Source organism: Streptomyces sp. NPDC048734 (assembly GCF_043198675.1).
In the GTDB taxonomy this organism is placed as follows: Bacteria; Actinomycetota; Actinomycetes; order Streptomycetales; family Streptomycetaceae; genus Streptomyces.
The window spans coordinates 347,235-402,394 of the sequence record NZ_JBICUZ010000007.1 but is presented as its reverse complement, the minus strand read 5'-3'; the positions used below and the strand labels follow the sequence as shown (position 1 = coordinate 402,394).

At 73.4% G+C, this 55,160-nt stretch carries 51 protein-coding genes and 5 pseudogenes (2 of these 56 cut by a window edge); 25 read left to right on the top strand and 31 right to left on the bottom strand.

What is annotated here, in order from left to right:
• The 3 genes from ACGFQC_RS21350 to lnt all read right to left on the bottom strand — a co-directional run.
• Positions 1-254 carry the 5' end (the start) of a 3-hydroxybutyrate dehydrogenase gene (locus tag ACGFQC_RS21350; RefSeq protein WP_363090199.1) on the bottom strand. The gene continues 547 nt to the left of window position 1, outside the view, so 254 of the gene's 801 nt are visible here — the first part of the coding sequence; the start codon lies at positions 252-254; its stop codon lies beyond the left edge, outside the window.
• A gap of 55 nt (positions 255-309) precedes the next feature.
• Positions 310-789: an NUDIX domain-containing protein gene (locus ACGFQC_RS21345; RefSeq protein WP_363090200.1), complete on the bottom strand. Its 480-nt coding sequence runs from the start codon at positions 787-789 to the stop codon at positions 310-312.
• A 67-nt stretch (positions 790-856) separates the two neighbouring features.
• The gene (lnt, locus tag ACGFQC_RS21340; protein WP_363090201.1) at positions 857-2,455 is read right to left on the bottom strand and encodes an apolipoprotein N-acyltransferase; all 1,599 of its coding nucleotides are present in this window, start codon (positions 2,453-2,455) and stop codon (positions 857-859) included.
• Positions 2,456-2,698: 243 nt separating this feature from the next.
• Between lnt and ACGFQC_RS21335 the strand changes: the two are divergent.
• Positions 2,699-3,674: pseudogene (locus tag ACGFQC_RS21335) on the top strand (O-antigen ligase family protein).
• Positions 3,675-3,723: 49 nt separating this feature from the next.
• Here the strand turns inward: ACGFQC_RS21335 and ACGFQC_RS21330 are convergent.
• Entirely contained in the window at positions 3,724-4,272 is a 549-nt protein-coding gene (locus ACGFQC_RS21330; protein ID WP_363090202.1) for a hypothetical protein, read from the bottom strand.
• Positions 4,273-4,378: 106 nt separating this feature from the next.
• On the bottom strand, positions 4,379-5,164 hold the full coding sequence (locus tag ACGFQC_RS21325) for an aspartate/glutamate racemase family protein (RefSeq protein ID WP_363090203.1): 786 nt from the start codon (positions 5,162-5,164) through the stop codon (positions 4,379-4,381).
• Positions 5,165-5,203: 39 nt separating this feature from the next.
• Between ACGFQC_RS21325 and ACGFQC_RS21320 the strand changes: the two genes are divergently transcribed.
• Positions 5,204-6,406 carry a glycosyltransferase gene (locus ACGFQC_RS21320; protein ID WP_363090204.1) on the top strand — a complete coding sequence of 401 codons (1,203 nt, stop codon included), beginning with the start codon at positions 5,204-5,206 and terminating at the stop codon, positions 6,404-6,406.
• Between the two features lie 21 nt (positions 6,407-6,427).
• Here the strand turns inward: ACGFQC_RS21320 and ACGFQC_RS21315 are convergent, their stop codons facing one another.
• A complete protein-coding gene (locus ACGFQC_RS21315; RefSeq protein ID WP_363090333.1) occupies positions 6,428-7,738 on the bottom strand; it encodes a TerD family protein in 1,311 nt (436 codons plus the stop codon).
• Positions 7,739-8,034: 296 nt separating this feature from the next.
• On the opposite strand from ACGFQC_RS21315, the gene ACGFQC_RS21310 reads away from it, so the two are divergent.
• From ACGFQC_RS21310 to ACGFQC_RS21295, 4 genes are all read left to right on the top strand, one after another.
• Positions 8,035-8,466, top strand: coding sequence for a DUF6643 family protein (locus ACGFQC_RS21310; RefSeq protein ID WP_363090205.1), 432 nt, complete (start codon positions 8,035-8,037; stop codon positions 8,464-8,466).
• Positions 8,467-8,508: 42 nt separating this feature from the next.
• Positions 8,509-9,333 (top strand): MOSC N-terminal beta barrel domain-containing protein, encoded by an 825-nt coding sequence (locus ACGFQC_RS21305; protein WP_363090206.1) that lies wholly within the window; start codon positions 8,509-8,511, stop codon positions 9,331-9,333.
• A gap of 328 nt (positions 9,334-9,661) precedes the next feature.
• The gene (locus tag ACGFQC_RS21300; RefSeq protein WP_363090207.1) at positions 9,662-12,100 is read left to right on the top strand and encodes a right-handed parallel beta-helix repeat-containing protein; all 2,439 of its coding nucleotides are present in this window, start codon (positions 9,662-9,664) and stop codon (positions 12,098-12,100) included.
• A 204-nt stretch (positions 12,101-12,304) separates the two neighbouring features.
• Positions 12,305-12,844 (top strand): GNAT family N-acetyltransferase, encoded by a 540-nt coding sequence (locus tag ACGFQC_RS21295; protein WP_363090208.1) that lies wholly within the window; start codon positions 12,305-12,307, stop codon positions 12,842-12,844.
• Between the two features lie 70 nt (positions 12,845-12,914).
• Here ACGFQC_RS21295 and ACGFQC_RS21290 read toward each other — a convergent pair whose 3' ends face one another.
• Positions 12,915-15,242 (bottom strand): hypothetical protein, encoded by a 2,328-nt coding sequence (locus ACGFQC_RS21290; protein ID WP_393288494.1) that lies wholly within the window; start codon positions 15,240-15,242, stop codon positions 12,915-12,917.
• A gap of 315 nt (positions 15,243-15,557) precedes the next feature.
• Between ACGFQC_RS21290 and ACGFQC_RS21285 the strand changes: the two genes are divergently transcribed.
• Positions 15,558-16,388 carry a DeoR/GlpR family DNA-binding transcription regulator gene (locus ACGFQC_RS21285; protein ID WP_363090209.1) on the top strand — a complete coding sequence of 277 codons (831 nt, stop codon included), beginning with the start codon at positions 15,558-15,560 and terminating at the stop codon, positions 16,386-16,388.
• A gap of 159 nt (positions 16,389-16,547) precedes the next feature.
• Here ACGFQC_RS21285 and ACGFQC_RS21280 read toward each other — a convergent pair whose 3' ends face one another.
• Positions 16,548-17,672: a PLP-dependent cysteine synthase family protein gene (locus ACGFQC_RS21280; RefSeq protein WP_363090210.1), complete on the bottom strand. Its 1,125-nt coding sequence runs from the start codon at positions 17,670-17,672 to the stop codon at positions 16,548-16,550.
• A 339-nt stretch (positions 17,673-18,011) separates the two neighbouring features.
• On the opposite strand from ACGFQC_RS21280, the gene ACGFQC_RS21275 reads away from it, so the two are divergent.
• Together ACGFQC_RS21275 and ACGFQC_RS21270 are read left to right on the top strand one after the other, a co-directional pair.
• Positions 18,012-18,335 carry a hypothetical protein gene (locus tag ACGFQC_RS21275; RefSeq protein WP_363090211.1) on the top strand — a complete coding sequence of 108 codons (324 nt, stop codon included), beginning with the start codon at positions 18,012-18,014 and terminating at the stop codon, positions 18,333-18,335.
• A 233-nt stretch (positions 18,336-18,568) separates the two neighbouring features.
• On the top strand, positions 18,569-19,099 hold the full coding sequence (locus tag ACGFQC_RS21270) for an ATP-binding protein (protein ID WP_363090212.1): 531 nt from the start codon (positions 18,569-18,571) through the stop codon (positions 19,097-19,099).
• A gap of 491 nt (positions 19,100-19,590) precedes the next feature.
• Here ACGFQC_RS21270 and ACGFQC_RS21265 read toward each other — a convergent pair whose 3' ends face one another.
• A complete protein-coding gene (locus ACGFQC_RS21265; RefSeq protein WP_363090213.1) occupies positions 19,591-20,481 on the bottom strand; it encodes an NAD(P)-dependent oxidoreductase in 891 nt (296 codons plus the stop codon).
• A gap of 59 nt (positions 20,482-20,540) precedes the next feature.
• Entirely contained in the window at positions 20,541-21,056 is a 516-nt protein-coding gene (locus tag ACGFQC_RS21260; protein ID WP_363090214.1) for an SRPBCC domain-containing protein, read from the bottom strand.
• A 137-nt stretch (positions 21,057-21,193) separates the two neighbouring features.
• On the opposite strand from ACGFQC_RS21260, the gene ACGFQC_RS21255 reads away from it, so the two are divergent.
• Entirely contained in the window at positions 21,194-22,150 is a 957-nt protein-coding gene (locus ACGFQC_RS21255) for a LysR family transcriptional regulator (RefSeq protein ID WP_363090215.1), read from the top strand.
• Between the two features lie 161 nt (positions 22,151-22,311).
• On the opposite strand, the gene ACGFQC_RS21250 is transcribed toward ACGFQC_RS21255, so the two are convergent.
• Entirely contained in the window at positions 22,312-23,556 is a 1,245-nt protein-coding gene (locus ACGFQC_RS21250; protein WP_363090216.1) for an ROK family protein, read from the bottom strand.
• A 67-nt stretch (positions 23,557-23,623) separates the two neighbouring features.
• Positions 23,624-24,286 carry an alpha-ketoglutarate-dependent dioxygenase AlkB gene (locus ACGFQC_RS21245; RefSeq protein ID WP_363090217.1) on the bottom strand — a complete coding sequence of 221 codons (663 nt, stop codon included), beginning with the start codon at positions 24,284-24,286 and terminating at the stop codon, positions 23,624-23,626.
• Between the two features lie 67 nt (positions 24,287-24,353).
• Here ACGFQC_RS21245 and ACGFQC_RS21240 point away from each other — a divergent pair, with 67 nt between their 5' ends.
• Positions 24,354-25,490, top strand: coding sequence for a methyltransferase (locus tag ACGFQC_RS21240; protein ID WP_363090335.1), 1,137 nt, complete (start codon positions 24,354-24,356; stop codon positions 25,488-25,490).
• On the opposite strand, the pseudogene ACGFQC_RS21235 reads toward ACGFQC_RS21240, so the two are convergent.
• Positions 25,477-25,782 (bottom strand): annotated as a pseudogene (locus tag ACGFQC_RS21235) (class II fructose-bisphosphate aldolase); the annotation flags it as partial. The gene ACGFQC_RS21240 and the pseudogene ACGFQC_RS21235 sit on opposite strands and share 14 nt — an antisense overlap.
• Between ACGFQC_RS21235 and ACGFQC_RS21230 the strand changes: the two are divergent.
• The 4 genes and pseudogenes from ACGFQC_RS21230 to ACGFQC_RS21215 all read left to right on the top strand — a co-directional run.
• Positions 25,763-25,927, top strand: a pseudogene (locus ACGFQC_RS21230) (alkaline phosphatase); the annotation flags it as partial. The pseudogenes ACGFQC_RS21235 and ACGFQC_RS21230 overlap by 20 nt on opposite strands.
• Before the next feature lie 167 nt (positions 25,928-26,094).
• A complete protein-coding gene (locus tag ACGFQC_RS21225) occupies positions 26,095-27,567 on the top strand; it encodes an FAD-binding protein (RefSeq protein WP_363090218.1) in 1,473 nt (490 codons plus the stop codon).
• Positions 27,568-27,690: 123 nt separating this feature from the next.
• Positions 27,691-27,960 (top strand): annotated as a pseudogene (locus ACGFQC_RS21220) (MFS transporter); the annotation flags it as partial.
• Between the two features lie 244 nt (positions 27,961-28,204).
• Entirely contained in the window at positions 28,205-28,951 is a 747-nt protein-coding gene (locus tag ACGFQC_RS21215; protein ID WP_363090219.1) for a maleylpyruvate isomerase family mycothiol-dependent enzyme, read from the top strand.
• 52 nt (positions 28,952-29,003) lie between these two features.
• On the opposite strand, the gene ACGFQC_RS21210 is transcribed toward ACGFQC_RS21215, so the two are convergent.
• Complete coding sequence (locus tag ACGFQC_RS21210) at positions 29,004-29,393, bottom strand: MarR family transcriptional regulator (protein WP_363090220.1); 390 nt, start codon at positions 29,391-29,393, stop codon at positions 29,004-29,006.
• 147 nt (positions 29,394-29,540) lie between these two features.
• On the opposite strand from ACGFQC_RS21210, the gene ACGFQC_RS21205 reads away from it, so the two are divergent.
• Complete coding sequence (locus ACGFQC_RS21205) at positions 29,541-29,900, top strand: DUF6332 family protein (protein WP_363090221.1); 360 nt, start codon at positions 29,541-29,543, stop codon at positions 29,898-29,900.
• Positions 29,901-29,980: 80 nt separating this feature from the next.
• On the opposite strand, the gene ACGFQC_RS21200 is transcribed toward ACGFQC_RS21205, so the two are convergent.
• The 3 genes from ACGFQC_RS21200 to ACGFQC_RS21190 form a co-directional block, all read right to left on the bottom strand.
• Positions 29,981-31,252, bottom strand: coding sequence for an MFS transporter (locus ACGFQC_RS21200; RefSeq protein WP_363090222.1), 1,272 nt, complete (start codon positions 31,250-31,252; stop codon positions 29,981-29,983).
• A gap of 36 nt (positions 31,253-31,288) precedes the next feature.
• On the bottom strand, positions 31,289-31,882 hold the full coding sequence (locus ACGFQC_RS21195) for a helix-turn-helix domain-containing protein (protein ID WP_363090223.1): 594 nt from the start codon (positions 31,880-31,882) through the stop codon (positions 31,289-31,291).
• A 176-nt stretch (positions 31,883-32,058) separates the two neighbouring features.
• A complete protein-coding gene (locus ACGFQC_RS21190) occupies positions 32,059-32,748 on the bottom strand; it encodes a TetR/AcrR family transcriptional regulator (protein WP_363090224.1) in 690 nt (229 codons plus the stop codon).
• A 172-nt stretch (positions 32,749-32,920) separates the two neighbouring features.
• Between ACGFQC_RS21190 and ACGFQC_RS21185 the strand changes: the two are divergent.
• Positions 32,921-33,378, top strand: a pseudogene (locus tag ACGFQC_RS21185) (nitroreductase family deazaflavin-dependent oxidoreductase).
• 133 nt (positions 33,379-33,511) lie between these two features.
• On the opposite strand, the gene ACGFQC_RS21180 reads toward ACGFQC_RS21185, so the two are convergent.
• Positions 33,512-34,762 carry a geranylgeranyl reductase family protein gene (locus ACGFQC_RS21180; RefSeq protein ID WP_363090225.1) on the bottom strand — a complete coding sequence of 417 codons (1,251 nt, stop codon included), beginning with the start codon at positions 34,760-34,762 and terminating at the stop codon, positions 33,512-33,514.
• A 134-nt stretch (positions 34,763-34,896) separates the two neighbouring features.
• On the opposite strand from ACGFQC_RS21180, the gene ACGFQC_RS21175 reads away from it, so the two are divergent.
• Positions 34,897-36,252 (top strand): dipeptidase, encoded by a 1,356-nt coding sequence (locus tag ACGFQC_RS21175; protein WP_363090226.1) that lies wholly within the window; start codon positions 34,897-34,899, stop codon positions 36,250-36,252.
• Between the two features lie 63 nt (positions 36,253-36,315).
• Entirely contained in the window at positions 36,316-37,116 is an 801-nt protein-coding gene (locus ACGFQC_RS21170) for an MBL fold metallo-hydrolase (RefSeq protein ID WP_363090227.1), read from the top strand.
• A gap of 3 nt (positions 37,117-37,119) precedes the next feature.
• Here ACGFQC_RS21170 and ACGFQC_RS21165 read toward each other — a convergent pair whose 3' ends face one another.
• The 3 genes from ACGFQC_RS21165 to ACGFQC_RS21155 all read right to left on the bottom strand — a co-directional run bounded on the left by ACGFQC_RS21165 (position 37,120) and on the right by ACGFQC_RS21155 (position 39,567).
• Positions 37,120-38,163 (bottom strand): NUDIX domain-containing protein, encoded by a 1,044-nt coding sequence (locus ACGFQC_RS21165; protein WP_363090228.1) that lies wholly within the window; start codon positions 38,161-38,163, stop codon positions 37,120-37,122.
• A 141-nt stretch (positions 38,164-38,304) separates the two neighbouring features.
• Complete coding sequence (locus tag ACGFQC_RS21160; RefSeq protein WP_363090229.1) at positions 38,305-38,499, bottom strand: hypothetical protein; 195 nt, start codon at positions 38,497-38,499, stop codon at positions 38,305-38,307.
• A gap of 114 nt (positions 38,500-38,613) precedes the next feature.
• Positions 38,614-39,567: an ROK family protein gene (locus ACGFQC_RS21155; RefSeq protein WP_363090230.1), complete on the bottom strand. Its 954-nt coding sequence runs from the start codon at positions 39,565-39,567 to the stop codon at positions 38,614-38,616.
• A 201-nt stretch (positions 39,568-39,768) separates the two neighbouring features.
• On the opposite strand from ACGFQC_RS21155, the gene ACGFQC_RS21150 reads away from it, so the two are divergent.
• Positions 39,769-40,818 carry a LacI family DNA-binding transcriptional regulator gene (locus ACGFQC_RS21150; RefSeq protein ID WP_363090231.1) on the top strand — a complete coding sequence of 350 codons (1,050 nt, stop codon included), beginning with the start codon at positions 39,769-39,771 and terminating at the stop codon, positions 40,816-40,818.
• Between the two features lie 629 nt (positions 40,819-41,447).
• The gene (locus ACGFQC_RS21145; protein WP_363090232.1) at positions 41,448-41,849 is read left to right on the top strand and encodes a VOC family protein; all 402 of its coding nucleotides are present in this window, start codon (positions 41,448-41,450) and stop codon (positions 41,847-41,849) included.
• Positions 41,850-41,930: 81 nt separating this feature from the next.
• On the opposite strand, the gene ACGFQC_RS21140 is transcribed toward ACGFQC_RS21145, so the two are convergent.
• Positions 41,931-43,235: a DUF6986 family protein gene (locus ACGFQC_RS21140; RefSeq protein ID WP_363090233.1), complete on the bottom strand. Its 1,305-nt coding sequence runs from the start codon at positions 43,233-43,235 to the stop codon at positions 41,931-41,933.
• Positions 43,236-43,420: 185 nt separating this feature from the next.
• Here ACGFQC_RS21140 and ACGFQC_RS21135 point away from each other — a divergent pair, with 185 nt between their 5' ends.
• A complete protein-coding gene (locus ACGFQC_RS21135) occupies positions 43,421-44,350 on the top strand; it encodes an endonuclease/exonuclease/phosphatase family protein (RefSeq protein WP_363090234.1) in 930 nt (309 codons plus the stop codon).
• A 56-nt stretch (positions 44,351-44,406) separates the two neighbouring features.
• Here the strand turns inward: ACGFQC_RS21135 and ACGFQC_RS21130 are convergent, their stop codons facing one another.
• The 4 genes from ACGFQC_RS21130 to ACGFQC_RS21115 form a co-directional block, all read right to left on the bottom strand.
• Complete coding sequence (locus tag ACGFQC_RS21130) at positions 44,407-45,369, bottom strand: electron transfer flavoprotein subunit alpha/FixB family protein (protein WP_363090235.1); 963 nt, start codon at positions 45,367-45,369, stop codon at positions 44,407-44,409.
• An 80-nt stretch (positions 45,370-45,449) separates the two neighbouring features.
• Entirely contained in the window at positions 45,450-46,247 is a 798-nt protein-coding gene (locus ACGFQC_RS21125) for an electron transfer flavoprotein subunit beta/FixA family protein (protein WP_363090236.1), read from the bottom strand.
• 218 nt (positions 46,248-46,465) lie between these two features.
• Positions 46,466-46,975 (bottom strand): flavin reductase family protein, encoded by a 510-nt coding sequence (locus tag ACGFQC_RS21120; protein ID WP_363090237.1) that lies wholly within the window; start codon positions 46,973-46,975, stop codon positions 46,466-46,468.
• A 213-nt stretch (positions 46,976-47,188) separates the two neighbouring features.
• Positions 47,189-47,602: a thioredoxin family protein gene (locus ACGFQC_RS21115; RefSeq protein WP_363090337.1), complete on the bottom strand. Its 414-nt coding sequence runs from the start codon at positions 47,600-47,602 to the stop codon at positions 47,189-47,191.
• A 75-nt stretch (positions 47,603-47,677) separates the two neighbouring features.
• Between ACGFQC_RS21115 and ACGFQC_RS21110 the strand changes: the two genes are divergently transcribed.
• The 3 genes from ACGFQC_RS21110 (at position 47,678) to ACGFQC_RS21100 (ending at position 50,175) form a co-directional block, all read left to right on the top strand.
• Positions 47,678-48,094: a DUF4395 domain-containing protein gene (locus ACGFQC_RS21110; protein WP_363090238.1), complete on the top strand. Its 417-nt coding sequence runs from the start codon at positions 47,678-47,680 to the stop codon at positions 48,092-48,094.
• A 191-nt stretch (positions 48,095-48,285) separates the two neighbouring features.
• Positions 48,286-49,014, top strand: coding sequence for a lysophospholipid acyltransferase family protein (locus tag ACGFQC_RS21105; RefSeq protein WP_363090239.1), 729 nt, complete (start codon positions 48,286-48,288; stop codon positions 49,012-49,014).
• Positions 49,015-49,155: 141 nt separating this feature from the next.
• On the top strand, positions 49,156-50,175 hold the full coding sequence (locus ACGFQC_RS21100) for a hypothetical protein (RefSeq protein WP_363090240.1): 1,020 nt from the start codon (positions 49,156-49,158) through the stop codon (positions 50,173-50,175).
• A gap of 10 nt (positions 50,176-50,185) precedes the next feature.
• Here ACGFQC_RS21100 and ACGFQC_RS21095 read toward each other — a convergent pair whose 3' ends face one another.
• The 5 genes from ACGFQC_RS21095 to ACGFQC_RS21075 form a co-directional block, all read right to left on the bottom strand.
• On the bottom strand, positions 50,186-51,295 hold the full coding sequence (locus ACGFQC_RS21095; protein WP_393288487.1) for a hypothetical protein: 1,110 nt from the start codon (positions 51,293-51,295) through the stop codon (positions 50,186-50,188).
• A 155-nt stretch (positions 51,296-51,450) separates the two neighbouring features.
• Complete coding sequence (locus ACGFQC_RS21090) at positions 51,451-52,023, bottom strand: transglutaminase domain-containing protein (RefSeq protein WP_363090242.1); 573 nt, start codon at positions 52,021-52,023, stop codon at positions 51,451-51,453.
• A gap of 96 nt (positions 52,024-52,119) precedes the next feature.
• Positions 52,120-53,190, bottom strand: coding sequence for a low specificity L-threonine aldolase (locus ACGFQC_RS21085; RefSeq protein ID WP_363090243.1), 1,071 nt, complete (start codon positions 53,188-53,190; stop codon positions 52,120-52,122).
• A complete protein-coding gene (locus tag ACGFQC_RS21080) occupies positions 53,187-53,933 on the bottom strand; it encodes an SDR family NAD(P)-dependent oxidoreductase (RefSeq protein ID WP_363090338.1) in 747 nt (248 codons plus the stop codon). The genes ACGFQC_RS21085 and ACGFQC_RS21080 overlap by 4 nt, the downstream gene beginning before the upstream one ends.
• A 41-nt stretch (positions 53,934-53,974) precedes the next feature.
• On the bottom strand, positions 53,975-55,160 hold the 3' portion of the coding sequence (locus ACGFQC_RS21075; protein WP_363090244.1) for a DUF6421 family protein. 212 nt of this gene lie beyond the right edge of the window; only the last 1,186 of its 1,398 coding nucleotides appear in the window; its start codon lies beyond the right edge, outside the window; its stop codon occupies positions 53,975-53,977.

Here is a 55,160-nt window from a genome sequence, read left to right as displayed (position 1 = left end):
AGTTCGGCGGCGTCGAGGTCCGTGAGGTCCAGGAGGTGCGGCTCGACGACGCCCGGCAGTCCCGCGGCGCTCTCGGTGAGTGTCTCCAGGCCCGTGGCGTCCCGGTCGACCGCGCGCACCTTGGCCCCGGCGGCCGCCAGCCGCAGCACGCATGCGCGGCCGATACCGCCGGCGGCGCCGGTGACGAGGGCGGTGCGACCGTGGAGGTCGAGGAAGGGGGCGGAGGGACCAGGGGCGGCGTGGGGCGTGGTCATGCCTGTGACCATAGGCAGCGCCGCCGACTCACCCCATATGGTCCGCCTCCATACTTCAGCTGGAACTCATGGAGTCGAACCATGTGGGCTCGTCCGACAGCGCCTGCTTGATCCGGAACAGCGCGAACTCGTTCAGGTCGGGCAGGGCGTCCACCGCGAACCACCCCACCTCCAGCGACTCGTCGTCGTTGACGCGGGCCTCGCCGCCCACGGCACGGCAGCGGAAGGTGATGTCCATGTACTGGCAGACGTCGCCGTTGTCGTACGTGACCGGCTCCAGCGCCTGGACGAGGACGACCCGTTCGACCACGCACCGCACCGCGGTCTCCTCGAAGACCTCCCGCACGGCGCAGACGGCGGGCTGCTCCCCGGGGTCGGGGATGCCGCCGATCACCGCCCACTCGCGCGTGTCCGAGCGGCGGCCGAGCAGCACGCGGCCGGCGTCGTCGAAGACGAGGGCGGTGACTCCGGGCAGCCACAGCAACTGGTGGCCCGCGACGGCCCGGATCTCGCGGATGAAGTCAGGAGTAGGCATGGACCGACCCTAACGAGGAGCTCCGACGGCGCCGCGCGGGTGGGGGACGCGCTCGCCGGGCGTACGGTCACACGCCACCGGCGCGCCGCCCGCGCACCCCGGCCCCGATCGCCCACCCGAGCCCGCCGGCGGCGACGAGCAGGAGGGTGATCTCGGGCAGGATGCCGAGCTTCGTCGCGGGGGTCCGCGAGGAGCGCAGCGGGACCTTCTGGACCAGGGAGTCCGCGACGAACATGCCGGTCTTCTGGCTGATCCTGCCGTCGGGCATGATGATCGCGCTGACCCCGCTGGTCACCGGCACGGTGACGGTCCGGCTGTGCTCGACGGCACGCACGCGTGACATGGCGAGCTGCTGGTAGGTCATCTCGCTGCGGTCGAAGGTGGCGTTGTTGCTGGGTACGGAGATGAGCTGCGCGCCGTGGGTGACGGTGTCACGCACGGCCCAGTCGAAGGCAGCCTCGTAGCAGGTGGCGAGGCCGACCTCGGCGTCGCCGAAGTCGAACACGCCGGGCGCGGTGCCCCGGCTGAAGTCCTGGTGGACCATCGAGGTCCACTCGTCGTTGACGGCGCCGATGAGGGAGCGCAGCGGGAGGTACTCGCCGAAGGGCTGGACCTGCCGCTTGTCGTAGGTCTGGGTGGCGCCCTTGTCGGGGTCCCACAGGATCTGCTCGTTGTAGAGCTTGCCGTCGCGTTCGACGACGCCGCCGACGGAGATGGGCGCGTCGATCGCCTCGGCCGCCTGCTCGATGACGGTGGCGGCGTCCGGGTTGGCGAAGGGGTCGATGTCGGATGAGTTCTCGGGCCACAGCACGAAGTCGGGCTGGTCCACCTTGCCGGTCCTGACCTCGGCGGCCAGTCGCTCCGTCTCGCGCGCGTGGTAGTCGAGGACGGCCCGGCGCTGGGAGTTGAAGTCCAGTCCGAGACGGGGCACGTTGCCCTGGATGACCGCCACCGTCGCGGTGCCGTCCTCCGCCTCGTCACTGACCAGCGGGCGGGCGGCCGCGGCGGCCAGGACCGGGACGGCCATGCTGATCAGGGCGACGGCGGCGGCCGACCGCCGCACCTCGCGCGTGCGGCGCCACTCGAGACCCGTCCGTACCGCCTCACAGAGGCCGAAACCGCACAGGACGACCACGAAGCCGAGGACCGGAGTGCCGCCCAGCGCGGCCACCGGCAGGAAGACGCCGTCCGCCTGGCCGAACGCGATCTTGCCCCAGGGGAAACCGCGGAAGGGTACGCGTGCGCGTGCCGCCTCTCCGGCGATCCAGATCGCCGCCGCCCACACCGGCCAGCCCGGCAGCTTCGAGACCGCCGCGACGCCCGCGCCGGCCAGCGCCACGAAGATCGCCTCGATGAGCACCAGCGCGATCCAGGGGCCGGGGCCCACCTCGACGCCCGTCCACACCAGCAGCGGCAGCAGGAAGCCGAGACCGAAGAGGTAGCCCAGGCCGAGTCCCGCCTTCCAGCCCCGGCCGCGCAGCAGCCCGCCGAGGAGGGCGAAGGCGGGCAGGGCCAGCCACCACAGGGTGCGCGGCGGGAAGCTGACGTACAGGAGCACTCCGGAGAGCGCCGCGGTGGCTGCCGGGACCAGACGCGGGAGCCGTGCGCCGCGCGAGGGCGCGGTCGAGGGCTCCGGCTGGGCCGCGGAAAGAGCGGTGACGGTCACTCCGGGAGTGTACGGCGGGTCGTCTTTCGGCCGGCGGCACGGTCCCCGGTGCCTCCCGCACGACACCTGCCCGAACCGTCCGGCAGCCGTTACGGTGAGGCAGTGCTCCTGTCGCGCGGGGCGGCCGGGGAGGTTTTCACGGTCCTGGGGCGACCGGGTACGGGGGTGGGGCGTGGGGTCGAGGGGGATGGCGTTTGCGGACGACGAGGACGCGGAAAGACACATCGTTTCCGACGCCGCGGTGTGGTGGTCCTCGGGAGCTGCGCCACCTGGTCCCTGGTGACCGCCGCCGTGCAGGGCGGCCGTCCCGAGGGCGTCCTGCTCGCGGTGCTGGCCGTGGCCGCCGGTTACGCGGCGGGACGGATCTCCGGCGTGCTGCTGCCCGTCGCGGCGCCCTGCGCCGCGGCCCTGGCCGGTCTCGCCCTGACGGTGGCCCTGCCACGGCTCGGCACGGGACCCGAGACCGTCGCACCGCTGGGCCACGCCGGTGCCACCGCGGCGGTGCTCACCCTGTCGGCGGGGGCCGCCTGCTGCGCGGCCTGGGCGGCTCCCGCGCCCGCACCGCGGCTCGTGCTGCACCTGCTGGGCGGCGGCATGGCACTGGCCGGGGCCGCGCTGGGTTCGACCACCGCGACGGTGACCTGCGCCGCCGTCGTGCTGTGCTCCCTGCTCGCCGGGTGCATGTCCCACCGGGGGCGCGGCCTGGCCGGGTCGGCACTGGTCGCCACCGCGGTCACGGGCCTGACCTGGGCGGCCGCCGGCGCCGCACTGCCCGGTGGGCTCACCGCGTCGCTGGAGGACCGGCTCACGCCCCGTCGGATCGACCTGTGGCGCGACGCCCTCGCCCTGGCGCGGCACGACGCCGGCCTCGGCGTGGGGCCGGGACGCTTCGGCGAACTGAGCAGGACGGCGGCGCGGACCACGCTGTCGGACGCCAGACCGCACTCGGCGCCGTTCCAGATGGCGGCGGAACAGGGGGGTCGTCGGGGTGCTGCTGCTGGCCGCGGCCTTCGGCTGGATGCTGTTCGCCCTGTGGCACGCGGCCCGTCCTACGCCGGTCGTGCTGAGTGCGGGTGCCGCGCTGACGGGTCTGGCGGCCGTGGCCTCGGTCGGCAACGCGCTGAGCTTCACCACGGTCTCGGTCGGCGCGGGTCTGCTGGCGGTTCTGGCCACGGCCCGCCCCCTCGCGGTCGAACCGGCGCCGGGCGCGGTCCCGTGACGTTCGGGACGGGACCTGCGCTCCCGTGACGGCCGTCCGGCAGTCTGAGTCAGTGCGTCGCGTCCGGCGTGCCCTGCCGCAGGCGCGCCCGGATGACCCGTACGGCGGACTCCGCGTCGTCCACGGTGATCGTGAAGGTGTGCCCGTCCCAGAGCCGCAGGACCACGCCCTCCCCGCGCCGTACGACGACGGCGGTGCCCTTCTCGGGGCGCCAGCGGTAGCCCCAGCCGCCCCAGTGGCGCGGAGTGACATGCGGCTCGAAGTCGACTCCGGCGACGTGGGACAGCGGGATCCGGCGGCGCGGTACGCCGATGTGCCCGCAGCGCACTTCGAGGGACTCCTTGTCGAGCTTCAGGTCGACGTGGACGAAGGCGAGGGTGCCGAAGAGGACCAGCATTCCCGCGGCGATGCAGCCGACCACGGCCATGGCGAGCGGCGCGATGGAGGACGTCCAAGCGGACCCGACCGCCAGTTCGATACCGAGCGCCATGCAGGCCGCCCCGCCGAGCGCGAGCAGCCACTGGAACCGGTTGGTGGCCCGCCCGTGCCACACATCGGGGTGCGGGGCGGTCTCCTCGTGGGGGTGGTGGTCCCTCATATTGACGAGGTTACTCAGGTTTCGCTCCGCCGGTACCGTGTCGCGGAGGGTGACTGGGCCGGCCGGACCACCGGCGGACCGCGCACGTCCGCCGTGTGAGACGCGGTCACCGGGCGGGGCTGACCTCCTGGAGGAGTCGGCCTTCCGCGTAGGCGAGCGCGGGCGCCGGCAGCGCGCCCTCGCGGCCGCTGAGGAGAACCGTCACCGCGCCGAGGACCTGGGCCGCGGGATCGGGGCGCGAGCCGATGCGGCGCAGCGCCTGGGCGGCCACGGCACCGGCCGATCCGTGCAGGACGAGCGGCGGGCGGCCGGCGCCCTGGACGGCGGCGCGAATGCGCTCGGCGACCAGTTCGTAATGGGTGCAGCCCAGGACGACGGTGGTCACCTCGTCGGGGGTCAGCGCGGCGGCCGCCGCGACCGCCGCGTCGATCGCCGTCTCGTCGGCGTGCTCCACGGCCTCGGCCAGCCCCCAGCAGGGCACCTCGGTCACCGTGACGCCGTCGGCGAAGTCGTCGATGAGGCCGCGCTGGTAGGGGCTGCCGGTGGTGGCGGGGGTGGCCCAGATGGCGACGGGGCCGCCGCCGGCCGCGGCGGGCTTGATCGCGGGTACGGTCCCGATCACCGGGATGCCCGGTTCGAGGCGGGCCCGCAGGGTGGGCAGCGCGTGCACGGTCGCCGTGTTGCAGCCGATGATCAGGGCGTCGGGCCGGTGGGCGGCGGCGGCCTCCGCGACCGCGAGCGCGCGTGCCGTGAGGTCCCCTGGCGTGCGCGGGCCCCAGGGCATGCCGTCGGGGTCCAGGGAGAGCACCAGATCAGCGTCGGGTCGCAGGCGCCGTACCGCGGCGGTGGCCGCCAGCAGCCCGATTCCGGAGTCCATGAGCGCGATCTTCACCCGGCCACGATAGACGATGTGCTCCTGGGGCCCGCTCCCGTGGGGCAGACTGCGCGCGTGAGCGCCGTCGTGTGGATCTCCGCCGTTTCTCTCGCCGCCTGGCTGTGGCTGCTGCTCTGCCAGGGCTTCTTCTGGCGCACGGACGTCCGGCTGCCCCCGCGCGCGGAGCCCGCGGGGGCCGGGCCGTGGCCGTCGGTCTGCGTGGTCGTCCCCGCGCGCGACGAGGCGGCGGTGCTCCCCGCCAGTCTGCCGTCGCTGCTCGCACAGGACTATCCGGGGCGGGCGGAGGTCTTCCTCGTCGACGACGGCAGCTCCGACGGCACCGGGGAACTGGCACGCGAGCTGGCCCGGCGGCACGGCGGGCTGACGCTGACCGTGGACTCGCCGGGCGAGCCGCCGCCCGGCTGGACGGGGAAGCTGTGGGCGGTGCGGCACGGCATCGCGCTGGCACGCGCGCGTGGACCCGCGTACCTGCTTCTGACGGACGCCGACATCGCGCACGCGCCCGACAGCCTGCGGGAGCTGGTCGCCGCGGCGCGCACCGGCGGCTTCGACCTCGTCTCCCAGATGGCACGGCTGCGGGTGGAGAGCGTGTGGGAGCGGCTGGTCGTGCCGGCGTTCGTCTACTTCTTCGCGCAGCTGTACCCGTTCCGCCGGATCGGCCGGCCCGGGACGCGGACGGCGGCCGCGGCGGGCGGCTGCGTCCTGCTGCGCGCGGAGGCGGCCGGGCGGGCCCGGATCCCGGAGGCCATCCGGCACGCCGTCATCGACGACGTGGCGCTCGCGCGTGCGGTGAAGGGTTCGGGGGGCCGCGTCTGGCTGGGGCTGGCCGACCGGGTGGACAGCGTGCGCCCGTACCCGGGGCTGCACGACCTGTGGCGGATGGTCTCGCGCAGCGCCTACGCGCAACTGCGGCACAACCCGTTGCTGCTGCTCGGCACGGTGCTGGGCCTCGCCCTGGTCTACCTGGTGCCGCCGCTCGCGCTGCTCGGCGGACTCGCCCTCGCCGTCCCGGCCGCCGCGGTACCGGGCGGCCTCGCGTGGCTGGTGATGACGGGGACGTACCTGCCGATGCTCCGCTACTACCGTCAGCCGCTGTGGCTCGCCCCGCTGCTGCCTTTCACCGCCCTCCTCTATCTGCTGATGACGGTGGATTCCGCGGTTCAGCACTACCGGGGGCGGGGAGCGGCCTGGAAGGGCCGTACCTACGCCCGTCCGGACACGGTGGCCGACGAGGGCTGAGCCCGCACCCGCTGCCGCGGCCTACTTGCGGCCGGGCGTCCAGTTCATGCCCCAGCCGTAGGCGTGGTCCACGGTCCGCTGCGGGCTCACCCCGCGCTCGGGCACCAGGTAGCGGGCCTCGCGCCGGACGACGAGGTCGTCGCCGGTGCGGGTGATCAGCGCGAGCGCGCACACGGTCGAGGGGACGGTGCACTCGTCCAGGGAGAAGTCGATCGCGGCCCCGAACTGCGGCTGCAACGTCACCGTGGCGTGCAGGTCGGCGAAGGAGCGGGCGCCCTCGTAGACGGTCACGAAGACGAGGACGCGCCGGAAGGCGTTTTTGTGGTCGAGGTTGATCGTGAGGTTCTCCCCGGTGGCCACGGCGCCCGTGCGGTCGTCGCCGTCGAGGAGGATGTAGGGCGGCTGGTGCAGGGCGCCGAGGGCGTTGCCGAGGGCCTGTACGACCCCCTTGCGTCCGTCGGCCAGCTCGAACAGCGCGCACAGGTCGAGGTCGAGGTCGTTGTGGAGCGCGACCGCCCGGCCGCGTTTGCCGCCCCACTGGGAGAACTGCCTGCGCACCTCCCAGTTGAGGTTCACCCGCATGACGCCCGAGGTGCCTCCCTGCTTGGTCAGCGACACCGACGGAGCGGCCTTGGTGAGCGTCACCTTGGTGAGGCGGACCGGGGCCGCGGGCGGGGCAGGCGGCGGGGGCGGGGCGGCGTGGACGGGCGGGGGCACGGTGACCGGGAAGGCGGGCACGGGCGGTGGCGTCGGGGCGGTGAGCGGTCGCGGTGCGGTGGACTGCGGTGCGGTGGACTGCGGTGCGGTGGACTGCGGTGCGTCGACGGTGATTCCGTAGTCCGTGGCCAGACCTTCCAGGCCGCTGTCGTAGCCCTGGCCGACGGCGCGGAACTTCCAGGCGCCCTGGCGGCGGTAGAACTCGCCGAGGACGAACGCCGTCTCGACGGTCGCGCCGGTGGCCTCGTACCGGGCCACCACCGTGTTCCGTCCCGCGTCCCGCACCTCGACGGCGAGGTCGGGCACCTGCCCGAAGGCACCGCCGTCCGCCGAGGCGGCCAGGACGACGGTCTCGATGGCGGGCTCCACGCGCGCGAGGTCGACGAGCAGCGTGTCGGTCACCCTGCCGCCCAGGTCCCGTCTGCCCTCGTGCCGGACCGCGCCGGAGGAGTGGGCCGGCTGGTTGTAGAAGACGAAGTCGGCGTCCGAACGGACCTTCCCGGCGACCAGCAGCAGGGCCGAGGCGTACGCGTCGGGGACGCCCGGTCCCGACCGGCGGCCCACCTCGACCCGCAGCGCCGTCGTCGGCACCGGAACATTCGATCCCTTCGGCATGGACATGTCCGCCCCCATCGCCTTCACCGGCCGGCCCGCACGTTCCGGCACCCTTCGGGTTGTCTGCTCGTCAACCTATTCGCCCGGACCCGGAACGCCCATCCGCAGGGCCACAAGATCCCTGGCCAACCGCCGGTAACCCACCGGGAACTCGGCCTTTACACGATTTGGACCACGATTGCCGCCCCTTTTTGCCAAGTTCGCTCGCATTGGGTATCCGAAGTCATCGCCGACGCGGAAAACAACCCTCTTATCGGTCTCCCCAACCAGCACATCGTGGGCTTAACTTATGTGCCATGACCTCCCCCCGCTCCACCTATGGCGGCGGCTACTACTCCGCCTCCTTCCCGGACACTCCGATCTACGACTCGCTCGTGGCCGAGCGGGGCACCCCGCAGATCGCCCCGATCCGGGTCCCCGCCGCCTACGACACGGGCAGCAGCCTGCCCGCGTTGCCGTCGGCACTGCCCGCCCTCCCGGCGGCCCCGTCCTCGTACGGCTACGGCTACCCGCAGGCGCAGCAGCCCGCTCCGCTGCAGCAGGCGCCGGCCGCCTACATCCCGCCGCAGGCCACCGCACCGCGCGGTTATCCCGGCCCGCAGATGCAGCAGCCGCCACGCCCCGCCGGACCCGGCACGGGGTACGAGGCGATGCGCCCCGCGGCTCCCCGGCCCGCCGCGCCCCAGTACCAGGACCCGTACAACAACCAGCAGTACCGCGGTTACTGAGCCGCCCCGGGGACAGTCGCCGCCACCTGGCAGGATGAGGCCATGGGGAATGCCGAGCTGCTGTCGATCCACGTCCATCCGGTCAAGGCGTTCCGGGGCCAGGCGCCCCGGGAGGCCGAAGTGGAGCCCTGGGGACTGGCCGGAGACCGACGCTGGGCGCTGATCGACCACGGGGGAAAGGTCGTCACCCAGCGTCAGCAGCCGCGCCTCGCACAAGCCGCCGCCGAGCTCCTGCCCGGCGGCGGTGTCCGTCTGTCCGCGCCCGGTCTGGCGCCGCTGGCCGTCTCCGTGCCGCGGCCGATCGGAACGGTCCCGCTGGACATCTTCCGCGACAAGGTGGAGGGGGTCCTCGCCGACGAGGCCGCGCACGCCTGGTGCAGCGCCCACCTCGGCGCCGACGTGCGTCTGGTGCACATGGACGATCCCGCGAAGCGCCGCGCCGTCGACCCCGAGTACGGGCTGCCCGGCGAGACGGTCGCGTTCGCCGACGGGTATCCGCTGCTGGTCACCACGGTCGCCTCGCTCGACGCCCTCAACTCGCTGATCGCGCGGGGTGAGCACGCCGCGGAGGGGCCGCTGCCGATGAACCGCTTCCGGCCGAACGTGGTCGTGACGGGCACGGAACCGTGGGCCGAGGACGGCTGGTCGCGTCTGACCATCGGCGAGGTCGCCTTCCGGGTCGCCAAGCCGTGCGGCCGGTGCGCGGTGACCACGACCGACCAGACCACCGCGGAGCGCGGCAAGGAGCCCCTCCACACGCTGGGGCGGCATCGGCGGCTGGGCGGAAAACTGGTCTTCGGACAGAACCTGGTGCCCCTCTCCCGTGGCACCGTCCGGGTGGGCGACCCGGTCACCGTCGTGGGCTGACGAGCGCGGCGGATTCGGCGCGGCCCTGCTCACCGCGGGCGTCGTCGAGTGGCTCCGAAGACTCGCCGTCCGGCAGATGGTCCGCCGTCGGTACGCCCGTTGGGACCAGGCCTGGGACCGGGCGGGCCCGGACCGGGGCCGCACCGGCGCCGGCGGCTGACAGCCTTCCGCCTCTGGTCAACCCACCGCCCGCGCGCACGCTACGGTGGACCGGCCGAGCATTCGGCATCGACCCGCGCGCGAGGGAGCCGCAGGGGTGCGGCACGGCCGGCGCACCCCGCGAACGACCGAGTGATCAGCAAGACCGAGGTGGGGGCACAGCAACGCCATGGCACAGGGCACGGTCCAGGTGACGCACACCGGCACATCGAGGTGGCGGCGCCGTACGGGTGAGTACGCGTCGCTCGCCGCCGCTCTGGAGGCCGCGGCCGAGGGCGACGTGCTCACCATCGCTCCCGGCACCTACCGGGAGAACCTCGTCGTGCAGCGTGCGGTGACCCTGCGCGGCCCCGAGGGCTCCCCCGGCTCCGTCCGCATCGCGCCCGTCGACGGCGTGCCGTTGACCGTGCGGGCCTCGGCCGTGGTGCAGGACCTGCACGTGGAGGGCCAGGACGCGGCGGCGCCCGCGGTGCTCGTCGAGGAGGGCACTCCCGAGCTGCTGGACCTGCGGATCGTCACGCGGTCCGCGGCCGGCGTCGAGGTGCGCGGCGGCGCGCGTCCGACGGTCCGGCGGTGCACCGTCGACAACCCGGCCGGCATCGGCATCGCCGTGGTCGACGGCGGCGGCGGTGTCTTCGAGGAGTGCGAGGTCGTCGCGGCCGGACAGGCCGGCGTCGCCGTGCGCGGGGGCGGTCGTCCCCGGCTGGAACGCTGCCGGGTGCACCACACCTCCGGGGCCGGCCTGAGCGCGACCGGCGACAACTCCGCCCTGGAGGCGGTGGGTTGCGAGGTCTACGAGGTCCGGGGCAGTGGTGTGCAGATCACCGCCCGCGCCACCGCGCACCTCACCGACTGCGATGTGCACCGCACCACCGCCGACGGGGTCACGCTCGACACGGACGCCGTGCTCACCCTGGCCGACTGCCGGATCCACGACATTCCCGAGAACGCGGTCGATCTGCGCTCGCGCTCCGTCCTGACGCTGACGCGGACGACGGTGCGTCAGTTCGGGCGCAACGGCCTGTCGGTGTGGGACCCGGGCACCCGGGTCGACGCCAACCAGTGCGAGATCTTCGACAGCACCGGTGACTACCCGGCCGTCTGGGTCAGCGACGGCGCCACCGTGGTCCTCGACTCCTGCCGGGTGCACGACGTGCCGGACGCCCTGTTCGTCCTCGACCGCGGTTCGCGCGCGGACGTCGTCGACAGCGACCTCTTCCAGGTGCGCAACACGGCCGTGTCGGTCAGCGACGGCGCGACCGCCCAGCTCGACGACTGCCGGATCCGGGACGCGGCGACCGGCGCCTGGTTCCGCGACCACGGCAGCGGCGGCACGCTCAACAACTGCACCGTGGGCGCCACCCAGACCGGTGTGATCGTCACCAAGGGCGCCGACCCCATGGTGGAGCGCTGCACCGTCGACGCTCCAGCCGAGGCCGGCTTCTACGTGTCGGCGGGCGGCCGCGGCAGCTTCCTGAACTGCCGGGTCACCAACAGCGGCGGCTACGGCTTCCACGTGATAGACGGCTGCCGTACGACGCTGCGCAAGTGCCGGACCGAGCGCTGCGCGCGGCGGGGGTACGAGTTCGCGGACGCCGGCCCGGACGCCGCGGCCGGCTCCGGGCCCGTGGTCGAGGACTGCACGAGCGACGAGAGCGCCGGCGTCCCCACGCCGGGCGCGCGGGAGACCGCCGTGGAAGCGGCGCCCTCCTCGCCGGGGCTGCTCGGCGCGCTCCCCGAGCAGCGTGCCACCGTGCCCGAGGCGCGACCGGTCGCGACCGAGCCGGAGCGGCCGGTGCGGGCCTCCACGGACGTGATGGGCGAACTCGACGCCCTGGTGGGTCTGGAGAGCGTCAAGCGCGAGGTGCGGGCGCTGACCGACATGATCGAGGTGGGCCGGCGCCGGCAGCAGGCCGGTCTGAAAGCGGCCTCGGTCAAGCGGCATCTGGTCTTCACCGGCTCCCCCGGCACCGGCAAGACGACGGTCGCGCGTCTCTACGGCGAGATCCTCGCCGCGCTGCACGTCCTGGAGAAGGGGCATCTGGTCGAGGTGTCGCGCGTCGACCTGGTCGGCGAGCACATCGGCTCGACCGCGATCCGCACCCAGGAGGCCTTCGAGCGGGCGCGCGGCGGTGTGCTGTTCATCGACGAGGCGTACGCGCTCTCCCCGGAGGACGCCGGGCGTGATTTCGGCAAGGAGGCCATCGACACGCTCGTGAAGCTGATGGAGGACCACCGGGACGCCGTGGTGGTGATCGTCGCCGGGTACACGGCCGAGATGGAGCGGTTCCTGTCGGTCAACCCCGGTGTGGCGTCGCGTTTCTCGCGGACCATCACCTTCGGCGACTACGGCCCCGACGAACTGCTGCGGATCGTCGAGCAGCAGGCCGAGGAGCACGAGTACCGGCTGGCGCCGGGCGCCTCGGAGGCGCTCCTGAAGTACTTCACGGAGATCCCCAAGGGCGCCGCCTTCGGCAACGGCCGCACCGCCCGCCAGACCTTCGAGGCGATGGTGGAACGCCACGCGAGCCGCGTCGCCCACGTCCCGGACCCGAGCACGGACGACCTGACCCTGCTGTACGCGGAGGACCTGCCGGAGCCGCCCTAGCCGGAGTTCGCGGCCCTGCACTGCTTCGCCCTCGACGGCACCGAACCACCGCAGCCACGACGAGCAGAACGCCGCCATCGCCTCCTACGTCCGCCGGCGCAACGCCCGAGCCGAGCCGAAGACGAACTTCGCGCCGGACTCACCGATCCGCGCCTGGACCGACTACACCGCCAGGGCCGTCTGACGCACTTCTACGATTTTCGCATGAGTGACACGAACCCGGCAGACGAACAACTTCAGACCGCTCGACTGTCGTTGCGGCGTCCGACCGAAGCCGACATCGACGCGATCTTCGCGATCCACCGTGACCCCGAAACCTGCGTGCACAACCCCTCCGACGCGCTCACACGGCTCGACGAGGCCGGGGAGCTGTATCGGCGCTGGAACGACCAGTGGCAGCGGTGCGGATACGGGTACTGGGTCGTCCGACGCCACGGCTCCGCCCTGCACCTAGGATTCTGCGGGGTCAAGCCCGTGGAACTGCACGGCATGAAAGTCCTCAACCTCTTCTACCGCTTCGCCACCTCGGCCTGGGGTCAAGGCTTCGCCGGCGAGGCCGCAGCGACGGTCACCACATGGGCATCCCGCCGCGTTCCCGACCTCCCACTGATCGCCCGCGTCCGGCCGGCCAACATCGCCTCGCAGCACGTGGCAGTGCGCGCGGGCCTGACCCGAGCAGAGCACCTCGACGAAACCGGATACGACGGCCTCGACTGGATCTACGCGGCAAGGCTGCCGAACTGAGCAGCCCCGGACACGGACAGACCTCACCGAACGCCGTGTACATGGCCGTTCGACGTTCTGAGATGAGCCGCTAGCCGTCCGCCGACGCCTGCGTGCGCTGAACCGGGAGGTCCGGCCGCAGGCGGGACAGCAGGCGTTCGCGTTCCTCGGCGAAGGCCGGGTCCGCCTGGTAGTCGGAGTGGCCCAGGATCGGTGAGGGCAGGGGGTGGGCGTCGGTGCGGCCGTAGGCCAGGGGGTCGGCGAGGGCGGCGCGGTCGACCTCGGGGCCGCAGTCGTCGCCGGACAGCCGGACCGGGCCGCCGATGGGGTCGGTGGGGCGGTGGAGGTTGCGCCAGCAGTCGATGTCCTCGTGCAGGGCGTTCAGCGCGGCGGGACCGAAGTGGGCCGGGAACCAGCGGCCGTAGAGGCGCTCGATCGGGGAGCCGTAGGTCAGGAGGGCGACGCGGCCGCGGTCGGCGGGGCTCAGTTGCCAGGCCGCGGCCGCCGCCAGGACGCTGCCCTGGGAGTGGCCTGAGATCACCAGGCGTCCGCCGGTGGCGCGGGTCCAGGTGGCCATGCGCCAGGTCAGGTCGGGAACCGCCCGCTCGGCGTAGCAGGGCGGGGAGAAGGGGTGCGCGGCGCGCGGCCAGAAGGTGCCGACGTCCCAGAGGATGCCGATGGTGCGGCGCGCGGAGGCGTCCTTGTAGGCGCGCCGGCCCCAGGTGACGAAGAGTATGAAGCCGAGCCCTATCAGCCAGGAACCGAGTGCCTGGCCGGTCTGGGCCGCGCCGTGGACGAGGGGGTGCGCGTGCTCGGCGGCCCGGTCGGGGGTCCGGCCGGTGGCGAGGGCGCCGACGAGCGCGCCGGCGCCGAGCAGCAGGGTCGTGGTGGAGGTGACGGCGACGAGGAGCGGGGCCCGGTCGGTGAGCGTGGCCATGGCGCGGGCGCGGGCGATGCTCTGGGTGCGGGCCGGGTCGCCGGGGTGGGCACCGTACTCGCGGGCCACCGCGATCCGCTCGGCGCGGGCCAGCCGTACGGCTCCCCGGGCGAGCAGGCCGCACAGGGCGAGGAGCACGAGCAGCACCGCCGGGATCACGGACGCCTGCCAGGTCAGCAGCACCGGCGGTCCGGCGAGGAAGGTGCCGGTGCCGTCCAGCCAGTCCGAGACGCGCTGGGATACTCCGCCGGACATCACGCTGCCGAGGGCGCAGGCGAGCATCGCGACCGCGGGGCCGCCCAGGCCCTTCAGGGCGGCACGGCTTCGCGGGTCGCTCCCGGCCCCGCGGTACAGGACCGAGGCGACGGCCGCGAGGGCGATCACCAGCGCGCCCTGGACGAGGGCGATGCCGCCGAAGGTCGCGTCCCCCGGCAGCCGGCCGGCGGACCGCCACGCGGGACGTTCCCACCCGGCGTACACGAAGGTGAGGACGAGCAGGACGAGGGCGGCCAGCGGCAGGCGCCGTACGAGGTGGGCGTCGAGGCGACGGTCCAGGCGGTGCTCGCTGCGGCCCCGGCGGCACACCACCCAGACCGTGGCGAGCGCGCCGGCGGCCAGGGCGGCCTCCAGGAGGCGGCCGAGGGCGTCGAGCAGTGCGGGGCCGCCGGGCGCGCGGTCCTGGCGCGCGGCGGCGGTGCCGACGGCGGCGGCCACCGTGAGCAGGCCGGCCGCGGTGTGGGCCGCGCGCAGCCGGGCGACCAGACGGCGCCCGTACCAGAAGCCGGGGCGGCCGAGGGCGGTGTCGCCGGGAGCGTCCTCGGGTTCGGCCCGGGCGTTCGGCGGCTCCTGGGACTCGTACGCCCGCCAGGTGCGGTGGGACAGGTACCAGAGCAGGACGGTGAGGGCGGTCGGGACGAGGGCCGCGAGGGCGAGGCGGCGGCCTGGCAGGCTCCACCAGCCGCCGCCGGACACGGTCGGGGACAGGAAGCCCAGCCAGGTGTGCCGTTCGGCGCACGCGCGGGTGCCCGCGCACTGCCAGGCCGTCAGGTCCAGGGCGACCTCGCAGGCGGCGGCGACGAGCAGGACCGTCAGGGTCAGACCGGTGAGCCGTACCAGCAGTCCGTACAGGCGGACCGGGCGGGTGCGTTGCCGGGCGGCGGGACGCATCCAGTGGGCGAGGTTGACGACCATGAACGGCAGCAGCAGGAGCCACAGGGCGCGGGTGCCGTTGCCGGAGGTGAGGTTGGACCAGACGTAGGCCTCGGGGACCGGCCGGTCCCCCGGTCCCCCGGTCGCCGCGTTCTCGGCGTCCACGTCGCCCTCGCGCCGGTACACGGCGGCCGTGTCGTCGCCGGTGATCCGCACGGTGCGCGGATCGTTCAGCATCTTCTCGGGCGTGGCTCCGCCCACGCCGTGGACCAGGAGTTCCAGGGCGGCCGAGGCCGCCGGGCCGGTCGAGGCTCGTTCCTGCGCACGTTCCACTGTTCTCGCACTTCCCCCGTGACGCGCTGTCGCTCCGTGTGCGTGCGGTACAAGGATCGTCGCTGCGCGACGGGTGCGCACGCGTTGTCACCGAATATCCCCGTTCCGTGTGGGGATCGGGACCGCCGGGTGTCGTGGTTGTGACATGCCCGCGACGGGTGGGGGTGGTACGGCCGCTGGTGGCCCGTGCGAGGATGGGACGCCCACGCGGCCGCCGACCGGCAGAATGTCCTTGTCGCGGCAGGTGTGCGGGCGTGTCGCACGGAGTGGGTCGGACGGAGTGGGTCGGCTTGAGTCGAGAGGACCGGAGCGTACGTGAGTGAGAATCAGAACCTCCTCGCGGAGCAGCGGCGCGCACTGATCCTCGACGAGGTCCGGCGCCGGGGTGGTGTCCGGGTCAACGAGCTGACCCGTAAGCTCGGCGTGTCGGACATGACGGTGCGCCGCGACCTCGACGCGCTGTCCCGTCAGGGTGTCCTGGAGAAGGTGCACGGCGGTGCGGTGCCGATCGTGGAGGCGAGCACCCACGAGCCCGGTTTCGAGGCCAAGTCCGGCCTGGAACTGAGCGCCAAGGAGGACATCGCGCGGGCCGCTGCCGAGCTGGTCGCGCCGGGCAGCGCGATCGCGCTGTCGGGTGGGACGACGACGTACGCGCTGGCCCACCGGCTGGTGGACGTGCCGGATCTGACGGTGGTGACCAACTCGGTGCGCGTGGCGGACGTCTTCCACATGGCGCAGCGCACCTCGGGTCCCCGGCAGGGCGCGGCGACGGTCGTGCTGACCGGCGGCGTGCGCACGCCGTCCGACTCGCTGGTGGGGCCGGTCGCCGATCAGGCCATCGCGGCGCTCCACTTCGACGTGCTGTTCCTCGGTGTGCACGGGATATCGGCCGAGGCCGGCCTGTCCACGCCGAACCTGGCGGAGGCCGAGACCAACCGGCGCCTGGTGCAGTCGGCGCGCCGGGTCGTGGTGGTCGCCGACCACACCAAGTGGGGTGTGGTCGGCTTGAGTTCGTTCGCGGCGCTGGAGCAGGTCGACACGCTGGTGACGGACGCCGGGTTGCCGGGCGCGGTCCGCGCGGAGATCTCCGAGCATCTGCGGCGGCTGGTGGTCGCCGGTGAGGCCGCCGAGGAGGCGGACGTCTGACGGGACGCCGGCCAGGGGGCGGACCTGTCTCCCCGGCGCCGGGGAGGCGCCCGGACGGCTCACCGTCCGCGTCCCGAAGGACCGGGCTTCGTCACCGATCGCGCCGGTACGGCCCGTCCTCTGTGAGGAGATCCCGGCGGTGGACGGGCCCCGTGCGCCTCAGTCCGGCCACACCCCCGTCGCCAGCAGGGAGTCGATCACCGCGCTGTACGGGCCGATGTCCAGGCCCTGCTCGGCGAGCCAGGCGTCGGAGTAGTACTTGTCGAGATAGCGGTCGCCCGGGTCGCACAGCAGGGTGACCACGCTGCCCTGCCGGCCCTCCGCCACCATCTCGGCGACGATCTTCAGCGCGCTCCACAGGCCCGTGCCCGTCGAGCCGCCCGCCTTGCGGCCGATGACGCGTTCCAGGGCACGGACGGCGGCGACGCTGGCGGCGTCGGGGACCTTCATCATCCGGTCGACGGCGCCGGGCACGAAGCTCGGCTCCATGCGGGGCCGCCCGATGCCCTCGATGCGTGAGCCGCAGTCGCAGATGACGTCCGGGTCGCCGGTGGTCCAACCCTCGAAGAAGCAGGAGTTCTCGGGGTCCGCGACGCAGATGCGGGTGTCGTGCTGGGTGTAGTGGACGTAGCGGGCGAGGGTCGCGGAGGTGCCACCGGTGCCGGCCGTGGCGACGATCCAGGCGGGCTCCGGGAACCGCTCCAACTCCAGCTGGCGGAAGATGGATTCGGCGATGTTGTTGTTGCCGCGCCAGTCCGTGGCCCGCTCGGCGTAGGTGAACTGGTCCATGTAGTGGCCGCCCGTGTCGGCCGCGAGGCGGGCGGACTCCTCGTACATCTTCCGTGAGTCGTCCACGAAGTGGCACTGCCCGCCGTGGAACTGGATCAGGCGGATCTTCTCGGCGCTCGTCGTGCGGGGCATGACGGCGATGAAGGGCACGCCGATCAGCTTGGCGAAGTAGGCCTCGGAAACTGCCGTCGAGCCGCTGGACGCCTCGATCACCGGGCGGTCCGGCCTGATCCAGCCGTTGCACAGGGCGTAGAGGAAGAGGGAGCGGGCGAGCCGGTGCTTGAGGCTGCCGGTGGGGTGGGTCGACTCGTCCTTCAGATAGAGGTCGATGCCCCACCGCTCCGGGAGCGGGAAGCGCAGCAGGTGGGTGTCGGCGGAGCGGTTGGCGTCGGCCTGGACCTTGCGGACGGCTTCTTTCAGCCAGTCGCGGAAGGCGGTGTCGCTGCGGTCGACGTCGAGGGTCGCGCCGGTCCGCGGGTGCTGGGGGGTGGTCACGGCGGGCTCCTTCGTACGGGGCGCCGGCAGCGCCGCACGCGGCCGACGCCTCGATCATAGACACCTTTCACACGCCCCTCACCTGCATAAACTCATCTTTGGACGCCCCAAAGGAGGCCCTGGGGGCGGCGGGTCCACCGACGGGGGCGCATTTCGCGAGTGCTCCGGGTGGCTGCGGACCGCGTGCCGCGCGTACTGGTGCTCGACGGCCCGCGCGGGCAGACTGCACCCGGCGGGGCCGAGGTTCCGCACGGGGGACGCACACGAAATCACGACACGAGCTGGTTTCCGGCCCGCTCAGGAGCACGGGCCGGCACACCCACGCGCGAGGGGGCGGGGATGGCTGAGCCGGAGTTCACGGCGACGGGCGTGCGGATCGGGAAGCGACTGCGCTCACTCACCCGGGCCGGACAGGTCCGGATCAACGACGGCAGGCTGGAGTTGCTCACCAGCTACGGCAGCGAGATCGACAGCGCGCCGGTGCAGGCGGTACGCGCCTCCCGGCCCTGGTTCGCCCCGGAGGACCGGGCGCTGGCCGACCTGAACGGCAACCGGTACCTGCTGACCCTGGGCGACCACGACCCGGCCCCCGGTGAGCCGGGACCACCCGCGGCACGCCGGTTCATCGAGGCCGTGCGCAGGGCCGCGGGAGGCGGGAACTGAAGGGCCGGGTGCGCAGCGGCGCGGCCGACCCGCAGCGGCCGGACGGGCACCGCGAGTTGCGCCCTCCCGCCCCTTGCGCCACGCTGGTCCCACGTCACTCTGGGTTTACCGGCGATAACGCTGCGAACCAGCCCGCCGGCCACGAAAGCAGGCGGCCGCCCTAGCGCAGACGCACTGCTCCGATCGATCCGAACTCCGTGTTCTTCCGGACCTCACGTCGGGGAGTCGCAGCCGTGATCAGCAACCCAAGCAGGCACTGCACGGTAGAGCTCCAAGCCCTGCCGTCGCGGATAGGCCAGGTCCGCAGAATCGTATCGGCGCAACTGCGCTACTGGCGTCTCGATCCCCTCATAGACCGGGCGGCGCTCGGTGTGACCGAGCTGTTGACCAACGTCCACCTGCACGCCCAGCCCGACAAGACGTGCACCGTGGAGATGGAGCTGCTGCTCGACAGGCTCACGGTCTCCGTGCGCGACCGCGACCCCCGGCTTCCGGTGGTCGACGGCCTCGAGGCGGCCGACTCGTTCGCCACGTGCGGGCGCGGGCTCGCCATGGTGGCGGCGGTCAGCGAGGACTGGGGCGCCCGGCCTGACGGCGAGTCCGGGAAGGTCGTCTGGTTCACCCTTCCGGCGCCGGTCGCGGCACCCGAGCGGTCCGCGCGGCCGCCGCGCCGGCTGGTCGCGGACCGGCTGTTCCCCGAGGTCGTGGCGGTCGAAGACCTCAGCCCCGCACACGCTCCCGCCCGGCCGGCCGTCGTCGGCTGACCGAGCGGTGATCCCTTCGCCGTACGGCGGACTCACCTCCACCCGGTGGTGAATCCGCGCGTACGGCGGGGTCGTGCGCCGGCGATCCGCGGCGTACGGCGCGGTCGCGTGGGGCGGGTCCGCCGTGGAGCGGGTCCGCCGTGGAGCGGGTCCGCCGTGGAGCGGGTCCGCCGTGGAGCGGGTCCGCCGTGGAGCGGGTCCGCGAACGGCAGTGTCGCGTGACGGCGGGTCCGCGTCGGGTCACCGCCGTCGGCCGCACCGCCGTCGGGTCACCGGACCATGCCCGCACGGCGTCGGCGGCCCGGGGACCGCGGCGGCCGGGCCGCACGGTGCGGCCACGGGTGCCTGCGGCGTACCTCGGGAGCAGGCGTGGTCACGTCGTGCGGCGTGCTCCGGAGGCGGGCGTCGTCACATGCGCGGGTGCGTGCGGCGGCGCGCCCCGGGTCGGGCACGTGGCCCCGCCCGTACCCGGCCCGGGGCCGGCGTGCCGGTCAGGCGGGCGGCTGGTCCTCGAAGCTGGCGAAGTAGGCGGCGGCCATGTCCTCGTCGGCGTGGCCCTGGATGACGGCGCGCTCCAGACGGTCGGCGCTCGCGGCGGCCACGTCCAGACGGACGCCGCGCTTGGCTCCGGCCTCGACGATCAGACGGGCGTCCTTGGCGGCGGTCGCCACGCCGAACTGCGGTGGCGTGAGCCGGCCCTCGATGACCAGCGCGGACTTGGCGCGGAGGTAGCCCATGTCCAGCGGGCCGCCGGCGATCAGCCCGAAGAAGTCGTCCGGGTCGACGTCGAGGGCCTTGGACAGGGCCAGGACCTCGCCGGCCGCGGCGGTGGCCGCGATCACCCAGCTGTTGGCGACCAGCTTCAGGCGGGTGGCGCTGCCGGCCGCACCGTCCTCACCGGTCCACACCGTGCGGACGCCCACGGCGTCCAGAACGGGACGGACGGCGGCTCGGTGGGCTTCCGGTCCGGCCGCCAGCACGGTCAGCTGACCGGCCTCGGCGGGCTGGCGGGTGCCCAGCACGGGGGCGTCGAAGAACACGAGGCCGTGCCCGCGGGCGAGGGCCGCCAGGTCCTCGACGACGTCGACACCGACGGTGGTCGACTGCACCCAGGCGGCACCGGTACGCAGTCCGGGGGCCGCCGCGCGCATGGCCTCCAGGGCGGCGGGGCCGTCGTGGACCATGGTCAGGACGACTCCGGCGCCGCGGACGGCGTCGGCGGGGGTGTCGGCGAGGACGACGCCGTCGGCGGCCAGCGGTTCGGCCTTGGCGCGGGTGCGGTTCCAGGCGCGGACGGTGTGTCCGGCGCGGGCGAGGTTGCGGGCCATCGCGGCACCCATGATGCCGGTACCCAGCACACCCACGGTCAGCTTGTCGGTCATGACGTCAACTTCCTGATCCTCGAGCGGGGTCACTGCGGACGGTACGGGACCGGACGCGGTCACTTCGACGCGGCGCGCACCAGCCCGTCCAGCCAGGCCTGGTGACCGTTGAGCATCGGATCGGGACGCTGCCGCGCCAGGGCGGCGGCGGGCGCGCCGATCTGGGTCTCCTGGGTCAGGACGCGCACGCGGCCACCGGACAGGTCCTCCACCAGCCAGGCGTGCAGCACGTCCAGTCGCTCCTCGGGACCGCCGTCCTGCTTCGCCGTCCAGGACAGGCGGCCGGGGACGCCCTCGGCGGGCTCCTGGAAGCGGATGACGAGGGCGTCCAGGGGCGGGAAGCCGAAGGTGGCGAAGCGGAAGGCCAGGCCGTCGCTCAGCCGCGGGCCGCCGCCCTGCGGGAAGGCGATGTCGGCGACGTTGTCGTAGTAGCCCTCCCACTCGGAGGTGTCGACGAGGAAGCGCCAGACGCGGGCCGCCGTCGTGCCCTGGACGACGACCTCGTTGGAGACGAAGTTGTCGCCGGTGCCGGGCAGGTACTTCTCGGGCCATTCGATCGCGTTCTGCGTGGTCATGAGGGTTCCTTCGCTGGGGGAGGTCGCCGAGTGGGCGGCCTTCCTCGACGATAGGCACCTGCCCCATCGGGAAACCAATAGGAAGACCGATTGTCACCATCGGTCGGCCGATAGGTGTGCGGGGTAGGCTGGCGAGCATGGAGAACCGGACGCCCGCCGTCGTCGGGACCGGGGCCGACGGCGCCCGGCAACTGCCGGCGCACGCCGATCTCAACCTGCTGCGCACCTTCCTCGCCGTGTACCGCTCGGGTTCGTTCACGGCGGCCGCCCCGCGGCTGGGGCTCTCGCAGCCCACCGTGACGGCCCAGATCCGGACGCTGGAGCAGCAGACCGGCCGTGAGCTGTTCACCCGGCTGCCGCGCGGAGTGGAGCCGACGCCCTCCGCGCACGAGCTGGCGGGTCAGGTCGCGCCCGCGCTGGACGCGCTCGCCGCCCTCGAGGGAGGCGGGCCGCAGGACGGGCGGGCCTCGCCCGTGCACCTGGCCGGACCGTCGGAGCTGTTGTGCGTACGGGTGTTGCCCGCGCTGGCGCCGCTCGTCGCCGGCGGGCTCCGGCTGCGGGTCGCCCAGGGGCTGCCCGAGCCGCTGCTGGAGGAGATGCGGTCCGGGCGGCACGACCTGGTCATCACCACCCGCCGGCCCCGTGGGCGGGCCCTGGAGTCGGTGCCGCTCGCCGACGAGGAGTACGTGCTGGTCGCCTCCCCGGCCTGGGCCCGCCGGGTCACCGCGCGTCCGGAGGGCGGCGGCCTGTGCGCCGCGCTGCGGGACGTCCCGCTCGTCACCTACGCGGAGGACCTGCCCATCGCCCGCCGCTACTGGCGGACGGTCTTCGGCAAGCAGCTCACCGCGCGGGCCGCGGTGACGGTGCCGAACCTGTACGCGGTGCTGGCGGCGGTCAACGCGGGCGCCGGGTACAGCGTCCTGCCGCACTCCCTGTGCCAGGAGTCCCTGGACGCGGGCCGTCTGACGCGGCTGCACACGCCCGAGGAGCCGCCGCTCAACACCCTCTTCCTCGTCCAGCGGCCGGGGGCCGACGCCAACCCGGACGTGGCCAGGGTGCGCGACCGGCTGCGGGCGGCGGCGGGGTCCTGGTGACCGGGAGGGACCGCCCGTCCCGCGCGAGGCCGTCGTGGCGACGCGTTCGAAGGCCCCTCCGAGGTCGTCGCGCGGCAGCCGGCGCGGTCGGCCTCGACCGCGCCCCGTCGGCGCGCGGCTCCCCTGGTGGCACCCGCCCGTGGCGGCGGCCCCTGGCCCGGTCACCTGACGCCCAGCGCCCCCAACGGGTCGTCCAGTACGGGCTGCCAGGCCAGCTCCGCCGCTCCGACCAGGCTGTTGTGGTCGAGGGAGCAGGCGAGGATGGGGACGCCGCCGCTGCGGCCCCACAGGCTGCGGTCGGCGACGACCGCGCGGAGCCGGTCGGGGTCGGTGTCCAGGAGGGTGCGGTGCAGGCCTCCGAGGATGATGCGATCGGGGTTGAGGATGTTCACCAGGCCGGCCAGGCCCAGGCCGAGGCGGTCGATCAGGGCCTCGGCGGCCGTACGGACGACCGGGTCGGCGTACTCCTCGCGGATCAGTTCGTTGGCCTGCTCGAGCAGGGAGCCCTCGGGACCGGGCGCACGGCCGGCGGTGGTGAGCAGGGCCAGTGGGTCGGCCTCGACGTCGAGACAGCCGCGGCTGCCGCAGTGGCACGGACGGCCCTCGGGATTGACGGTGAGGTGCCCGACCTCGAGGGCGAGGCCCGAACTGCCCATGTGCAGGCGCCCGTCGAGGACCAGCGCGCCGCCGACGCCGCGGTGCCCGGTGGCCACGCACAGCAGATCGCGGGCACCGCGTCCGGCGCCGTGCCGGTGTTCGGCGAGGGCGGCGGCGTTGACGTCGTTGACGGCGAACGCCGGGCCGTCGACGCCGGCCGCGCGGACCCGCTCGGCGAAGATCTCCCGCACCGGCGCCCCCACCGGCCAGGCGAGGTGCAGCGGGTTGAGCGCCAGCCCTTCGGGTGCGGTCACCGCGGACGGTACGGCGAGGCCGGCGCCCACACAGCGCCGGCCGGTACGGTCCAGCAGGTCGGCTCCGGCGTCCACGGCGGCACCGAGCACCTTGGCCGGGTCGGCGTCGACGGCCTCGCAGCTGGGAGTGGTGGCGACGATCCGCCCGCCGAGGCCGACCAGGGCCGCCCGGAAGCCGTCGGCATGCACCTGGGCGGCCAGGACGACAGGACCGTCCTCGTCGACTTCGAGCCGGTGGGAGGGCCTGCCCTGGGAACCGGCGGCGGCGCCGGGCCGCGCGTCGACCCGGATCAGCCCGAGCGCCTCCAGTTCCGCGGCGACCGCGCCGGCCGTGGCGCGGGTGACGCCGAGTTCGGCGGTGAGCACCGCACGGGTCGGCGCCCGCCCGGTGTGCACGAGCTCCAACGCGGGCCCGAGCGCGCCGCGCCCCCGGTCCAACCGCGCTCTCGAGGTGGTCCCTTCCCCCGCCGGCCGGGGGTCCGCCTTGCCGCTCATGAGGGCGAGTCTCCCATGATCCGCGAGGGCGTTTCCCTCGGCTCGGCCCGGCCCGGAGCCGGGGGCGTCAGGTGCCGTCCGGGAAGCCGCCGACCCGCAGGGTCAGGTTCAGCCGGCCGGTCAGCCCCAGCCCGGCCGGAGCCGTCCCGGGACGCACCCGGGGCACGCCGTGGTAGGCGAGCCGGGAGGGCCCGCCGAACACGAACAGGTCGCCGCTGACCAGTTCGACGTCGGTGTAGGGGCGGGTACGGGTCTCGGTGTTGCCGAAGCGGAACACGCAGGTGTCGCCGAGGCTGAGGGACACCACGGGAGCGTCCGACCTCTCGTCGGCGTCGCGGTGCATGCCCATGCGGGCGTCGCCGTCGTAGTGGTTGACCAGCGCGATGTCGTACGCCGCCTGCCGGGCCGCCTCGGGACCGAGCGCGTCGGTCACCGCGCGGCGGCCCAGCTCGCCCAGCCAGGCCGGGAAGGGCTTGACCGGGGTGCCGTCGCCGTCGACGACCGTGCGGGCGTAGCCGTACGGATACCAGTGCCGGCCGAGGCAGACCTGGCGGGCGGTCATGGTGCCGCCGCCCGGCGTGCGGACGGTGCGCAGCCCCGCGGGCGGACGGGCCCAGTCCCGGCAGGCCGCCAGCAGTTCGTGCTGGGCGGCCGTGTCCAGCCAGTCCGGCAGGTGCACGGCGCCCGGCGCGACCTCCGCGCGTTCCCGGGGAAACAGCTCGGTGTCCATGGCACCATCCTGCCCCACCGGGTCTGAGCTGGGGCTGGGCTAGCCTTGACCCACGATGAACGACCGTATGACGACGCCGTGGGGCGAGGTCGCACTGGCCCGCCACCCCGAGGACCCGCGTGACAGGCTGCGCGCCTGGGACGCCTCCGACGCGTATCTGCTCCGCCACCTCGCCGAGCGGGGGGTCCCGCTGTCCGGCACGGTGGTGGTGCTCGGTGACCGCTGGGGCGCGCTGGTGACGGCACTGGCCGCGCACCGGCCGACGCAGATCACCGACTCCTGGCTGGGCCAGGAGTCGACCCGGCAGAACCTGGCCCGCAACGGCGTCGAGCCCGGCTCCGTCCGGCTGCTGACCACCCAGGACCCGCCGCCCGGGCGCGTCGACGTGCTGCTGGTGCGGGTGCCGAAGAGCCTCGCGCTCCTGGAGGACCAGTTGCTGCGGCTGGCCCCCTCGGTGCACGCGGGGACCGTCGTGGTCGGCACCGGCATGGTCAAGGAGATCCACACCTCCACCCTGCGGCTGTTCGAGCGGATCCTCGGTCCCACCCGCACCTCCCTCGCCGAGCAGAAGGCCCGGCTGATCCTGTGCACTCCCGACCCGGTGCGGGCGCGTCCCGCCAACCCGTGGCCGTACCGCTACGACCTCCCCGCCGGCCTCGGGCCGCTGTCCGGGCGGCCGGTCGTCAACCACGCGGGCGTGTTCTGCGCCGACCGGCTCGACATCGGCACCCGGTTCCTCCTGCAACACCTGCCGCCGACGCGGGGGGCCCGCCGCGTGGTCGACCTGGGGTGCGGCAACGGTGTCGTGGGGACGGCGGTGGCACTGGCCGACCCGCAGGCCGAGGTGCTGTTCACGGACGAGTCGTTCCAGGCGGTGGCCTCGGCGGAGGCGACGTACCGGGCCAACGGGGTGCCGGGCCAGGGGGAGTTCCGGGTCGGGGACGGGCTCACGGGGGTGCCGGACGACAGCGTGGACCTCGTGCTGAACAACCCGCCCTTCCACTCCCACCAGGCCACGACGGACGCCACGGCCTGGCGGATGTTCACCGGGGCGCGGCGCGTGCTGCGGCCGGGCGGTGAACTGTGGGTGGTGGGCAACCGGCACCTCGGGTACCACGTGAAGCTGCGGCGGCTGTTCGGCAACAGCCAACTGGTGGCCGGCGAACCGAAGTTCGTGGTGCTGAAGGCCGTCAAGCGAGGGTGAGGACGCCGCTGATCCGCTCGACCGCGTACGCCATCGCCTCCCGTCCGACGGCGAGGTAGCCGCGCGAGTCGACCGCCTGCGGATGCGCGGCCGGGTGATCGCGGATGGCACCGGTCATCGCCTGGTCGAGGGCCGTGCCGATGTCGACCTTGGTGATGCCGCCCGCGGCGGCCGCCCCCAGCTCGTCGTCGGGCACCCCGGAGGAGCCGTGCAGGACGAGCGGCACGTCCACGCCGGCCCTGAGCCGTGCGAGCAGCCGGTGGTCGAGGGCGGCGGCGCGGGTCGTCGTCGCGGCCGATTCCGGCGAGTTGGGCCGGCGCGCGTTCGCCCGGATCTGCGCGGCCGACGCGGTGGACACGCTGGTCACGGACGCGGCGGCGGACGCTCGGACGGTACAGCGGTTCGAGGAGGCGGGGATCCGGGTCCCCGCGGTGTGACCGCCCCGGACCCGCGTACCGCACAGCGGAGCACAACCGCAGCGGATCACGGCCACAGCGGATCACCGGCGAAGCACCGTACGTGACGGATCGAACTGCCCTACCCTGTCGAGGATTTCGGGATTCGAAGATTTCGTGGAGAGGGAGAGGGAGAGGTGGAAGTGCGCATGCCCCGCACACCTTCCAGACGTGCCGTTCTGCGCGGACTCACCGTCACCGGAGCGGCGGTGGCCGGCTTCGCCCCCGCCGCCCGCGGCTGGGCCGCGGACGCCTCGGGGGCCGATGGGCGGCTTGCCGGGATCCCCCGTCTGGACGGGACGCTGACCAGGGACGACGCCTCGCTCGGCGCCGCGTCGGACGACTACGGGCACATCGTGCACCACCGCCCCGCGGCAGTCCTGCGGCCCGGCTCGGTCCGCGACGTCGTCGCCATGGTCCGGTTCTGCAACGAGCACCGCGTGCCGGTCGCGCCGCGCGGCCAGGGGCACGCGCCGTTCGGGCAGGCACAGGTGTCGGGCGGCCTGGTCATCGAGACCGCGACGCTCGCGGGCATCGGCCCCGTGGGGCCGGACAGCACCACCGTGACGGTGGGCGCGGGCGCCCGGTGGAGCGAGGTGGCCGGGGCCACCCTCGCGCACGGGCTCACTCCGCCCGTCTTCACCGACTACATCGAGCTCTCCGTCGGCGGCACCCTGTCCGTGGGCGGCCTCGGCGGCCAGGCCCACCGGTACGGCGCCCAGGTCGACAACGTCACCGAACTGCGGGTCGTCACCGGCGCGGGCGAGCTGGTCCGCTGCTCCCGGACCCGCCGCCCCGACCTCTTCCACGCCGTCCTGGCCGGCCTCGGCCAGTGCGGCATCATCGTCGAGGCCACGCTCCGCCTGGTGCCCGCGCCCGCGGCCGTGCGCCACTACCACCTCGCCTACGACGACCTGGAGACCTTCCTCGACGACCAGCGCCTCCTCGTCCAGGAGGGCCGCTTCGACTACGTCGAGGGCCAGGTCACCGCGGACGCCGGCGGTGCCTTCCGGGTCTACACCCTGGAGGCGGTGGCCTACGGCCCGCCGGTCGGCCCCGCCCCGGACGACGCGACGCTGCTGCGCGGCCTGCGCCACACGCCCTCCGGCATCCGGTACGAGGACCGCACCTACTTCGACTTCCTCGACCGGCTGGCCCCCCTCGTCGCCGTGCTGAAGGAGGGCGGCCTGTGGGCGTACGCGCACCCGTGGCTGAACCTCATGGTGCCCGGCACGTCCGCCGCCGCCGTCAGCGCGCCGCTGCTGGACGCGCTCACCCCGGCCGAACTGGGCCCCGGCGTCGTCCTGTTCTACCCCCTGCTGCGCGAGCGGCTCACCACCCCGCTGCTGCGCGGCCCGGACGAGCCGGTGTCGTACCTCTTCGACATCCTGAGCGCGACCCCGCCCGACGACACCACCGCCGTCGACCGCCGACTGGCGGCGAATCGTTCCGCCTACGAGGCCGTCGCCGCGGTCGGCGGCACTCAGTATCCCGTCGGCAGTATCCCGTTCACCCGCGCGGACTGGCGGACCCACTTCGGGTCGGCCTGGCCGGCGCTCGAGGCGGCGAAGCGGAGGTACGACCCGCGGCGGATCCTGGTCCCGGGCCAGGGCGTCTTCTGAGGCGCCACCGCACCGAACCAGTGGGCCGGTAAGGCCGGTTCGGCACCGTACCCGTCGGTGTCGCCGCCGGAGCGGGTGAGCCGATCAGCACGTTCGCCACCTCCGCCGGCTCCTCGACCGGGCCTCGTCGGCTACACCGTCGCCGGGCTCGGACTGGCCAACCTCTTCCCGGTGGCCGTCGAACGCGCGGGCACCCTCGCCGGCCCCACCGGCGTGGCCGTCGCCTCCACCCTGGGTTACGGCGGCATGCTCCTCGGCCCGCCCGCCATCGGCTTCATGGCCGACTGGCTCTCCCTCCCCACGGCCCTCACCAGCGTGGCGGCACTCGCGGCGGTCGCGGCGCTGATCGGCCTCACCGTGCGGCACACGGCCGACGACGTCGCCCATCGATGAGGCCGGGGCTCCAACCGCACGAGCAGAAGCAGGAACCGCGGCTGGACCGGGACGGGCCGAAGAACCGCGCCACCTCCACGCCGCCGCCCGGGCCACCGCCACGTGCGTCGCCGCCGCGCGGACCGCCTCCACGTGCGTCGTCGCCGCCCCGCGCGGCACCCAACACAGCGCCGCATGACGGCGGGTTGCCGCCCCGTCGCACCCCTGTTCCCTCGACCGCACTCCATCGGGCACACTCACCCGCATGGAGATCGCCGAGTTCATCCGCGTCCTCGACCAGGAGGGCCGCTCCCTCGCCGTCGCGGCGGGCGGGACGGGGCCCGACGCCGCGGTTGCGACCTGCCCGGACTGGCAGGTGCGGGACCTGCTGCGGCACACCGGCATGGTGCACCGCTGGGCGACCTCGTTCGTCGCCGAGGGCCGCACCGCTCCGCATGCCGGGGGAGAACCGCCGGACCTCGACGGCGACGAGCTGCTGGACTGGTTCCGCACCGGCCACCGACGACTGGTCGACACGCTCGCCGCCGCGCCCGCGGACGTGGAGTGCTGGCACTTCCTGCCCGCGCCCTCGCCCCTGGCGTTCTGGGCCAGGCGGCAGGCGCACGAGACGGCCGTCCACCGCGTGGACGCGGAGTCGGCACGCGGCACGGCCGTCGGGGAGAGCGCGGCCACGCTCTCCCCGGCCTTCGCGGCGGACGGCATCGACGAGCTGCTGCGCGGCTTCCACGCACGCCCCAAGAGCAAGGTGCGCACCGAGGAACCCCGTGTGCTGCGGGTGCGGGCGACGGACGCGGACGACGCGGTGTGGACCGTACGCCTGTCCGCGCGGCCGCCGGTGACGGAGCGCGGCGGCGAGGGCGACGCGGACTGCGAGGTGGCCGGACCCGCGGCACTGCTCTATCTGTCGCTGTGGAACCGGTCGCCGTACCCGGCCGTCAACGGGGACACCGCACTGGCCCGGTTGTGGCGGGAGAGGTCGGCGGTGACCTGAAGCCGACGGCCGTCAGTCCGTCAGTCCGTCAGTCCGTCAGTCCGTCAGTCCGTCAGTCCGTCAGCATGCGGGTCAGTACCGAACGTTGCACGGGAAGCACCTCACCGTGCAACGAGCGCCCCTTCTCGGTGAGCGCCACCTGGACGCCCCGGCGGTCCTCGGAACACATGGCGCGCTCGACGAGACCGTCCCTCTCCAGCCGGGCGATCAGCCGCGACAGCGCGCTCTGGCTCAGATGGACCCGCTCGGCGATCTCCTGGACGCGGAAGCTGCACGCGCCGGCCGGGGCTGTTCCCGCGAGCACGTCGAGCACCTCGAAGTCGCTGCCGCACAGGCCGTGTCCGTGCAGTGCGCGGTCGAGTTCGCACTGCGTGCGGGCGTGCAGCGCGAGCATCCCCCGCCACTGTTCCACGAGCGCCCGCTCGGCCCTGTCCGCCGTCATGGCGGCACCGTAGCAGAGCGCCGGGTTCATTGCGCCGGAATCAAATGCACCTGCATTCGCACCCCCGGCCACGGCGGTCCGCTCCGCCTCGGTGACCGCCCGGCGGGCCGGTTGCCCCGCCGGGCGCGCGCCTGTGAGACTGCCGGCATGGCCGGTCACGAGGGACACCGCACGCAGGCGGAACGGGACGCGATCACCGTCGAGATCGGGTACGCGCTGTTCAGCGCGGCCTTCGCGGCGGCCGTACTGTTCGGGGCGGTCGCCGGACCGGCACTGCTGTTCGCCCTCCCGGACACCTTGGAGAAGCTGCTCCCACGGGCGGGATCCGTCATCGCCGCCGTGGTGTTCCTCGCCCGGGTGGTGAGCGTACTCATCCGGTTCCGCACGGAAGGCACGGCGGTCCGCACCGAGGCGAAGTCCGGCGACGGCAACGGCCGTAGCGCCGACGGCGAGACCGAGACCGACCGCCGGGGCGGCCACCCCGGTCCGGCCGGCACCGCCTCGTAGGCCGGCGCCACCGGTGGGGCCCGGCCACGGGTTCCTTCGGCCCCCGCCGAGAGCCGGCCCCTGCGCTGCGGTCGGGTTGTTCAGGCGGCCACGGCCGGCCGTCGCCGGGGCAGTTCGGCCTGCCGCACCGCTTCGGAGGCCAGGGCGATGACCACGCCCAGGCCGGCGAAGACGCCGCAGCCGACGAACACCGGGGCGGCGCCCCAGGCTCCGATGGCGGCGCCGACCAACGGGTAGCTGAGAGGCGCGAGACCGATCATGGTGAGCATGACGACGGAGGTGACCCGGCCGAGGTAGGCCGGGTCCGCCGCGGTCTGTACGAGGGTGTTGTCCAGGCTGCCGAAGACGCCCGCGCACAGTCCGATGACCGCGGCCAGCACCACGGCGAGCCACAGGGCCGGTACCAGAGCGATCGTGGCCGCGCCCGCGCAGCTCACGAGCAACGTCGCGGCCATCACCAGGCCGGCGCGCGGCAGCCAGCCGGCGATCGCGAGCAGCGCGGCGCCTGCCGCGGCTCCTGCGCTGAAGCTGCCGACGATCCAGCCGTAGCCGGAAGGGCCCCAGCCGCGTTCGGCGTTGAGGAGCACCATGCCGACGTTGAGGGTGCCGGTGAGGCCGAGTTCGCAGACGGCTCCGGCGGCGACGAGCGGGCCGATGAGGCGGTGGCGGCGGATGTAGCGCAGGCCGTCGATCAGGTCCTGCCGCGCGGTGCCGGGCTCCGTCCGCTCCGCGTCGGACGCCACGAGGGGCCGTATCCGTGTCGCCAGCAGGATCGGCAGGGACAGCGCGATGAGCAGGCCGGCGACGGTGAAGGCGGCGGCAGGTCCACCGAGTCCCATCGCCAGGCCGCCGATCGGCGGGCCCGCGATCTGGCCGAGGCGTGTCGACAGGGAGCGCATGCCGGTGACCCGGGCCAGCTGGTCAGGGGCGGTGATCCGGGGCGGGAGGGCACCGACAGCGGGTACGAACAGCGCGTCGGCGGCGCCGAAGACGAGCGCCACCGTGACCAGGATCCACAGGGCCGGCGCCGTCAGCGCGATACCGGCGGCCGCCGCCAGGATGAGGAGGCAGCGCAGCGTGTCGCTGCCGAGAATCACCCGGCGGGGGTCGAACCGGTCGGCCACCACGCCCCCGCCGAGCATGAGTAACGCCCGCGGCAGGGCCGCCGAGGCCATGACGAGGCCGACTTCGGTGGGACCTGCGGCCTTCTGGGCGGACCAGCCCAGGGCGACGAAGTACACGCTGTCGCCGACGAGGGAGACGGTGTAGGCGGTGAGCCAGCGCAGCACGTTGCCGTCGCGGTGGGCCGGTGTGGTGGCGTGTTCGGGCAGGGCTGTCTCCGGGGTGGCCATGGTGGGCTCCTCCAGTACGTCAGGAGTTCGGCCGGGTCAGGGCCGGAAGGGAAAGCCGTAGAGGTGCACGGACACGTGCTCGCGGTCCTCGGTGTCCTCGGCCGCCTCGGCGGCCTTGCCCCGCTCCCGCCAGCGCCGGGCCAACGCCTCGAGCTCATCGCTCATCTCGGCGAGTTCGGCCGGGGTGAGGTCGAGCAGCCACTCGGAACTGAAGGACGCGTCGGTCCACGCCTTGCCCCAGGCGGACTTCTGGTCGAGATACGTGCGGTACTGGGCGACGCGGGTGTCGAAGATCCCTCGGGTCACCGCGCCGACGGCGGCGGTGCCCTCGGGCGTGTCCGCGAAGTCCGAGTCGCGGAAACCCCAGCCCTCTTCGGACGCCACCTGCCACCACCGCTCGCGGCCGTCGGTGCCCTGGCCGCTCGCCTGCGTCACGAAGCCGTGCTCGGCCAGCTTGCGCAAGTGGTAGCTGACCAGCGAGGGCGTCTCGTCGACATGCTCGGCGAGCTGAGAGGCGGTCGCGGTGCCCGCCGCGTACAGGAGCCGGTACAGCTGCATCCGCAGTGGGTTCATGAACGCCCTCAACCGTGACAGGTCGGTGATCTGCTCGGGCTCGTGCTTCGGTCGCATGCGCTCACCGTAGGTGTGAAGCGAAAACTTCGCAATAACCGCTTCAGAACAGGGCGGCCGGGCGACCCGGCTCCGTGGGCAGCCGTACGCCCTCCGGCTTCTCGCGCGGCTGCGGCCCCGGCCGTCGGCCCGACCGGCGGACGCGGTCCGGCCGCCGGCCGAAGCCCCCTTGGGTGCTACCCGAGCCCCACTCCCGCGGCCAGCCTCGTCGCGGCGTGGCGGAAGAACGGCTCCCGGTCCTCGATCATGCGGTTGAACTGGCCGAACACCTCGAAGCCGACCAGTCCGTACAGCTGGGCCCAGGCCGCCACCAGTGCCGTGACCGTCTCCGCGGGGAGGTCGGGCGCGACCTCGGCCGTCAGCCGCTCCGCCTCGGCGCGCAACTCGGCCGGCAGGGGCGGTGCGGCGGGCGGGGCGGCCGGGCCCGCGTCCCGGGCGATGCCGATCAGCAGGAGACCGACGCGGGCGGCGGCGGGGACCGTCGTCCGCGGTGCGTGGTAGCCGGGCACGGGCGAGCCGTAGATCAGCGCGTACTCGTGCGGATGCGCCAGCGCCCAGGTCCGCACCCCTTCGCAGACCGCGACCCAGCGCCGGACGGGGTCGGCGTCGACGACCTCGGCGTGCGCGGCCTCCGCGCTCTCGCCGAGGGAGTCGTAGGCGTCGATGATGAGCGCGGTGAGCAGGTCGTCGCGGCTGGGGAAGTAGCGGTACAACGCGGAGGAGACCATGCCCAGTTCGCGGGCGACGGCCCGCAGGGACAGCTTGGCGGCTCCCTCGGCGGCGAGTCGGCGACGGGCCTCCTCCTTGATGGCGGCGGTGATCTCGGTCCGGGCGCGGGCGCGGACCCCTCGGGTGGTGCTGCTCATGCGCACCAGTGTTCCACGGGCCGGGAGCAGTGCACACAGTCAAGAGCGGGGAACCGGAAAGAGAGCGGCGAACCGAAAAGAGAGCAGCGCTCTTGTCCAAGCGGGCCGATCCGGTGCAGACTCGCACCAGAGAGCGAGAGCAGTGCTCACATTCACCGCTCAGGAGGCCTCCATGTCCGCCGCCCACGTCAAGAAACCCGGTTGGTTCACCGTCAACGTCCTCAACCGGACCGTCGCCTGGCTGACCCGGCGCGGGCTGAGCGTGTGGGGGTCCAGGGTCCTGGCGGTGCGCGGCCGCAAGAGCGGTCAGTGGCGGACCACGCCGGTGAACCTGCTGATGGTGGAGGGGCGGCAGTACCTCGTCGCCCCGCGCGGTCACGTCCAGTGGACGCACAACATGCGCGCGGCCGGCGGCGGGGAACTGCGCCTGGGCGGAAGGACGGACGAGTTCACCGCGGCCGAGGTCGGCGACGACGAGAAGGTGCCGCTGCTGCGCGCCTACCTCAAGCGCTGGAAGGCGGAGGTCGGCGTCTTCTTCGACGGTGTCGGCCCGACTCCCCCGACGCCGACCTGCGCCGCATCTCCGCCGACCACCCGGTGTTCCGGATCACGGTCACCGGGAGCCGGTGACCGGCACCGTCCGGTCCCGCCCCCGCCCCCGGGACCGGACACTCACGGAACCGGCACCCCTGGACCGCTCCGACGGACGACGGGCACCGGAGGACAGGCACCGGACGCCGGACGCCGGGCACCGGACGACGCCTCAGGAACCGGCCTCCTCGGCCGCGCCCCGGCCCTCGGCCGCCTGCCGCCGGTCCATCACGTTCAGGGCGCGCTGGGCCAGCGGGTGCGAGCGCACGAGTTCGCCGAGGGTGGTCCGGCCGCGGGTGATGTCCGTGAACGCCCGCCAGGCCGGACGCACACCGGTCAGGGCCGCGTGGAAGAGACCCGGACGCCGCTCGAAGAGGGCCAGCATCCGCTTGCCCACGCTCATCTCCACGCCGAGCCCCGCCTTGATCGCGAAGGCGTAGTTGAGGGCCTGGCGACGGGCGTCCACCGCGTCGTGCGCCTCCGCGATGCGCACCGCCCACTCGCCGGCGATCCGGCCCGAGCGCAGCGCGAAGGAGATCCCCTCGCGCGTCCAGGGCTCCAGCAGCCCCGCCGCGTCGCCGCACACCAGCACCCGGCCGCGCGAGAGCGGCGAGTCGTCGGCGCGGCAGCGGGTCAGATGGCCGGAGGAGATGCTCGGTTCGAAGCCGGCGAGGCCGAGCCGCCCGATGAAGTCCTCCAGGTACCGCTTGGTGGCGGCGCCCTCGCCGCGCGCGGAGATCACCCCGACCGTCAGCGTGTCCCCCTTGGGGAACACCCAGCCGTAACTGCCTGGCATCGGGCCCCAGTCGATGAGGACCCGGCCCTTCCAGTCCTCGGCGACCGTCTCGGGCACCGGGATCTCCGCCTCCAGGCCGAGGTCCACCTGGTCGAGCTTCACGCCGACGTGTGCCCCTATGCGGCTCGCGCTGCCGTCGGCGCCGACGACCGCCCGGGCCAGCACCGCCTCTCCGCCCTGCAGGACGACCGCGACCGTACGCCGGTCGGGCACGGCCGAGCCGTGCTGTTCGACGCGCGTGACCGTGACGCCGGTGCGCAGTTCGGCGCCGGCCTTCTGCGCGTGCTCGACGAGCTGCTGGTCGAACTCGGGCCGGTTGATCAGCCCGAACAGCATCTGCCGGGAACGGCGGGTGCGGGTGAAGCGTCCGTTGTTCGAGAACGTCACCGCGTGCACCCGGTCCTGGAAGGGCAGCTCGAAGCCCGGTGGGAGGGCGTCGCGGGAAGGACCGATGATGCCGCCGCCGCACGTCTTGTAGCGGGGCAGCTCCGCCTTCTCCAGCAACAGCACGCGCCGCCCCGCGACCGCCGCCGCGTAGGCGGCCGAAGCCCCCGCGGGTCCCGCGCCCACCACGACGACGTCCCACACCTGCTGCACGTCGTCCGCCGAAGAGTTCTCGCTGCTCACGATGGTCTACTGCTCCCGATCAAGCCGCCTGCCGCACCTGTCCCCCGCATCCTACGGCCGAGATCGCCGCGGTCGGCTGTGGGAGGATCGGCGACACTCATCGGTACAACGTCGCACCCACAAGGAGCGTGCCCATGTCGTCGAATCCGGTCGCCGAGACCGTCGCCTCGCTGATGCCCAGGGCGAAGGCGGAGCTCACCGAACTGGTGGCCTTCAAGTCGGTGGCGGACTTCGACCAGTTCCCGCGCACCGAGAGCGAGGCCGCGGCGAACTGGATCGTCGCCGCCCTGCGCGCCGAGGACTTCCAGGACGTGGCCCTCCTCGACACCCCCGACGGCACGCAGTCGGTGTACGGCTTCCTGCCGGGACCGGAGGGCGCGAAAACGGTTCTGCTGTACGCGCACTACGACGTGCAGCCGCCGCTGGACGAGGCCGGCTGGGTCACCCCGCCCTTCGAACTGACCGAGCGCGACGGCCGCTGGTTCGGGCGGGGCACCGCCGACTGCAAGGGCGGCTTCATCATGCACCTGCTGGCCCTGCGCGCCCTCAAGGCGAACGGCGGGGTGCCCGTCCATGTGAAGGTGATCGTCGAGGGCTCGGAGGAGCAGGGCACGGGCGGCCTGGAGCGGTACGCCGAGCAGCACCCCGAGCTGCTCGCGGCCGACACCGTCGTGATCGGCGACGCGGGCAACTTCCGGGTCGGTCTGCCCACCGTCACCTCCACGCTGCGCGGCATGACGATGATGCGGGTGAGCGTCGACACCCTCGCGGGCAACCTGCACTCCGGCCAGTTCGGCGGCGCCGCCCCCGACGCGCTCGGCGCGCTGATCCGCGTACTGGACTCGCTGCGCGCCGAGGACGGCTCGACGACCGTCGACGGCCTGCCCGACGGCCCGGCGTGGGAGGGACTCCAGTACGACGAGGGGCAGTTCCGCAAGGACGCCAGGGTCCTCGACGGCGTCGCGCTGATCGGCTCCGGCACGGTCGCCGACCGCATCTGGGCCCGCCCCGCGGTGACCGTGCTCGGCATCGACTGCCCGCCGGTGGTCGGCGCCACCCCGTCGGTGCAGTCGAGCGCCCGGGCGCTGATCAGCCTGCGGGTGCCGCCGGGCGTCGACGCGGCCGAGGCGACGAAGCTGCTCCAGGCCCACGTGGAGGCGCACACGCCGTGGGGCGCGCGGGTGCGGACCGAGCAGATCGGCCAGGGCCAGCCGTTCAGCGCCGACACCACGAGCCCGGCGTACGCGGCGATGGCCGAGGCGATGGCGGTGGCCTACCCCGGCCAGGAGATGAGCTACGCCGGCCAGGGCGGTTCCATCCCGCTGTGCAACACCCTCGCGGCGCTGTACCCGCGCGCGGAGATCCTCCTCATCGGCCTGAGCGAGCCGGAGGCCCAGATCCACGCGGTCAACGAGAGCGTCTCACCGGAGGAGCTGGAGCGTCTGTCGGTGGCCGAGGCCCTGTTCCTGCGCACGTACGCGGCGAGCTGAACCGCGCGCTCCGCTCTCGGCAGAGGTCCTCGCCCGCCGGGCGGGCCCCTCTACGGTCGTCCCATGGACGTCGTCGCGCTCCTCCCCCGTCTGCACCTGCTGCGCTTCCCGGTCGGCCAGGCCTGTCTCTGGGACGACGTCGGCGAGTTGACGCTCGTCGACGCCGGACCACCCGGCTCCGGCCGCGCGATCGCCGACGCGGTCACCGCCCTGGGGCACGCTCCGGCCGCCGTACGGCGTGTGGTGCTCACCCGCTTCCACGAGGACCACGCGGGCGGCGCGGCAGAACTGGCCGCGCTGACGGGGGCGGAGGTACTGGCGCACGCCGCGGACGCGGTGGTGCTGCGCCGGGACGTCCCGGCTCCGCAACCGGTGCTGGAGGAGTGGGAACGGCCGCTGCACGCCGCCGCTCTGCGGCACCTGCCCGTGCGGGACGTCGAACCTCCTTCGGCAATCACGGAGTTGGCCGACGGCGACGTGCTCGCCTTCAGTGGCGGAGCACGCGTGGTGCATGTCCGCGGTCACACCGACGGCAGCATCGCCCTCCCTCTCCCGGGCCACGGTGTGCTGTTCACGGGGGACACGGTCGCCGCCTCGCCCGTCGACGGATCGGTGATGCCGGGCGTGTTCAGCCTGGACCGGTTCCGGACCGTCGCCGCCCTCCACCGGCTCGCCGCGCTCGACGCGGACGTGGCCTGCTTCGGTCACGGCGCCCCGGTGACCGGGCAGGTCTCAGCCGTCCTGCGTGAAGCAGCGGACAGGCATCGCCCCGCGCGCCGAGGACGGGGGTCATGCCCCTGTCCGCCGACGGCTGCGGGAGGAGAGCCGGCCGGCCCCGTACCCGGCGCAGGCGCGGCGGCGTGACGGTCACCCGAGGGGGACCCCGGCCTCCAGGTAGAGCGCGGCGCCCCGCTCCCGCGCCCGCAGGGCCCAGTGCAGCCGTTCGTAGCGGACCGGGGGCAACAGGCCGGCGGCCTCCTCCTCGGTGACGAAGCGCCAGCCCCGCAGTTCGGGGCCGGGCAGCAGCAGCCCCTCGGCCGCCGCGGAGTCGAGCCGGCCGCCGTCGAAGAGCAGGCGCAGCCCGCCGTATCCGGGAGGCGTCGGCCGCTCCCAGTCGACGACGAGCAGCCGCGGTACGTCGGCCAGCCGGACGCCGGTCTCCTCCTCGACCTCGCGCATGCCCGCGCGCGCGGGCGCCTCGCCGGGCTCCACGACACCGCCGGGGAACTCCCAGCCGGGCTTGTAGGTGGGGTCGACGAGCAGTACCCGGTCGCGCTCGTCGAAGAGGAGCACCCCGGCGGCCAGCGTCTCGGCGCTCGGTTCGGGGGTCTGCACGATGTCGCAGGCGGCCACCGCCCCGCTGCCGACCGCCTCCGCGATACGCAGGGCGGTCTCGTGCGGGGTGAGGTCGCTGGAGTCGACGGGGTGGGCGTCCGCGGTGAGCCAGCCGGCGAGGGCGGCGCGGTACGGCTCGATGTGGTCGTACGACCACTGCCGTACCCGTATCTCGCCGTCGGGGAGGCCGGGCGGGACGTCCCGCCCGGCTATTCGCTCGCGCAGGATCGTTTCCGCCGGGGCCAGCAGCACATGCCGGACGGCGATCCGGCGGGCGGCGAGGCCGCCGAAGATCTCGTCGCGGTACTCCTGGCGCAGCAGGGTCATGGGGACGACGAGGGTGCCGCCCAGTTCGCCGAGGAGCGCGGCCGCGGTGTCGATCACGAGGCGGCGCCAGATCGGCAGGTCCTGGAAGTCACCGACCTCGGCGAGGCGTTTGGGCGGCAGCAGGTGCGTGAGCGCCGCCCCCACGTCCTCGGGGTCGAAGAGCGTGCTGTTCGGGATCAGGTCGATCAGTTCCCGTGCGGCGGTCGTCTTTCCCGCGCCGAACGCGCCGTTGATCCAGACGACGGTCACGTCTCCCCCTCTGCTGTCGGACCCCTGTGGCTTGCCCGCTCCACCCTGCCACGGAAACCGCCTCCCGTTGAGGGCGCCCGAACGGCGCGGCGCCGGTCCCCGGGTGGTGGGGACCGGCGCCGTGGCCGCGTGCGGAGACCGTCAGTCGGTCCCGCCCAGGGCGTTCTCGTCGACGGCCGGGCTGTCGTCGGCGATCGTGTGGTCGAGGCTGCCGAGGGCGTCCCCCACGTTCAGTCCGGCGAGGTCCTCACCGCCGGCACCGTGCGAGGGAGTGATCGCCGCGACGACGAAACCGGTGGCGAGGGAGGCGATGGCGAGCATGCTGCGCTTCTTCATGCCCTGATCAACTGCGCAGCCCCGCGGGAGGTCACGCGCCGACCGCGAACCCTTCGCGAGCGGAGGGCGGACACGCGAGAGGGAACGTTCCTCCGGACCGTCCGCCCAGGCCCTTCAGACCCTCGCCGCGGTCCGCTCCGGCCCGCTCGCCAGCGCCGCGGCGGCCGCTCCCACCAGCCCGGCGTCGGTGCCCATCTGGGCGGGCACCACGGTCAGCCGCCGCACGAAGGACAGCGTGGCGTAGTCCGCGAGGAACCGCCGCAGGGGCGTGAGGAGGACGTCACCCGCCTTGCCGACGCCGCCGCCGATCACCGCGATGTCGATCTCGACGAGGGTCGCGGTGGCGGCGATACCGGCGGCCAGCGCCTGGGCGGCACGCTCGAACGAGGCCACCGCGACGGGGTCGCCCGCGCGGGCGGCGGCGGCCACGGCGGCGGCGGAGGCGTCGCCGTCCGGGCCGGGCCGCCAGCCGTTCTCCAGGGCCCGCCGGGCGATGTGGGGCCCGCTGGCGATCCGCTCCACGCAGCCGCGCGCACCGCAGGGACACGGGTCGCCGTCGAGATCGACGCTGATGTGACCGATGTGACCGGCGTTTCCGGTGGGACCGGGATGGAGACGGCCCCCCAGGACGAGACCGCCGCCGACCCCGGTGGAGACCACCATGCACAGGGCGTTGTCGTGGCCGCGGGCGGCGCCCTGCCAGTGCTCGGCGGCGGTGATCGCCACACCGTCGCCGATCAGCTCGACGGGAAGGTTCCCGGTGGTGGCCCGGACCCGCTCGACCAGCGGGTAGTCGCGCCAGCCGGGCACGTTGACCGGGCTGACCGTGCCGGTGGAGGCGTCCACCGGACCGGCGCTGCCGATGCCGAGGGCACGGGCGCGCTCCCACAGCGGCGAGGCCGTGAGGTCCCCGAGCACCTCCTCGACGGCCCGCATCACGGTGTCGCCGTCCTGCCGGGCCGGTGTGGGCCGCTGGGCGCGGACCAGGATCGTGCCGCCGCCGTCCACCAGCGCGCCGGCGATCTTGGTGCCGCCGATGTCCAGCGCGGCCACGAGGTCGGTGTGCATCAGTCTCGGTTCTCCCCGTCAACCATCGGAAAAAGGGCTGGCCGGTCCAGCGGTGGGGACGTGGGCCGGGATTGCGGTGGACAGTCTCCCCCGCACCTGACAACGTTGTCCAGGCCCTATGCTCGTCGGCACATCCTCAACCGCCTCCCGGGACGCCCGCACCGCACGCGTCACCGTGGACAACAGGACAGGACCCGCCCCGTGCCCGAGACGCCCCGCCGCGCAGTCGGCATCTCCGCGAACCGCTACGGCAATCGTCCCACCATGAAGGACGTGGCGGCACGCGCGGGGGTGGGACTGAAGACCGTCTCCCGCGTGGTGAACGGCGAACCGGGGGTCACGCCGGAGACGGAACGGCGCGTCCAGGAGGCCGTCGAGGCGCTCGGCTTCCGCCGCAACGACAGCGCGCGGGTCCTGCGCAAGGGCCGTACCGCCAGCATCGGCCTGGTCCTCGAGGACCTCGCCGACCCCTTCTACGGCCACCTCAGCCGAGCCGTGGAGGAGGTGGCACGAGCCCACGGCGCGCTGCTCATCAACGGCTCCAGCGCCGAGGACCCCGACCGGGAACAGGAGTTGGCGCTGGCGCTGTGCGCGCGCCGGGTCGACGGGCTGGTGGTCGTTCCGGCCGGCGACGACCACCGCTACCTGGAACCGGAGATCAAGGCCGGCGTGGCGACGGTGTTCGTCGACCGGCCCGCGGGGGGCATCGACGCCGACTGCGTCCTGTCGGACAACTTCGGCGGGGCCCGGGAGGGCGTCGCCCACCTCGTCGCGCACGGGCACCGCAGGATCGGCTTCATCGGGGACATGCCGCGCATCCACACCGCGGCCGAGCGGCTGCGCGGTTACCGGGCGGCGATGGAGGACGCGGGGACAGCCGTGGAGGACTCCTGGATGTCCCTGGGCGTCACCGATCCCGCACGGGTGCGCCGGGCGGCCCGGGAGATGCTCTCCGGGCCCGCCCCGGTCACCGCGGTCTTCTCGGGCAACAACCGGGTGACCGTCACCGTGATCCGGGTGCTCGCCGAGCAGAGCCGCCCCGTCGCCCTCGTGGGCTTCGACGACCTGGAACTGGCCGACCTGCTCCAGCCGGGCGTCACGGTGGTCGCGCAGGACGCCGCCGCCCTGGGCCGTACCGCCGCCGACCGCCTGTTCCGGCAGCTGGACGGCACCCTGATCGCCCCGGAGCGCATCACCCTGCCCACCCGGCTCATCGCCCGCGGCTCGGGCGAACTGCCGCCGGCGGGCTGAGCCCGCCCCGGACCGGCACGCGGAGCCCCGCGCCCGGAAGGACCCGGAGCCGGCCGGCGCGGCGCGGCGCGACCGCCCGCCCACTGCGGCGCGTCGCCCCTCACGGGTGCCGGACGCCGGTGGGGCGCTCTCCGGCACGGTGGGGCGAGGTGGTCCCGGTCCGGTCGTTTTCCGGTGACCGGCCACAGCCCCTCGGCCCGGTCGTGACACCCGGCCGTGAAGGCCGTGGCCGCGCGAGCGGCTGCCCGCCGCGGGCGACCGCCCACGACGACCGCGTGCCGCCGGAGCCCCGGACTGCCGGTCGGCCACATGGTCAAGGGCACCGGCCGCCGCGACCTGGTCGGACGCATCCAGGAGTGCGGGGGCGCCGACGCCGTGGGGGACCCGAGCACGGCCGCGAGGCCACGGGCCGTTTCCGATCCGCCGGACATCGACCGAGCCCCCTGAGGCGTTCCCGGCGTTCCTCCGGTCCCGCCGCCGCCGGCAGGGCCTCTCGTTCGGATCGGGCCGAACGGCGGGCCCGGGAACCCGCGCGCCGGTTAGGATCATCACACGGCATCGCGTGTCGGTCACCGACCGGGTGAGGCATGGAGGTGCCCGTGAGTTTGCCTTACGGAGGCATTCCACACATGTCGGTACAGCTGAACCACACGATCGTCCACTCCCGTGACAACCGGGAGTCCGCCGAGTTCCTCGCCCACATCCTGGGACTCGAAGTCGGGTCCGAGTGGGGCCCGTTCGTCCCGGTCGACACCAGCAACGGGGTCACCCTGGACTTCGCCACCATCCCGGCGGAGTCCATCGCCGTGCAGCACTACGCGTTCCTCGTCTCCGAGGAGGAGTTCGACGCCGCGTTCGGGCGGATCAGGGAAGCCGGGATCACGTACTTCGCCGACCCGCACGGAAAGCAGCCGGGTGAGATCAACCACCATCACGGCGGGCGGGGCCTGTACTTCATGGACCCCGCCGGGCACGGGATGGAGATCATCACCACGCCCTACACCTTCCCCGAGCAGCAGCGGAAGCAGTAGCAGCACGAGCAGGACCTGAAGGCCTACGGCCGGCCGGGGCACCCCGCCCCGGCCGGCCGTACCGCTGCTCGCTCCCCGCGGCTACTGCCCGGACGCCGTCAGATCGCCCCGGCGCGGTGCCGCGAAGCCCTCCAGGGCGGTCCGTGTCAGCCCGGTGGCGGCGGTCACCTCGGCCGTGTCGAGGGCTCCGCAATCCAGGCCCCGCAGGAGATGACCGCTGAGGGCCTTGGCGGTCGCCGGCTCGTCCAGCACGTCGCCGCCGGCCCGGCCGGCGTACCAGGAGAGGCGTTCGGCGGCCTGCGCGAAGCCCTCGCGGTAGAAGGCGAAGACGGCCGCGTAGCGGGTCGGGAGGTGGCCGGGGTGCATGTCCCAGCCCTGGTAGTAGGCACGTGCCAGCGCGCGGCGGGTGAGGCCGTAGTGCAGGCGCCAGGCGTCGTGGACCTGGGCGGTGGGGCCCACCGGCAGGACGTTGGTGGAGCCGTCGCAGACGCGTACGCCGGTGCCGGCAGCGGCGACCTGCATGACGGCCTTGGCGTGGTCGGCTGCGGGATGGTCGGCGGCCTGGTGGGCGGCGGACACGCCGAGGCAGGCGCTGTAGTCGAAGGTGCCGTAGTGCAGTCCGGTGGCGCGGCCCTCGGCGGCCTGGATCATCCGGGCGACCGTGGCGGTGCCGTCGGCGGCGAGGATGGCCTGGCTGGTCTCGATCTGGATCTCGAAGCCGAGCCGGCCGGGGGTGAGCCCGCGCGCCCTCTCGAAGGCCTCCAGAAGCTGGACCATCGCGGTGACCTGCTCGGCGTAGGTCACCTTCGGCAGGGTCAGCACCAGCCCGTCGGGCAGGCCGCCCGCCTCCATCAGGCCGGTGAGGAAGACGTCCAGGGTGCGGATGCCCCGGTCGCGGACGCCGGCCTCCATGCACTTCATGCGGATGCCCGTCCAGGGTGCCGCCGTGCCCTCGGCGTACGCCTCGGCGATCAGCCGGGCGGCGCGGGCGGCCGCCTCGTCCTCCTCGGCGTCGGGGCGGGGGCCGTACCCGTCCTCGAAGTCGACGCGCAGGTCCTCGACCGGCTCGCGCTCCAGCTTGGCGCGCACGCGTGTGTACACGGGCTCGGCGAGTTCGTCGGGGAGGCCGAGGACGGCGGCGAGGGACGCGGCGTCGGGGGCGTGTTCGTCGAGGGCGGCGAGGGCGCGGTCGCCCCAGGAGCGGACGGTGTCGGCGGCGAAGGCGTCGCCGGGCACGTAGACGGTGTGGACGGGCTGGCGGGTGCCGGGGTCTCCGGGGTAGCGGCGTTCGAGTTCGGCGTCGACCGGGGCGAGGGAGGCACTGATCTCCTCGCTGACGGCACCCGCGAGGCTCGTCGCCACGGTCTCCTGCTGACCCTGCCCCATTCCCGCACCCTCCTGTTTTCCGCTGCACGGAATCAACAATCCGTTGAAGGAAGCTAACCGTGGGGCTTCCCCGGGGTCAACACCTTGTCCACGCCACGGCGCCCTTGCCCGCTTCCGCCACGAGGCCCCCTTCCGTCCGCCCGTCCGTGCACGCACCCTGGCGTAAGAGCGGAAGAGGGGGCCACTTGGCGGACGACAAGGGACTCACGCGGCGTACGGGGCTGCGGACGGTGCTGGCCGCCGCCGTCGGCGTCCCCCTGATCGGTGCGCTGCGGGCCTCGTCGGCCGGCCGGACCCCCTCGGCCGGCACGACGTCGCTCAGGAGGGCCGCCGCCGTCCCACGCCTGGAGGTCATGACCTTCAATCTCCGGTTCCCCGGCACCGAGGAACCCCACAGCTGGGCGGCCCGCCGTCCGGCGATGCGCGCCCTGCTGCGCGCGGCGGCGCCCCGCGTCATCGGCACCCAGGAGGGCGAACCGCCCCAACTGCGCGACATCGAGGCCGACCTAGGACCCCACTACGACTGGATCGGCACCGGCCGGGGCGGCGGCGACGAGGAGTCGACGGCCGTCCTCTACGACACCCGGCGGCTCGCCCCGGTCGAGCACGCCCACTTCTGGCTCTCCGACACCCCGGCGGTGCGCGGCTCCAACACCTGGGGCGGAGCCCATCCCCGGATGGTCACCTGGGTCCGTTTCCGCGGCCTGAAGGCGTCCGGGCGCCAGCTCCGTCTGGTCGACACCCACCTCGACAACGCCGGTCGGTACGCCCGTGAACGTGCCGCCGCGCTGATCGCCGAACGCCTCGCCGCGTTCGGTCCCGGCCTGCCCGTGCTGGTCACCGGCGACTTCAACGCCGCCGCCCGGCGCAGCACGGTCCACGACACGCTGCTGGCCGCCGGCCTGGTCGACACCTGGGACACGGCGAGGTGGCGCGGTGCGGCGTACGGGACGTTCCACGCCTACCGGGGTCCGCAGCCGGGCGGGGACCGCATCGACTGGATCCTGGCGACGCCGGACGTCTCGGTCCACCGGACGTGGCTGGACACCTTCTCGCTCGACGGCAGGTACCCGAGCGATCACCTGCCGGTGTGCGCCTCGGTGTCCCTGGGATGAGCCGAGGCCCCCGTGACCGGACCGGTCACGGGGGCCTCGCGCAGCGGCGGCGGGGATCAGCCCTTGCGGGTCTTGATCTCCTCGGTGAGCTGCGGGACGACGTCGAACAGGTCGCCGACGACGCCGTAGTCGACCAGGTCGAAGATCGGGGCCTCGGCGTCCTTGTTGACGGCCACGATCGTCTTCGAGGTCTGCATGCCGGCGCGGTGCTGGATGGCGCCGGAGATGCCGTTGGCGATGTACAGCTGCGGCGACACGGACTTGCCGGTCTGGCCGACCTGGTTGGTGTGCGGGTACCAGCCGGCGTCCACCGCCGCGCGCGAGGCGCCGACGGCCGCGCCGAGCGAGTCGGCGAGGGCCTCGATGATCGCGAAGTTCTCCGCGCCGTTGACGCCGCGGCCGCCGGAGACGACGATCGCGGCCTCGGTCAGCTCCGGGCGGCCCGTCGCCTCGCGGGGGGTGCGTCCGGTGACCTTGGTGCCGGTCGCCTGGGCGGAGAAGGTCACCGCGAGGGCTTCGACGGCACCGGCGGCCGGAGAGGCCTCGACGGCCGCGCTGTTCGGCTTCACGGTGATGACCGGGGTGCCCTTGACGACCCGGGACTTGGTGGTGAAGGACGCGGCGAACACCGACTGGGTGGCCACCGGGCCCTCCTCGCCGGCCTCCAGGTCGACGGCGTCGGTGATGATGCCGGAACCGGTGCGCAGCGCCAGGCGGGCGGCGATCTCCTTGCCCTCCGCGGAGGACGACAGCAGCACCGCGGCCGGGGAGACCGCCTCGACGGCCGCCTGGAGCGCGTCGACCTTCGGTACTACCAGGTAGTCGGCGTACTCGGACGCGTCGTGGGTCAGGACCTTGACCGCGCCGTGCTCGGCGAGGACGGCGGCGGTGTCGGCGGCGCCGCTGCCCAGCGCGACGGCGACCGGCTCGCCGATGCGGCGGGCCAGGGTCAGCAGCTCCAGGGTGGGCTTGCGGACGGCACCGTCCACGTGGTCGACGTAGACGAGGACTTCAGCCATGGGATTGCTCTCCTGCGAAACGAAGTTGAGGGGCGGTCGGCGAGCGGGGCTCAGATGAACTTCTGGCCCGCGAGTCTGTGTCAGACGAACTTTCGCTCCGCGAGGAAGGCGGCGAGCTGCTTGCCGCCCTCGCCCTCGTCCTTGACGATCGTGCCGGCGGTGCGGGCCGGACGCGCGGTCGCGGACTCGACCTTGGTCCAGGCGCCTTCCAGGCCGACCTCGTCGGCCTCGATGTCGAGGTCGGACAGGTCCCAGGACTGAACCGGCTTCTTCTTGGCGGCCATGATGCCCTTGAAGGACGGGTAACGGGCCTCGCCGGACTGGTCGGTGACCGACACGACGGCCGGCAGGGAGGCCTCGAGCTGCTCCGAGGCGGTGTCGCCGTCGCGGCGGCCCTTGACGGTGCCGCCATCGACGGAGATCTCGGACAGCAGGGAGACCTGCGGGACGCCGAGGCGCTCGGCCACCAGGGCCGGGACGATGCCCATGGTGCCGTCGGTGGAGGCCATGCCGGAGACGACCAGGTCGTAGCCGGCCTTCTCGATCGCCTTGGCCAGCACCAGGGAGGTGCCGATGGCGTCGGTGCCGTGCAGGTCGTCGTCCTCGACGTGGATCGCCTTGTCGGCGCCCATGGACAGGGCCTTGCGGAGCGCGTCCTTGGCGTCCTCGGGACCCACCGTCAGGACGGTGACCTCGACGTCGTCGCCCGCTTCTCGACGGTCTTCGGAGATCTGCAGCGCCTGCTCGACCGCGTACTCGTCGAGCTCGGAGAGCAGACCGTCCACGTCGTCCCGGTCGACGGTCAGGTCATCGGCGAAGTGCCGGTCGCCAGTGGCGTCGGGCACGTACTTCACAGTGACAACGATCCTCAAGCTCACGCCGGCTCTCCTACTGCATCGTCAGTTCTGGCTGCCTTCTTTCAGGCAGCATAGGCGCCACAAGCGGCCGATTCCGATCGGGGCGGCCTGCGCCCCCGAACGAAACATTACTCGTCAGTACACCCAGTTCCTGCCCGCTAAGCAAGCGCTTTGAACTGTGACCTCCGCAACGCAGCGTAATCGGGACCGGACGGCTCAGCGGGAGCGCCCGGAGGTGATCAGTCCCGCAGAGCCGTGAAGCGCCCCTGGTGGTAGAGCAACGGGCGGCCCGCGCCCGCGGGATCACCCAGGACGACCTCGGCGAGGACGATCCGGTGATCGCCGGCGGGCACGCGCGCGACGACCCGGCACACCAGCCAGGCCAGCACCTCGTCGAGGACGGGAACGCCCTCGGGGCCCTCGCGCCAGGACGTCGGCGCGCCGAACCGGTCCGCGCCGCTGCGCGCGAAGGTGGCGGCCAGTTCGCGCTGGTGCTCACCGAGTATGTGCACGCCGACATGGCCGGCTTCCGAGATCGCCGGCCAGCTGGAGGCGCCGGTGCCGATGCCGAAGGACAGCATCGGCGGCTCGGCGGAGACGGAGGTGAGCGAGGTGGCGGTGAAGCCGACCGGTCCGCTCTCGCCGGGCGCCGTGATCACGGCCACACCTGCCGCGTGGCGGCGGAAGACGGAGCGCAGCAGGTCGGGGGAGGCGAGCTGGGTGGTGCGGAGATCGGGCGTGGCCGTCATGGGGTCGTCCTGGTCCTTCTGCCGGAGGTGACGTGCGGATGCGTGGCTGCTCAACGGCCCGGACAGCGCGCGCTCGCGGTGCGGACGAGGTCGACGTGCGCCCGTCCGTGGAGAAGGAGTTCCTCAGGCATACGGTCAGGCTGACGATAGGTGGCGGGCACAGTCAAGTGCGTCCCGGCATCCGGGAGCGGACTCACCGCCGGCGGCACGGGCTCACACCGCCTCGCCCAGTGCCGCGATGACGTCGGCCTTGCGGGGCTGCCCGCTCGCGCGGCGCACGACGTGGCCGTCGGCGTCCAGCACCAGCACGGTCGGGGTCTTGAGCACGGCGAGTTCCCGGACGAGGTCGAGATGCGCCTCGGCGTCGATCTCGATGTGGGTCACCCCGGGGACCAGGTCCGCCACCTCGCCCAGGATCCGGCGGGTTGCCCGGCAGGGCGCGCAGAAGGCGCTGGAGAACTGCACGAGCGTGGCCCGCTCACCGAGTTCGCCGCCCAGCCGGTCCGCCCCGAGCCGCTGTCCTTCGTCGCGCCCGCGCACGCGCACCCTCCCGCTCCGCCGCCGGTGCAGCGCTCCGTAGGCGCTCGCCGCCGCGAGCACCGCCACACACACCATGAGTCCGGTCATCATCCGCACAAGCATTCATCAGACTGCAAAGATTCCCGCCTCCCCCCTCCTCCACCGTTGCGGAATGCTTGATTCATGGACATCGATGCGAGAGGGCCGCGGTTCGGGGCGGCCGTGACGACCGTCGTGCTGGCGGTCGCACTGATCACCCGGAGCCCTTGGCTGCTGGCTTGGCAGACGCTGGCGTTCGCGCTCGGCGCGGCCGGCGGGGTGGGGCGTTCGCCGTACGGCTGGGCCTTCCGGGTGGCCGTCCGGCCGAAGCTGGGGCCGCCCACCGCCTTCGAGGCGCCGCGGCCGCCGCGGTTCGCGCAGGCCGTGGGACTGGTCTTCGCGGGCCTGGGACTGATCGGTTTCGCGCTCGGCCCGCAGTGGCTCGGGGCGGCCGCGACCGGGGCGGCGCTCGCGGCGGCGTTCCTCAACGCCGCTTTCGGGTACTGCCTGGGCTGCGAGATGCACCTGCTCGTGCGGCGGGTCACAGTACGGGCGGAGTAAAGGAAATCTAAAAGCCCGAGGTGGATCACGGGAGGCGGACGTGACGAGAATCTCGCGACCGACGGGCACCAGGACTGGCTACCCGGCCGTTCTTCGGGCACGATCTGCGAGATGCCGTAAACCTACGGCTGCGTAACTTTGCCGCCGGGGAACCGCTCCCGGGCAGAGATCAGGAAGGGTTCGCGCCGCCCATGGCAGAGCTTGTCTACCGTCCCGTCGTCGGCCTCGCCCAGACGCTGTTCAAGGTCTGGGATCTCAAGATCGACTGCAGGGGGTCGGAGAACATCCCGCGCTCGGGCGGAGCCGTGCTGGTGAGCAACCACATCAGCTACCTCGACTTCATCTTCAACGGTCTCGCGGCGCTCCCGCAGAAACGGCTCGTTCGTTTCATGGCGAAGGAGTCCGTCTTCCGCCACAAGGTCTCCGGCCCGCTGATGCGCGGCATGAAGCACATCCCGGTGGACCGCGAACAGGGTGAGGCTGCCTACGCGCACGCCCTGGACTCGCTGCGCTCCGGCGAGATCGTCGGCGTCTTCCCCGAGGCCACCATCTCGGAGTCGTTCACGCTCAAGACCTTCAAGTCGGGCGCCGCGCGGTTGGCCCAGGAGGCGGGCGTGCCCCTGGTGCCGATGGCCGTGTGGGGGACGCAGCGGCTGTGGACCAAGGGTCACCCGCGCAACTTCAAGCGCAGCCACACCCCGATCACCATGCGGGTCGGCGAGGCCCTGGAGGCGTCCCGCGACAAGTACGCGGGCGCCCTCACCCGGCAGCTGCGCGGGCGGGTCCAGGAGCTGCTGGAGGCCGCCCAGCGCGCCTACCCGGTCCGCCCCAAGGACGCGAGCGACACCTGGTGGATGCCGGCCCATCTGGGCGGTACGGCGCCGACCCCGGAGCAGGTCCGCGCGGCCGAGACCCGCTGACCCTCGTCCCCGCACCCGCCCCCGGGGAGCGGCCCGGCAGCCGATAGGGTCCCGACGAGGAACCGGAAGCCCGGTGTCCGTGGTCCGCCCGGTGCGGCCACCGACAGGGCTTCGTCTGCCGGACGCGCTACGGGGGCGAGGATGCGGCGCTGGATCAAGGTGTCGGTGGCGGCTGCACTGGTGCTCGGTCTGGGCGGCTGGATCGCCCGACCCTGTGCCTCCGAGTGGTGGACGATCCGCACGGCGTGTGACGGGCTGCTGCCCGGCGACGCCGTGCGCGATCTGGTCCCCGAGGACGCCCGGGTGGTGGACGCCGCGTCGGGCGGGGTCAAGGCGCTCGGGGACTACGGCTGTGAGGTCACCGTCGAAGACGACGACGGCAGGAATGGGTGGCTGCTGAGCTTCGGCGCCTACACACTGCGCGACGACCAGGACCGGGCGCTGATGCTGGTCTTCCCGCAGCACGGTCTGGAGTCGCAGGCGGCGATGCCCGAGGGCCTGCCCGGGTTCATCGGCCGCTTCAACACCCTCACGTTCCTGATGCCCTGCCCGGACCTGGGCGAGGACGCGGACGGGCGGCAGCGCAAGATGCTGGTCAGTGCCGCGATCAGCCATAGCGCTCCATGGCGTCAGCCCGCCTCCTTCGAGGTGGCCGTCGCCTTCGCCAACTCCGCATCGAAGCGGCTGGGTTGCGGCGCGCGGCCGCTGAAGGCCCCGAAGGGGGTCAGCCCGGCCGACACCGAGGAGAACGAGCAGAAGCCGGTTCCGCTCGCCGCCGCCCGGGACACCCCCTGCGGCTGGCCGGCCGACGCGGGGTTGCCGGACCCCGCGCGCTGGAAGGTCGGCGTCCAGCTCGACGACGCGGCGCCGACCGGTACGTGCGACCTCACCCTCGGGAAAGAGTTCACCCATGACGGCACGAAGCGGATGGAATTCGTCGCCTGGTTCGGTGACTGGAGCACCCGTTTCGTGACCGAGGAGCATCTCCTCGGTCCCGCGCTGACGGCGAGCGCCCGCTGCGACGGTGAAGCCGCCCACTTCGCGCTCGACGCCTCCAAGGACATCCCGGGTGTCGACGCGGCGAAGCGACGGGCGCTGCTGGACGCCTTCGTCGAGGCTCAGACGGAACGGCGGGGCTGCACGGACCTCACCGCCGGCTGACGCCCGGAGCTCACCTGGTCATCCAGAGCGCCCGTACGTAGCGGTTGTCGATGACCTGCCGCAGGGCGGTGGCGCGTGCCGCCGGAATCCGACGGGCCGCCGCCCAGGCGTCCAGCACCGTGTTCAGCTGGTGCCGGGCGTCCATGAGGTCCTCGTCCGCCCGGCCCGAGGGCCTGCGCGCGGCGATGGAGGCCATCGGCGGCCGGCTGGTGACCTGCTCCTCCCCCGCGAGGTAGACGCCGGGGGCGTACCGGCGCACGGCGGCGTCGAAGGCGGTGACGTCGGGGATGGTCCCGTTGCGGGCGTAGATCGACCGGTACGCCATCAGGACGCCGACGCGGTCCGTCATGTGCTCGATGTCGCTGTCGACCCAGGAGGTCTGCGGGGAGCGATACTCGCCCTTGCCCGGCTTCGGGTGATAGCCGGCGTCGCGCCCCTGCCCGTCGAGCCGCTCCAGGTAGTGGGCGAACCAGGCGCGCTCGGCGGCGTAGAGGATCGCGAACGCCTGGGGATCCTTGGCGAGTTCGGCGAGCAGGCCCTCCGGGTCGGCGGCGGGGTGGGCGTGGGCGAAGTCGGCGTGGGACTCCCCCGGGGCGAGGAAACGGCCGTACTTCGTCCAGCCCTCGCCGTCCGGGCGGGCCGACTCGGCGGGTACGGCGGGCAGACCGGCGTCGTCGTCGATGCCGAGGTACCGGTGGTGGTCGACGACGTACTGGGCGAGCATGCGGGCGACGCCGGGTGCCATGCCGTCCGGCAGTTCGACGTCGTTCAGGACCGCGGTCACCGCGAAGGCGGCGCGGGCCTGGGCGAGGGTGTGCGGCACGTCGCCGCCGGCGGCGCGGGTGGCCGCGTCCACCACCTCGCCGAGCACCTCTCCGCCGTCGCCGCAGGGGTGTTCGTGCACGAGGAGCGCGCGTACGGCGTCGAGGCGCCGCAGGTCGTCGCCCGGGTCGAGGGCGCGGGTCGCGGCCGCGGGGTTCTCGGCGAGGGCGCGGGTGGCGGCGGGAATCCCCCGGCAGGGCGGGCCGTCGTCGGAGCCGGCGAGCACCAGGGGGACGGTGATGCCGGTGGTCACCAGGGCGAGGGCGACGGCGGAGGTGAGCAGCCGGTGCCTCTTCAACCGGCCGAGAAGCGTCGGTGGCGCGGGGTCCGCAGACGGCCCGGCCCCCTGACGCAGTTCGCCGCTCCCGTCCGCATCGGCCTCTCGGGCCTCTCCCCCATCGCGCATGCCGGGGAGGTTAGCGACTGCGACCGGCCGGGTGCGCGGCGGGGGTGTCACAGCGAGGTGGGGAGCGTCTTCCAGAGGTGGGGACGGTCGGGGGCCGCCTGGAGCGCGCGCAGGACGGGCGGGGGCGGGGCGGCGTACAGGACGGGATGGTCGCGCTCACCGGCGGCGGCGTCGGGGCGGAAGGCCAGCCGTTCGCCGTCCAGGGAGAACCGGGCGTCCACTCCGGGCTTGTTGCCGCGGGGGTCCTGGCGGTGCCAGGCGCCGTTGAAGCGGACGGCGACCAGCCCGTGGACCACGTCGAACGTCTGGTAGCACAGGGCGGTCGGGATGTCCTCGGCGCGCAGCAGCGCGGCCAACGCGTGGGCCTTGGCGTAGCAGATGCCCGTGCGCAGCTCCAGCACGTCGGAGGCGCGCCAGGTGACCCGGAGATCGCCGGAGTCCTGGGAGTGGGGGATGGTGTCCCGCACGAATTCGAAGGCCAGCCGCGCATAGGCATACGAGTCGTCCGCATCCCTGGCCAGCCGCGCGGCGGTGTCCCGCACCAGGGAATGGTGGTGGTCGATGACCTCGTCAGCGGCCAAGTACGCGGACAGGTCGGGGTTCTCCTGGATCAGCTGCATGCCTGGAGAGCATAGGAAAGCGATCACCCGGACGTCAATCATTTTCCAGGTGATCGCATACCTATGCGTGAGGTGCGATGGCTGCCCCGCTCGGCCCTACCGGGCCATCTCCTCCTTGAGGGCCGCCAGGAACGCGTCGACGTCCTCCTCCGTCGTGTCGAAGGAGCACATCCAGCGCACCACGCCGGCCGGCTCGTCCCAGAAGTAGAAGCGGAACCGCTTCTGGAGGCGCTCGCCCACGTCGTGCGGCAGCCTGGCGAAGACACCGTTGGCCTGCACGGGATAGAGGATCTCCACCCCGTGGACCGCGCGCACGCCCTCGGCCAGCCGCTGCGCCATGTCGTTGGCGTGCCGCGCGTTGCGCAGCCAGAGGTCCTTGGCCAGCAGGGCCTCCAACTGCACCGACACGAACCGCATCTTGGAGGCGAGCTGCATGGACAGCTTGCGCAGGTGCTTCATGTGGGAGACGGCGTCCTGGTCGATCACCACGACCGCCTCGCCGAACAGCGCGCCGTTCTTCGTCCCGCCGAGCGAGAGGATGTCGACGCCGACCGCGTTGGTGAACGTGCGCATCGGCACGTCCAGGGAGGCGGCCGCGTTGGCGATGCGGGAGCCGTCCAGGTGCACCTTCATGCCGTGCGCGTGGGCGTGCTCGCAGATCGCGCGGATCTCGGCGGGCGTGTACAGGGTGCCCAGCTCCGTGCTCTGGGTGATCGAGACGACCTGCGGCATCGCCCGGTGCTCGTCCTCCCAGCCGAACGCCTGCCGGTCGATCAGCTCGGGGGTGAGCTTGCCGTCCGGCGTCGCGACGGTGAGCAGCTTCAGGCCGCCCATGCGCTCCGGCGCGCCGCCCTCGTCCACGTTGATGTGGGCGCTCTCGGCACAGATCACCGCGCCCCAGCGGTCGGTGACCGCCTGGAGCGCGACGACGTTGGCGCCGGTGCCGTTGAAGACCGGGAACGCCTCCGCCGTCGCCCCGAAGTGGCCGCGGACGATCCGCTGGAGGTTCTCGGTGTAGTCGTCCTCGCCGTAGGCGACCTGGTGGCCGCCGTTGGCCAGGGCCAGGGCGGCCATCACCTCCGGATGGGCCCCGGCGTAGTTGTCGCTGGCGAAACCGCGGACCTCCGGGTCGTGATGACGACGCGCGTCGGTCCTGGGTGGGTTCACGGCTTCTCGGTGAGCCACAGACGGTGTCCGTTCACTTCGGCGGCGGGCTTGTCCCAGACGCCGGCGATGGCCTCGGCCAGGTCCTTGACGTCGGTGAAGCCCGCGAACTTCGCGTTGGGCCGCTCCGCGCGCATCGCGTCGTGCACCAGCGCCTTGACCACCAGGATCGCAGCCGCGGAGGTCGGCCCGTCGGGGCCCCCCGCCTTGCGGAAGTAGTCGGCCATCGAGAGCGTCCACGCCTCGGCGGCGGCCTTGCCCGCGGCGTACGCGGCGTTGCCCGCGGTGGGCTTGCTGGCCCCCGCGGCACTGATCAGGACGTACCGGCCGCGGTCGCTGCGCTGGAGCGCCTCGTGGAAGGCGAGCGAGGTGTGCTGCACGGTGCGGATCAGCAGCAGTTCCAGGAAGTCCCAGTCGTCGAGGCTGGTCTTGGTGAAGGTCTCGCTGCCGCGCCAGCCGCCGACGAGGTGCACCAGACCGTCCACCCGGCCGAGGTCCTTCTCGATCCGGGCGGCCCAGTCCTGGGTGGACTTCAGGTCGAGCAGGTCGACCGGTTCGCCCATGACGGTCGCGCCCCCGGACGCGTAGCTCGCCGCGTCGACGGCCTCCGCGAGCCGCTCCGGGTCGTTGTCCGCGCCCACCACGGTCGCGCCCGCCTCGGCGAGCCTGATCAGCGCCGCCCGGCCGGCGGGTCCGCCCGCGCCGGCCACCGCGATCACCGCACCGCTGAGAGCCCCGTTCCCCATGGTCTTCGCCTCCTGAGCAGTGTTCTCGGTACGCAGGTCGCTCACGCGGCGATCCGCTCGGCGGCGTCCGCCGTGATGCCCCGGGTGGAGGCGATCACGTTCTTCAGCTTCTTGGACAGCGCCTCATAGAACATGCTCAGCGGAAACTCGTCCGGAAGCACGTCGTCGACGAGCTTGCGGGGCGGCTGGGTCAGGTCCAGGGCGTCCGGACCCTTGGCCCACTTGGAACCGGGGTGCGGGGCGAGGTAGGTGGAGACCAGCTCGTAGCCGGCGAACCAGTGGACGAGCTTGGGGCGGTCGATGCCGTCGCGGTAGAGCTTCTCGATCTCGGCGCACAGCTCGTTGGTGACCTGCGGGGCGCGCTGCCAGTCGATGTGCAGCTTGTTGTCGGTCCAGCGGACGACGTCGTGCTTGTGCAGGTAGGCGAAGAGCAGCTGCCCGCCGAGGCCGTCGTAGTTGCGCACCCGCTCGCCGGTGACCGGGAAGCGGAACATGCGGTCGAAGAGGACCGCGTACTGCACGTCACGGGCCTGCGGGACGCCGTCGGCCTCCAGCTTCACGGCCTCCTTGAAGGCGGTGAGGTCGCAGCGCAGCTCCTCCAGGCCGTACATCCAGAACGGCTGGCGCTGCTTGATCATGAAGGGGTCGAAGGGCAGGTCACCGTGGCTGTGGGTGCGGTCGTGGACCATGTCCCACAGCACGAAGGCCTCCTCGCAGCGCTTCTGGTCGTGGACCATGGCGGCGATGTCCTCGGGCAGTTCCAGGCCCAGGACCCCGACCGCGGCGTCGGTGACGCGGCGGAAGCGGGCGGCCTCGCGGTCGCAGAAGATGCCACCCCAGGAGAAACGTTCCGGCGCTTCACGGACGGCGATGGTCTCCGGGAAGAGCACGGCCGAGTTGGTGTCGTAGCCGGCCGTGAAGTCCTCGAAGGTGATGCCGCAGAACAGCGGGTTGTCGTAACGGGTGCGCTCCAGCTCGGCCAGCCAGTCCGGCCACACCATGCGCAGCACGACCGCCTCGAGGTTGCGGTCCGGGTTGCCGTTCTGCGTGTACATCGGGAAGACGACCAGGTGCTGGAGGCCGTCCGCACGGTCGGCGGCGGGCTGGAAGGCCAGCAGCGAGTCCAGGAAGTCCGGCACCTCGAAGCCGCCCTCGGCCCACCGGCACAGGTCCTTCACCAGGGCGCGGTGGTAGTCGGCGTCGTGCGGGAGCAGCGGCGACAGTTCC

Excerpts from the sequence above, each read along its gene's own strand:
- ACGFQC_RS21345 (WP_363090200.1), bottom strand. The coding sequence starts at position 789 with ATGCCTACTCCTGACTTCATCCGCGAGATCCGGGCCGTCGCGGGCCAC.
- ACGFQC_RS21330 (WP_363090202.1), bottom strand. The coding sequence starts at position 4,272 with ATGAGGGACCACCACCCCCACGAGGAGACCGCCCCGCACCCCGATGTG.
- ACGFQC_RS21315 (WP_363090333.1), bottom strand. The coding sequence starts at position 7,738 with ATGCCGAAGGGATCGAATGTTCCGGTGCCGACGACGGCGCTGCGGGTC.
- ACGFQC_RS21310 (WP_363090205.1), top strand. The coding sequence starts at position 8,035 with ATGACCTCCCCCCGCTCCACCTATGGCGGCGGCTACTACTCCGCCTCC.
- ACGFQC_RS21305 (WP_363090206.1), top strand. The coding sequence starts at position 8,509 with ATGGGGAATGCCGAGCTGCTGTCGATCCACGTCCATCCGGTCAAGGCG.
- ACGFQC_RS21300 (WP_363090207.1), top strand. The coding sequence starts at position 9,662 with ATGGCACAGGGCACGGTCCAGGTGACGCACACCGGCACATCGAGGTGG.
- ACGFQC_RS21295 (WP_363090208.1), top strand. The coding sequence starts at position 12,305 with ATGAGTGACACGAACCCGGCAGACGAACAACTTCAGACCGCTCGACTG.
- ACGFQC_RS21275 (WP_363090211.1), top strand. The coding sequence starts at position 18,012 with ATGGCTGAGCCGGAGTTCACGGCGACGGGCGTGCGGATCGGGAAGCGA.
- ACGFQC_RS21265 (WP_363090213.1), bottom strand. The coding sequence starts at position 20,481 with ATGACCGACAAGCTGACCGTGGGTGTGCTGGGTACCGGCATCATGGGT.
- ACGFQC_RS21260 (WP_363090214.1), bottom strand. The coding sequence starts at position 21,056 with ATGACCACGCAGAACGCGATCGAATGGCCCGAGAAGTACCTGCCCGGC.
- ACGFQC_RS21255 (WP_363090215.1), top strand. The coding sequence starts at position 21,194 with ATGGAGAACCGGACGCCCGCCGTCGTCGGGACCGGGGCCGACGGCGCC.
- ACGFQC_RS21250 (WP_363090216.1), bottom strand. The coding sequence starts at position 23,556 with ATGAGCGGCAAGGCGGACCCCCGGCCGGCGGGGGAAGGGACCACCTCG.
- ACGFQC_RS21245 (WP_363090217.1), bottom strand. The coding sequence starts at position 24,286 with ATGGACACCGAGCTGTTTCCCCGGGAACGCGCGGAGGTCGCGCCGGGC.
- ACGFQC_RS21240 (WP_363090335.1), top strand. The coding sequence starts at position 24,354 with ATGACGACGCCGTGGGGCGAGGTCGCACTGGCCCGCCACCCCGAGGAC.
- ACGFQC_RS21225 (WP_363090218.1), top strand. The coding sequence starts at position 26,095 with ATGCCCCGCACACCTTCCAGACGTGCCGTTCTGCGCGGACTCACCGTC.
- ACGFQC_RS21215 (WP_363090219.1), top strand. The coding sequence starts at position 28,205 with ATGGAGATCGCCGAGTTCATCCGCGTCCTCGACCAGGAGGGCCGCTCC.
- ACGFQC_RS21210 (WP_363090220.1), bottom strand. The coding sequence starts at position 29,393 with ATGACGGCGGACAGGGCCGAGCGGGCGCTCGTGGAACAGTGGCGGGGG.
- ACGFQC_RS21205 (WP_363090221.1), top strand. The coding sequence starts at position 29,541 with ATGGCCGGTCACGAGGGACACCGCACGCAGGCGGAACGGGACGCGATC.
- ACGFQC_RS21200 (WP_363090222.1), bottom strand. The coding sequence starts at position 31,252 with ATGGCCACCCCGGAGACAGCCCTGCCCGAACACGCCACCACACCGGCC.
- ACGFQC_RS21195 (WP_363090223.1), bottom strand. The coding sequence starts at position 31,882 with ATGCGACCGAAGCACGAGCCCGAGCAGATCACCGACCTGTCACGGTTG.
- ACGFQC_RS21190 (WP_363090224.1), bottom strand. The coding sequence starts at position 32,748 with ATGAGCAGCACCACCCGAGGGGTCCGCGCCCGCGCCCGGACCGAGATC.
- ACGFQC_RS21175 (WP_363090226.1), top strand. The coding sequence starts at position 34,897 with ATGTCGTCGAATCCGGTCGCCGAGACCGTCGCCTCGCTGATGCCCAGG.
- ACGFQC_RS21170 (WP_363090227.1), top strand. The coding sequence starts at position 36,316 with ATGGACGTCGTCGCGCTCCTCCCCCGTCTGCACCTGCTGCGCTTCCCG.
- ACGFQC_RS21160 (WP_363090229.1), bottom strand. The coding sequence starts at position 38,499 with ATGAAGAAGCGCAGCATGCTCGCCATCGCCTCCCTCGCCACCGGTTTC.
- ACGFQC_RS21155 (WP_363090230.1), bottom strand. The coding sequence starts at position 39,567 with ATGCACACCGACCTCGTGGCCGCGCTGGACATCGGCGGCACCAAGATC.
- ACGFQC_RS21145 (WP_363090232.1), top strand. The coding sequence starts at position 41,448 with ATGTCGGTACAGCTGAACCACACGATCGTCCACTCCCGTGACAACCGG.
- ACGFQC_RS21140 (WP_363090233.1), bottom strand. The coding sequence starts at position 43,235 with ATGGGGCAGGGTCAGCAGGAGACCGTGGCGACGAGCCTCGCGGGTGCC.
- ACGFQC_RS21130 (WP_363090235.1), bottom strand. The coding sequence starts at position 45,369 with ATGGCTGAAGTCCTCGTCTACGTCGACCACGTGGACGGTGCCGTCCGC.
- ACGFQC_RS21120 (WP_363090237.1), bottom strand. The coding sequence starts at position 46,975 with ATGACGGCCACGCCCGATCTCCGCACCACCCAGCTCGCCTCCCCCGAC.
- ACGFQC_RS21115 (WP_363090337.1), bottom strand. The coding sequence starts at position 47,602 with ATGACCGGACTCATGGTGTGTGTGGCGGTGCTCGCGGCGGCGAGCGCC.
- ACGFQC_RS21110 (WP_363090238.1), top strand. The coding sequence starts at position 47,678 with ATGGACATCGATGCGAGAGGGCCGCGGTTCGGGGCGGCCGTGACGACC.
- ACGFQC_RS21105 (WP_363090239.1), top strand. The coding sequence starts at position 48,286 with ATGGCAGAGCTTGTCTACCGTCCCGTCGTCGGCCTCGCCCAGACGCTG.
- ACGFQC_RS21100 (WP_363090240.1), top strand. The coding sequence starts at position 49,156 with ATGCGGCGCTGGATCAAGGTGTCGGTGGCGGCTGCACTGGTGCTCGGT.
- ACGFQC_RS21090 (WP_363090242.1), bottom strand. The coding sequence starts at position 52,023 with ATGCAGCTGATCCAGGAGAACCCCGACCTGTCCGCGTACTTGGCCGCT.
- ACGFQC_RS21080 (WP_363090338.1), bottom strand. The coding sequence starts at position 53,933 with ATGGGGAACGGGGCTCTCAGCGGTGCGGTGATCGCGGTGGCCGGCGCG.